At 48.1% G+C, this 57,671-nt stretch carries 42 protein-coding genes (2 of these 42 running past the window's edge); 25 read left to right on the forward strand and 17 right to left on the reverse strand.

Going from position 1 to position 57,671, the window contains the following annotated elements:
- On the reverse strand, positions 1 to 770 hold the beginning of the coding sequence (gene malQ / locus I4W93_RS17390) for a 4-alpha-glucanotransferase (RefSeq protein WP_205312194.1). It extends 1,369 nt beyond the left edge of the window; the window shows 770 of its 2,139 coding nt (coding positions 1-770); its start codon is at positions 768 to 770; its stop codon lies off the left edge, out of view.
- Positions 757 to 1,209, reverse strand: a complete 453-nt coding sequence (locus I4W93_RS17395) for a helix-turn-helix domain-containing protein (RefSeq protein WP_205312193.1) — start codon at positions 1,207 to 1,209, stop codon at positions 757 to 759. The genes malQ and I4W93_RS17395 overlap by 14 nt, the downstream gene beginning before the upstream one ends.
- Before the next feature lie 409 nt (positions 1,210 to 1,618).
- Here I4W93_RS17395 and I4W93_RS17400 point away from each other — a divergent pair, with 409 nt between their 5' ends.
- Positions 1,619 to 4,438, forward strand: a complete 2,820-nt coding sequence (locus tag I4W93_RS17400) for a TonB-dependent receptor (RefSeq protein WP_205312192.1) — start codon at positions 1,619 to 1,621, stop codon at positions 4,436 to 4,438.
- Positions 4,439 to 4,539: 101 nt separating this feature from the next.
- Positions 4,540 to 6,024, forward strand: coding sequence for a tryptophan halogenase family protein (locus I4W93_RS17405; protein WP_205312191.1), 1,485 nt, complete (start codon positions 4,540 to 4,542; stop codon positions 6,022 to 6,024).
- 64 nt (positions 6,025 to 6,088) lie between these two features.
- Here the strand turns inward: I4W93_RS17405 and I4W93_RS20565 are convergent, their stop codons facing one another.
- Entirely contained in the window at positions 6,089 to 7,327 is a 1,239-nt protein-coding gene (locus tag I4W93_RS20565; protein WP_205312190.1) for a helix-turn-helix transcriptional regulator, read from the reverse strand.
- On the opposite strand from I4W93_RS20565, the gene I4W93_RS17415 reads away from it, so the two are divergent.
- The 4 genes from I4W93_RS17415 to I4W93_RS17430 all read left to right on the forward strand — a co-directional run bounded on the left by I4W93_RS17415 (position 7,303) and on the right by I4W93_RS17430 (position 11,513).
- Entirely contained in the window at positions 7,303 to 8,814 is a 1,512-nt protein-coding gene (locus I4W93_RS17415; RefSeq protein WP_224673530.1) for a DUF1566 domain-containing protein, read from the forward strand. The genes I4W93_RS20565 and I4W93_RS17415 overlap by 25 nt on opposite strands.
- Before the next feature lie 143 nt (positions 8,815 to 8,957).
- Positions 8,958 to 9,524 carry an Lcl C-terminal domain-containing protein gene (locus tag I4W93_RS17420; protein ID WP_205312188.1) on the forward strand — a complete coding sequence of 189 codons (567 nt, stop codon included), beginning with the start codon at positions 8,958 to 8,960 and terminating at the stop codon, positions 9,522 to 9,524.
- Between the two features lie 164 nt (positions 9,525 to 9,688).
- Positions 9,689 to 10,849: a hypothetical protein gene (locus tag I4W93_RS17425; protein WP_205312187.1), complete on the forward strand. Its 1,161-nt coding sequence runs from the start codon at positions 9,689 to 9,691 to the stop codon at positions 10,847 to 10,849.
- A gap of 154 nt (positions 10,850 to 11,003) precedes the next feature.
- The gene (locus I4W93_RS17430) at positions 11,004 to 11,513 is read left to right on the forward strand and encodes a hypothetical protein (RefSeq protein ID WP_205312186.1); all 510 of its coding nucleotides are present in this window, start codon (positions 11,004 to 11,006) and stop codon (positions 11,511 to 11,513) included.
- A gap of 162 nt (positions 11,514 to 11,675) precedes the next feature.
- Here the strand turns inward: I4W93_RS17430 and I4W93_RS17435 are convergent, their stop codons facing one another.
- The gene (locus I4W93_RS17435; protein ID WP_205312185.1) at positions 11,676 to 13,022 is read right to left on the reverse strand and encodes a hypothetical protein; all 1,347 of its coding nucleotides are present in this window, start codon (positions 13,020 to 13,022) and stop codon (positions 11,676 to 11,678) included.
- 277 nt (positions 13,023 to 13,299) lie between these two features.
- Between I4W93_RS17435 and I4W93_RS17440 the strand changes: the two genes are divergently transcribed.
- On the forward strand, positions 13,300 to 16,194 hold the full coding sequence (locus I4W93_RS17440) for a TonB-dependent receptor (protein WP_205312184.1): 2,895 nt from the start codon (positions 13,300 to 13,302) through the stop codon (positions 16,192 to 16,194).
- 23 nt (positions 16,195 to 16,217) lie between these two features.
- Positions 16,218 to 20,171 carry an alpha-1,6-glucosidase domain-containing protein gene (locus I4W93_RS17445; RefSeq protein ID WP_205312183.1) on the forward strand — a complete coding sequence of 1,318 codons (3,954 nt, stop codon included), beginning with the start codon at positions 16,218 to 16,220 and terminating at the stop codon, positions 20,169 to 20,171.
- A 114-nt stretch (positions 20,172 to 20,285) separates the two neighbouring features.
- On the opposite strand, the gene I4W93_RS17450 is transcribed toward I4W93_RS17445, so the two are convergent.
- Complete coding sequence (locus I4W93_RS17450; protein ID WP_205312182.1) at positions 20,286 to 21,953, reverse strand: SGNH/GDSL hydrolase family protein; 1,668 nt, start codon at positions 21,951 to 21,953, stop codon at positions 20,286 to 20,288.
- The gene (locus I4W93_RS17455) at positions 21,950 to 23,755 is read right to left on the reverse strand and encodes an SGNH/GDSL hydrolase family protein (RefSeq protein WP_205312181.1); all 1,806 of its coding nucleotides are present in this window, start codon (positions 23,753 to 23,755) and stop codon (positions 21,950 to 21,952) included. The genes I4W93_RS17450 and I4W93_RS17455 overlap by 4 nt, the downstream gene beginning before the upstream one ends.
- A 142-nt stretch (positions 23,756 to 23,897) precedes the next feature.
- On the opposite strand from I4W93_RS17455, the gene I4W93_RS17460 reads away from it, so the two are divergent.
- The 7 genes from I4W93_RS17460 (at position 23,898) to I4W93_RS17490 (ending at position 31,847) form a co-directional block, all read left to right on the forward strand.
- Positions 23,898 to 25,733 (forward strand): carbamoyltransferase family protein, encoded by a 1,836-nt coding sequence (locus I4W93_RS17460; RefSeq protein ID WP_205312180.1) that lies wholly within the window; start codon positions 23,898 to 23,900, stop codon positions 25,731 to 25,733.
- A 9-nt stretch (positions 25,734 to 25,742) separates the two neighbouring features.
- A complete protein-coding gene (locus tag I4W93_RS17465; protein WP_205312179.1) occupies positions 25,743 to 26,141 on the forward strand; it encodes an SxtJ family membrane protein in 399 nt (132 codons plus the stop codon).
- Positions 26,141 to 26,293: a DUF5989 family protein gene (locus I4W93_RS17470; RefSeq protein ID WP_205312178.1), complete on the forward strand. Its 153-nt coding sequence runs from the start codon at positions 26,141 to 26,143 to the stop codon at positions 26,291 to 26,293. The genes I4W93_RS17465 and I4W93_RS17470 overlap by 1 nt, the downstream gene beginning before the upstream one ends.
- A 108-nt stretch (positions 26,294 to 26,401) precedes the next feature.
- The gene (locus I4W93_RS17475; RefSeq protein ID WP_205312177.1) at positions 26,402 to 27,655 is read left to right on the forward strand and encodes a DEAD/DEAH box helicase; all 1,254 of its coding nucleotides are present in this window, start codon (positions 26,402 to 26,404) and stop codon (positions 27,653 to 27,655) included.
- 163 nt (positions 27,656 to 27,818) lie between these two features.
- Positions 27,819 to 28,223 carry a hypothetical protein gene (locus I4W93_RS17480; protein WP_205312176.1) on the forward strand — a complete coding sequence of 135 codons (405 nt, stop codon included), beginning with the start codon at positions 27,819 to 27,821 and terminating at the stop codon, positions 28,221 to 28,223.
- Positions 28,216 to 29,397: a hypothetical protein gene (locus tag I4W93_RS17485; protein ID WP_205312175.1), complete on the forward strand. Its 1,182-nt coding sequence runs from the start codon at positions 28,216 to 28,218 to the stop codon at positions 29,395 to 29,397. The genes I4W93_RS17480 and I4W93_RS17485 overlap by 8 nt, the downstream gene beginning before the upstream one ends.
- A gap of 5 nt (positions 29,398 to 29,402) precedes the next feature.
- Complete coding sequence (locus tag I4W93_RS17490; protein WP_205312174.1) at positions 29,403 to 31,847, forward strand: putative bifunctional diguanylate cyclase/phosphodiesterase; 2,445 nt, start codon at positions 29,403 to 29,405, stop codon at positions 31,845 to 31,847.
- A gap of 34 nt (positions 31,848 to 31,881) precedes the next feature.
- Here I4W93_RS17490 and I4W93_RS17495 read toward each other — a convergent pair whose 3' ends face one another.
- Positions 31,882 to 33,891: a PhoX family protein gene (locus tag I4W93_RS17495; RefSeq protein WP_205312173.1), complete on the reverse strand. Its 2,010-nt coding sequence runs from the start codon at positions 33,889 to 33,891 to the stop codon at positions 31,882 to 31,884.
- Positions 33,892 to 34,096: 205 nt separating this feature from the next.
- Between I4W93_RS17495 and I4W93_RS17500 the strand changes: the two genes are divergently transcribed.
- Both I4W93_RS17500 and I4W93_RS17505 read left to right on the forward strand, forming a co-directional pair.
- Entirely contained in the window at positions 34,097 to 34,555 is a 459-nt protein-coding gene (locus tag I4W93_RS17500) for a GNAT family N-acetyltransferase (RefSeq protein WP_205312172.1), read from the forward strand.
- A 101-nt stretch (positions 34,556 to 34,656) separates the two neighbouring features.
- Complete coding sequence (locus tag I4W93_RS17505; RefSeq protein WP_224673531.1) at positions 34,657 to 36,732, forward strand: TonB-dependent receptor family protein; 2,076 nt, start codon at positions 34,657 to 34,659, stop codon at positions 36,730 to 36,732.
- Between the two features lie 68 nt (positions 36,733 to 36,800).
- Here the strand turns inward: I4W93_RS17505 and I4W93_RS17510 are convergent, their stop codons facing one another.
- Positions 36,801 to 37,505: a 2OG-Fe(II) oxygenase gene (locus I4W93_RS17510; protein ID WP_205312170.1), complete on the reverse strand. Its 705-nt coding sequence runs from the start codon at positions 37,503 to 37,505 to the stop codon at positions 36,801 to 36,803.
- 12 nt (positions 37,506 to 37,517) lie between these two features.
- On the opposite strand from I4W93_RS17510, the gene I4W93_RS17515 reads away from it, so the two are divergent.
- The 3 genes from I4W93_RS17515 (at position 37,518) to I4W93_RS17525 (ending at position 40,793) form a co-directional block, all read left to right on the forward strand.
- The gene (locus tag I4W93_RS17515) at positions 37,518 to 37,913 is read left to right on the forward strand and encodes an acyl-CoA thioesterase (RefSeq protein ID WP_205312169.1); all 396 of its coding nucleotides are present in this window, start codon (positions 37,518 to 37,520) and stop codon (positions 37,911 to 37,913) included.
- Between the two features lie 145 nt (positions 37,914 to 38,058).
- Positions 38,059 to 39,783, forward strand: a complete 1,725-nt coding sequence (ggt, locus tag I4W93_RS17520) for a gamma-glutamyltransferase (protein WP_224673532.1) — start codon at positions 38,059 to 38,061, stop codon at positions 39,781 to 39,783.
- Positions 39,784 to 39,785: 2 nt separating this feature from the next.
- Positions 39,786 to 40,793: a cupin-like domain-containing protein gene (locus I4W93_RS17525; protein WP_205312168.1), complete on the forward strand. Its 1,008-nt coding sequence runs from the start codon at positions 39,786 to 39,788 to the stop codon at positions 40,791 to 40,793.
- A 23-nt stretch (positions 40,794 to 40,816) separates the two neighbouring features.
- Here the strand turns inward: I4W93_RS17525 and I4W93_RS17530 are convergent, their stop codons facing one another.
- The 8 genes from I4W93_RS17530 to I4W93_RS17565 form a co-directional block, all read right to left on the reverse strand.
- On the reverse strand, positions 40,817 to 41,368 hold the full coding sequence (locus tag I4W93_RS17530) for an acyl-CoA thioesterase (protein ID WP_205312167.1): 552 nt from the start codon (positions 41,366 to 41,368) through the stop codon (positions 40,817 to 40,819).
- Positions 41,369 to 41,413: 45 nt separating this feature from the next.
- Positions 41,414 to 41,770, reverse strand: a complete 357-nt coding sequence (locus tag I4W93_RS17535) for a DUF2288 domain-containing protein (RefSeq protein WP_205312166.1) — start codon at positions 41,768 to 41,770, stop codon at positions 41,414 to 41,416.
- 6 nt (positions 41,771 to 41,776) lie between these two features.
- A complete protein-coding gene (locus I4W93_RS17540; RefSeq protein WP_205312165.1) occupies positions 41,777 to 43,126 on the reverse strand; it encodes a sigma 54-interacting transcriptional regulator in 1,350 nt (449 codons plus the stop codon).
- The gene (locus I4W93_RS17545; protein WP_205312164.1) at positions 43,107 to 43,718 is read right to left on the reverse strand and encodes a hypothetical protein; all 612 of its coding nucleotides are present in this window, start codon (positions 43,716 to 43,718) and stop codon (positions 43,107 to 43,109) included. The genes I4W93_RS17540 and I4W93_RS17545 overlap by 20 nt, the downstream gene beginning before the upstream one ends.
- Positions 43,715 to 45,133, reverse strand: a complete 1,419-nt coding sequence (locus I4W93_RS17550) for a sensor histidine kinase (protein ID WP_205312163.1) — start codon at positions 45,131 to 45,133, stop codon at positions 43,715 to 43,717. The genes I4W93_RS17545 and I4W93_RS17550 overlap by 4 nt, the downstream gene beginning before the upstream one ends.
- 135 nt (positions 45,134 to 45,268) lie before the next feature.
- Positions 45,269 to 45,469, reverse strand: a complete 201-nt coding sequence (locus I4W93_RS17555) for a hypothetical protein (RefSeq protein ID WP_205312162.1) — start codon at positions 45,467 to 45,469, stop codon at positions 45,269 to 45,271.
- Positions 45,470 to 45,807: 338 nt separating this feature from the next.
- Positions 45,808 to 47,034 carry an adenosine deaminase family protein gene (locus I4W93_RS17560; RefSeq protein ID WP_205312161.1) on the reverse strand — a complete coding sequence of 409 codons (1,227 nt, stop codon included), beginning with the start codon at positions 47,032 to 47,034 and terminating at the stop codon, positions 45,808 to 45,810.
- Between the two features lie 102 nt (positions 47,035 to 47,136).
- Entirely contained in the window at positions 47,137 to 48,447 is a 1,311-nt protein-coding gene (locus tag I4W93_RS17565; protein ID WP_205312160.1) for a metallophosphoesterase, read from the reverse strand.
- A 144-nt stretch (positions 48,448 to 48,591) separates the two neighbouring features.
- On the opposite strand from I4W93_RS17565, the gene I4W93_RS17570 reads away from it, so the two are divergent.
- Positions 48,592 to 49,956, forward strand: coding sequence for a M24 family metallopeptidase (locus I4W93_RS17570; RefSeq protein WP_205312159.1), 1,365 nt, complete (start codon positions 48,592 to 48,594; stop codon positions 49,954 to 49,956).
- A gap of 35 nt (positions 49,957 to 49,991) precedes the next feature.
- On the opposite strand, the gene I4W93_RS17575 is transcribed toward I4W93_RS17570, so the two are convergent.
- Complete coding sequence (locus I4W93_RS17575) at positions 49,992 to 50,783, reverse strand: leishmanolysin-related zinc metalloendopeptidase (RefSeq protein ID WP_205312158.1); 792 nt, start codon at positions 50,781 to 50,783, stop codon at positions 49,992 to 49,994.
- Positions 50,784 to 51,032: 249 nt separating this feature from the next.
- Between I4W93_RS17575 and I4W93_RS17580 the strand changes: the two genes are divergently transcribed.
- The 4 genes from I4W93_RS17580 to tssA form a co-directional block, all read left to right on the forward strand.
- Positions 51,033 to 52,613 carry a methyl-accepting chemotaxis protein gene (locus I4W93_RS17580; RefSeq protein WP_205312157.1) on the forward strand — a complete coding sequence of 527 codons (1,581 nt, stop codon included), beginning with the start codon at positions 51,033 to 51,035 and terminating at the stop codon, positions 52,611 to 52,613.
- Between the two features lie 186 nt (positions 52,614 to 52,799).
- Positions 52,800 to 54,794 (forward strand): CsgG/HfaB family protein, encoded by a 1,995-nt coding sequence (locus I4W93_RS17585; protein ID WP_205312156.1) that lies wholly within the window; start codon positions 52,800 to 52,802, stop codon positions 54,792 to 54,794.
- 8 nt (positions 54,795 to 54,802) lie between these two features.
- Positions 54,803 to 56,785, forward strand: a complete 1,983-nt coding sequence (locus I4W93_RS17590; RefSeq protein WP_205312155.1) for a fibronectin type III domain-containing protein — start codon at positions 54,803 to 54,805, stop codon at positions 56,783 to 56,785.
- A gap of 122 nt (positions 56,786 to 56,907) precedes the next feature.
- Positions 56,908 to 57,671 carry the beginning of a type VI secretion system protein TssA gene (gene tssA / locus I4W93_RS17595; RefSeq protein WP_205312154.1) on the forward strand. The gene runs 820 nt beyond the window's last position, so only the first 764 of its 1,584 coding nucleotides appear in the window; its start codon is at positions 56,908 to 56,910; its stop codon lies off the right edge, out of view.

Here is a 57,671-nt window from a genome sequence, read left to right on the forward strand (position 1 = left end):
TCGGCATACTCGGCGGTGTGCTCTAAGGCAACATACTCAGTATTTAGCCAGAGCCGGCTATTTGGGCTATACGGGCTGCAATCTTGCGGCAGTTCCGGATACAACGCATGCAGCGGGTTTAAGCCAATAAAGTCAACGCCTTGTCTGGCCAACGGTGCGATAATTTGTTGTAAATCGTAGAAATCGCCGATACCCCAGTTGCGGGCCGATTTTAACGCGTACAATTGCAGTGCCGGGCCAAAGGTTTTATGTAAAACCGCTTTATCGTGCAACTGAAAACAACGCTCAGGCGTAATGATTAACTGTTGCTGATAGTGCTGGCTGCCATTGCTCAACACCAGCTGGTGATAACCCAGCGGCAAGCTTAGCGGCAAGGACACTTCAGCCGCAAGTATTTCACCTTTGCTGGTAGTATGGCGCTGAATAATGTCACTGGTGGCCAGGCTTAGTTTACCGCTAAACTGCTGTTGTTCTTCCGTAGTAACTTGCCATTGCCAGTCACTGACCGCTTGCTGTTGTAACTGCTGCAGCCGTAGTGTAATAGCCTGGCCGTATTTGCGCACATTTACCGGCGCAATAACGTCAAACCATGGTTGTTCGGTCAATTGCGTTATTTGTTGTTCAATACGGCTATCGGATGACAGGTTGAACCCCATCGCTTGCAAAATTGCTTGCTGCTTATCCAGGCTGATCACTTCAGTGTGGCCCTGGGCATGTACATAGCTGTCTTGCAGCCCTGCCAAGGCAGCGAGTTGCTTAATTAATTCCATAATTCACCTGTAACGCCGACTGGCTAAGGCCGGATAAATAACGATGTCTGCTGTCGGTGTATTTTCCGCGCTGGCGGTATATCCCGGGCGAGCAACCTTGCCAACACTTAAATGCTTTTTGAAAACTACTTTGTTCTTCAAATCCCAGCTGATATGCAATTTGTTGCAGGCTTAGGCTGGCATCCATTAAATAGCGTTGTGCCAGTTGATGCCTGCACTGTGATACCAGTTGACGAAAACTGCTGTTAGCCTGCTTTAGCGCGCGTTGCAGCGTGCGGCAGCTCATGTGCAGGGCACTGGCCGCATCACTAAGCCTGGGTGCTTGCGGTAACTGCTGTAAAATATACTGCTGTAACTGCTGCAATACGGCCTCAGCCGGTTCCAGCTGTTTGCTAAGGTACAGCGCTGTGTTGTAGCGACTGACAATCTGATTGTTCATAGTTTGCTCCGCCAGGCAGCAAAGCACGATCCCCTGATTGCCTCAGGCTGCCATATGGTGGTGCAAGCATAAATCAGCTATGCGTAATTATTAAACCTGCTGCATACGTATGCAGTGAAAATATCCTTGCCGACAGAAAAATAAAACAGCTGTAGTTCTGCTATATCTATTGCAATCAGGCGCTAGTGCAGAGGCTATAAAGCCACTAGAACCAAGGCGCACCGCGATGGTGCACATGAGATTGGTAATGCGCCACTGCTGTGCAAATTAGTGATTATGAATACGTATTCATGTTGAGCTGTTGCCATAATAAGTTTAATAAATAGCCTTAGACAAAAGTCTGGTTGTACTGATACGGCTGCGCTTACAGCCAACAGACGACACAAACAACACACCGGGGATGAAGGACATGACTAAATTTAAACTCAGTTTGCTGACACTGGCGATAGCTGCCAGTACCGGCACCACAGCATTTGCGCAAACGGCAGAGCAGGCCAAAGCTGATGAGCAAATCGAAGTAATTTCAGTAACAGGCTATCGCGGAAGTCTGCAAAAAGCTCAAGCGATTAAGATGAGCGAAAACTCCATCGTCGAGGTTTTGTCAGCAGAAGACATTGGTAAACTGCCAGATACCAGCGTGGCGGAGTCATTAGCACGTTTGCCAGGCTTAGCCGGTGAGCGTCGTAATGGCCGTACCAGCGGTTTATCTGTGCGTGGTTTTAACGAAAACTACGTTGGCACCTCACTCAATGGCCGTGAACTGCTAGGTATGGGTGATAACCGCGGTGTTGAATACGATTTATACCCATCTGAAATTGTTTCTACTGCCATAGTGTATAAAACACCTGAAGCCAGCCTGATGGCGCAAGGTATTGGCGGTACTGTTGATTTACAAACGATTAAACCGTTAGCTGCAGAGCGCACTGTCGCTTTTAATCTGAGCTATGAGAAAAACGACCAGGACTCCGGCAACCCGGATTTCGACAACACTGGCCACCGTTTATCATTTAACTACGTAGATAAATTTCTTGATGACAGACTGGGTGTAGCATTAGTTGTCGCCTCTTTAGAAACGCCGCGCCAGGAACAACAGTTCCGCGGCTGGGGTTATGCCGGTGCCAACGCTGCCCGCGCGGCTGATGGCGTTACCGTGCCAGAAGGTACTGTTATCCTTGGCGGTCATGACTCCTTTACCCGCTCAGCGATGCTAGAGCGCGACTCTGTTGCGCTGGTGTTGGAATATGTGGTTAACGATAAGCTAACCGCCACCTTTGATGCGTTATACATCGATTTTAACGAGCAAGATGCCCGCCGTGGTTTAGAAGAAGGCGGTGCTGAGTGGGGTACCGGTGCCTACACTATTACAGGTGTTGAAGACGGTCTGGTAACATCAGGTTTCTATGATGGCTTCTATTCTGTGGTACGTAACGATGTGCGTGAGCAAGATTCTGAGTTGAAAACCTTTGGTTTGAATCTGGAATATCAAATTGATGACAACTGGTCGGGACAATTTGATATTTCCAGCGGCAAAGTGACCAAGTCTATTACGGACATTGAAAGTTACTCCGGTGTCGGCCGTGCCAATTCCCCTGATCGTCCAATTACTGCCCGCTCGTGGGTAATGACGCCCAATGGTGCCTTCTATTCAAACCACCCAACTATTGCACCGGTAGATTTAACCGATGCCAGTCTGATCCGGTTGGCTGGTCCACAGGCTTGGGGTGGCTCACTTAATCCGGTAACAGACTTTCAGGGCGTAGACGGTTTTGGCCCGGATACTGCTCAGGACGGTTTTGTTAACAACCCTGATTTTGAAGAAACCTTAGATAGCCTGCGTCTGCAAACGAATGGTTATGTGGAGTGGGGTATTTTTAACGAGCTGGAACTGGGCTTGGTTTACAAAGAACGTTCGAAAACCAAAATCAACAACGGTGCCTTTTTAACGGCCAATACCTGGCCAAATGATGGTGCAATTCCTGACGTATTAGGCGTGGCAGATTTAAGCTTTATCGGTATTAATGGCGTATTGGCCTATGACAGTCTGGGTTTATACCGCAGTGGTTTCTACACTGAGACCGACGCCGCGCTGCTGGAAAACGGCCGTTATGGTGACACCTATAAAATTGATGAAAAGCTAACCACGCTATACGCGATGTTGGATATCAGCACTGAAATTGGTGACATCGCCGTTACCGGTAATGTGGGTGTGCAGGTTGTGCGTGCTGATCAGCAGGGTGAAGGTTTTAGCGCCACTACCAACGCTCAGGGCTTCACTGAAGCGGTGCCGGTTACCGCCGGTACCGATTATACCGACGTGCTGCCTAGCTTAAACCTGAGCTTTGAAGTAGCAGACCGCCAGTATGTACGGACCAGCCTATCTAAGGTAATGAGCCGGCCACGAATGGACGATTTACGCCCTAACTCGCAGGTTACCTTTGCCTTTAATGACAATAATATCCTTGATGACGACGCATTAAACAGTGCCTGGGGTGGTAACGGCGGCAACACTGAGCTTAAACCACTGGAAGCTGATCAATTTGACCTGTCATATGAAAACTACTTCCATGACAATGGTTTCTTCGCTGCCAGCTTCTTCTTTAAAGATTTAAAGAATTGGCACCGCAATGTAACCTTAATCAATGATTTCTCAGCTAACTATATCCCGGGTTTCCATCAGTCATCTGATGCAACCGGCAATCAACCTCCTGCTACGTTCCTTGGCCGCTTAGATGTGCGCCAGGATGGTTTGCAGGGCTTTGTGCGGGGTTATGAACTACAAGCCAGCGTACCGTTTGACATCATTCATGAAGCTTTAGATGGCTTTGGTCTTGTTGCCAGCGCCACCTTTATGGATGGCAAGCTGGATGATGGTGGCCGGGTGCCAGGTTTGTCAGAAGAAATTTATACACTGACAGCTTACTACGAGTACAAAGGCTTTGAGTTCCGTATCTCTGGTACTAAGCGTGATGAGTTCCAAACTGAAGAGCGCGGCATCAGCTTAAGCCTGGTACCGGTTAATCGCCAGGGCACCGAGTTGTGGGATGCGCAAATTGGTTATGACTTTAGCGAATCAGGTATTGAAGCGCTGGACGGTCTGCGTGTGACATTACAAGCACAAAACCTGACGGACGAGAAAGACATCAGTAACAACGGTGATGATACTCGCCAGGTAGTGACTTACCAGAGCTTCGGTCGTAACTTTATGCTAGGGTTGAACTATAAGTTCTAAGCTTGGCAGCTTAAGCGGTAAGGTCTTACCGCTTAAATTCTTTGTTAACAGCCCAACCAAGCTTAGCCTGGTTGGGCTGTTTTGTTGTAGTAGGTACAATTATGCAAACTGTGCGTAAAGTAGTCATTTTAGGCGGCGGCACTTCGGGTTGGATAGCTGCAGCACTGTTAAAGAAAGTGTTGGGCGCAACCATAGACATTGAACTGGTGGAATCTGAAACCATTGGTACTGTTGGGGTAGGTGAAGCCACAATTCCGCCGATCCGATTATTAAATAATGTGCTGGGTATTAACGAAGCCGAGTTTCTACGCGAAACCAAAGCCACCATTAAACTGGCGATTAAATTTGAAAACTGGCGGGTGCCGGGCGAAGGCTATTTTCATACCTTTGGCGCGCCGGGTAAAAGCCTGGCTTTTTGCCAGTTCCATCACTTGTGGCAACGGGCGCGGCAGTTAGGTGATACCACCTCACTGTGGCAATACGATTTAAATTATCTGTGTGCACAAAGTGGCAAATTTGCGCCCATCACCGCCAAAGATACCGTGCTAGAGCTGCCGTATGCCTATCACTTTGACGCTGGCTTGTATGCGCTGTATTTGCGCAAGCTGAGTGAGCAAATGGGTGTGGTGCGTACCGAGGGCCTGGTCAGCGAGGTGATGCAACATCCAAGTGGCGATATTCGCTGTCTGGTATTAGATGGCGGCCGTGAGGTAAGTGGCGACTTATTTATTGACTGCTCAGGCTTTCGTGGCCTGTTAATTCAGCAAAAGCTGGGTACCGGCTATGAAGACTGGAGCCATTGGTTGCCGTGTGACCGGGCCGTAGCAGTGCCGTCGGAACGCTTTGAACACACTCTGCCCTATACCCGCTCTATAGCACACAGTGCAGGCTGGCAATGGCGCATTCCTTTGCAGCACCGCAACGGCAATGGCCTGGTGTACAGCAGCGCGCATTACACTGAGCAGCAAGCCGCCGATATCCTGCTGGCTAACCTCGATAGCAAAGCGTTGGCAGAGCCCAAATTTATTCAGTTTAAAACCGGCCGGCGGCGTAAACAGTGGCAGCGCAATGTGGTGTCGGTTGGCTTATCCAGCGGTTTCCTCGAGCCGTTGGAGTCGACCAGTATTCATTTAATTCAGTCTGCAGTGGTCCGTTTGCTACAGCTGTTTCCGCATCAGGGCATAGTGCCGTCGCAAGTGGCAGAATATAATCGTCAGTCACAGCTCGAGTTTGAGCAAATCCGCGATTTTATCATCCTGCATTATCATGTTAACCAGCGTAACGACAGCCAGTTCTGGCGCGACATGCAGCAAATGGACATTCCGGATAGTTTGCAGCGAAAAATACAACTCTTCGCTGAAAACGGAAGTTTATTCCGTGATCAAAACGATTTGTTTCTGGAAAGCTCCTGGCTGCAGGTGATGCTGGGGCAGGGCATTATGCCGAAAGACTACCATCCTATCGCTAACAGTTTCAGTGAGCAAAAACTGAAAGATATGCTGGCGCAGCTACGAGCTATTAAGCAAGAGCCGCTGAGTAAACTACCGACACATGATGAGTTCTTGCGTAAAGTGTGCGGGCAATAAGCTTTGGCACAAATGCGTAATGAATTTTTGCTTTGGAAAAGGCTGCCATATGGCAGCCTATCTGTTAAGTGTATTTTGTCAGCGCCATCATTAACTGTCGTTGATTTTTAATACCCATTTTCCGATAAACAGCTAGCAGTTGAGATTTTACCGTATTGAAAGACAAGCTATGTTGCTCAGCGACCTCCTGCAAACTCCCTCCATTATATAATCCTTGAATGGTACGTAGCTCTTTGGCTGATAGGGAAAACTCTTCAGCAAAAAGAGACCAGCAGGGTACAGCATCTGCTATCAGCTCCAGCACGCAGCAAGTCTTAGAAAAATCGTTGCCAGCAGTGACGCCATCTATTGGATAGCCTCTTAACATTACCACATTATCACCTGAGCTAAGTCTGATAGCTGACGGTTCTGGCGAACTGGCACTAAGCCAGCTTAATGTTGAATCGACAAAGTTTCGTAGTGCTGCCGTATGAGATGCTTGCTTGCAGGTCAGAGTACTATTGATATGCAATATACTTTGCTTCGTTAACATGTTTTCAGCCTTTTGACTTACAGCCAATACGTTCATTTTTTCGTCTACCGCAATTAATGCATAAGGCGTGTGAGTCAAAATCGTGTGGTACAAAGACAACTGCTGCTGTTGCCTTAATAATTTGTGATACATATAAAATGCACGATTAAAATGTGGTACTAGCTGTTTCATCAACGCCAAGTCATCACTTGAATAGTCGTCGCATTGTTTATTCCGGTTTAACACAACAAAGGAGTTCAATTGTCCAGTTCGTATTGGAATGGCAGCTAACATATATTCGCAACCACCTCTTTCAAACAGCGGATAAAGGCTACTGTTATGTAGCACATTTTCGCTTACAACGTCTGAACCGCGCAGGAACTCTCCTTCAGCCATCATAGAGGTATGAACAAAGAAAGGGTCTTCAGCAATGCGTGGCATATATTCAGCAAGAAAAGCATCCTGATTAACATCTGTCGTCAACGTAATAAAGTTTAAAAACTCCGGTTGCAGAGAATCTGCATTCAGTAACGCTATCCAGGCATTATTCGACGTGGTATAGCTCATCAAAGCGGTAAGAAAGTTCTCCCATTTGCCGTCTATCGCACTCTGATATATTAAATGAATAAGATTATCAATGGCTTGAATTCTAACGTTATTGATAACAACCTCCGGCTGCATTTTCATCTTTTTAGATGATGTGATTCCCTCTGATAATTTTATACTCAGTTTTTTAAAGATGTCACGGAACAATTTAAGGATGATGTATGAACAGGTACAAAATTCAATCACTAGTATTCTGTATTTTTATTCTACCGCAGCTATCAGCCTGCGGCGGAGGTGACAGTAGCAGTTCCGATACCGGCACGTCGCCAGTATCTTATACGGTGTCAACTTCGGCCGGTAGCGGTGGCAGTATATCCCCGACAAGCAAAAGCGTGCAAAGCGGCCAAGCTACCACATTCACCATTAATGCTAACACAGGTTACAGCATTGAGAATGTCAGCGGCTGTGGTGGTAGCTTAAACGGGAATACCTATACAACCTCATCGATTACTGCTGATTGTTCTATTTCAGCCAGTTTTAAAGTCAATCAGTATACAGTCACCGCATCTGCCGATGAGGGCGGTACTATCAGCCCGGAAGCCACGTTGGTTGAGCATGGTACAGCAACAGCATTTGAAATAACGACATGGGATGGACATAGCATAGAGAGAGTTAGCGGTTGTGGTGGCAACTTAAACGGTAGGACTTATACCACTGCAGCAATTACTTCAGCATGCGCTGTATCAGTCAGCTTTAGTCTAAATAGTTACACTGTTACAGCTTACGCCCATAGTGGAGGTACGATTACTCCAGAAACCACAACGGTATCACATGGTGAAACAGCGACTTTTCAAGTTGTAGCAGCCAATGATCATAGTATTAGTGAAGTTAAAGGCTGCAATGGTGCATTAGCTGATTCAACATATACCACTGGGGCAATTACTGAATCATGTGAAATTGATGCTTTCTTTTTTCCAATAGCTATAGCAATGCTGAATGACACCGGTGTCGACTGGTGTGCGAACAATGACACCAACAAGTTGACATGTGGCGTCAATATTGACACCTCAGGCTTCGAGGGACAGGATGGCAACCATGGCCGGGATGCGCTGGCAAGAGGCGGTTTACTAGCAAAGTTAGGAGGAGGGAGAGCGGGTTTTGACTTTATTAAAATTGGTGCCAACGGTGGCGCACTCGAAATTCAGAATGCAGTTTGGAAACAATTTGATGGTAATGAAGCTGACGGTACTTTTTGGAGTTGTGTACAAGATAATCACACCGGTCTAATGTGGCAAGTTAAAAGTTTACGAGCTGACTTTCCTCTCCATAACGCAAGGTCCACTTTTACGTGGTACAACCCAGATAACACACAAAACGGAGGTGGCGCGGGCGTTAGGGGTGGAGGCAGCTGCTACATTGATGACTGTGATACCTACCACTATGTTAAGGCAGTAAACAGTTCCAAACTATGCGGTTATGATGATTGGCGTATGCCAACGCCAAGCGAATTAATGGGAACTATACACAATGGGGATGGCTACTCGGGAGAGTTGGACAGTCTTGATTACTTCCCGTATCAGCAAATTGAAGGCGGCAGTAATTGGTCATCGGTATCTGATGCATCTTATAGTGACGGAGAATATGCAGTTATTGTAGGTGCAAAAATTGGCATTGTTGATAACGACGCTAAGCAATTCCGCTACCATGTTAGATTAGTTCGCCGATGGCGATAGATCATAATTTTTACTTCAGTATTCTTACACAAGTTGAACTGAGCTTTGTAGTATTTTTTTCAAATTTAAAAAGTTAAATGCCACCCGAAATTAGAGACGTTTTTCAAAAATTATTAAGTGATACCTATTTTAGGAAGTTAAATATGCATACTTTAATAAAAAAACTAATTAATACAATCTATTTAGTAATTGGTTCTGCGTCTTTAAGTCTGCAGGTAATAGCAGACGGTAGCTGTATTGATGGCTTTGAAAATGCCGCAATCCCTTTCAGCACTCCTACAAGCGATTTTACAATCATCGGAAACGGAACGGCTGTCCACAACCCGACCGGTTTGATGTGGATGCAATGTAGTATGGGACAGTTTTGGGATTCGGATGATAATAGTTGTCTAAGTAGTAACAATTTTTATGACTGGGATACTGCACTTCAGAGCGCTCAGAACTTTAGTTTTGCCGGATTTAACGATTGGCGTCTGCCAAATAAAAATGAATTAGCTTCGATAATAGAGTGGAGGTGTTATACACCAAGTATTAATTTATCAGTTTTTCCAAATACATTTCCAACTGGTAATTATTGGACATCAACACCAGCCTCGCCAGATTCAGCTTGGTATATCAATTTCTCTTACGGCATTGTTCGACCCAATCGCAAAAATGGAGAGATTTTTCGGTATGCTTTTTTTGTTCGATTAGTGCGTGATGCTAGATAGCTCATGAAATTACAGAATAACTTTTACATAATTAAATTGTTCGTTAAAAAGACCGGAATGTGACCTTCAGGTAAAAATTTTACATTTTAGTTTATTTTATCAGCTTTAATATTTTTGCATTTTTAATTACTCATTAAACAAATTATGTGACTTAAAGATAATTTATGAGTAGGCACAAAATAATCTCATTAACAATCACCTCTTTGTTACTGCTACAACTCACCGCATCCGGTGGTGGCGGTAGTGACGAAGTGTCGGTAACGCCACCGGTAATACCACCAGTCACCCCACCACCGCCGGTAAACACTGTTGTATCAGGTAAATTTATTGATAGCGCAGTATCCGGCTTAACATATGCAACAGCCTCCAAGTCCGGTGTTACTGATGAAGAGGGAAATTTTGAATATATCGCAGGAGAAAACATCACCTTTTCAATAGGCGAAGTGGCACTGGGCTCTGCCGCTGCCGCTCCACTAATCACACCACTGTCATTGTTTGATACTAAAGATCATACCGATGTCAGAGTAATAAATATGGCCAGGTTATTACAGACGCTAGATCAGGACAGTCAACCTGACAATGGTATTACTATCAGTAACGATGTTGTGTCTGTGATTAACGCAGCAGTGCGCGAGGGCTTTGATTTTTCGGATGTAAGCTTTGAGCAAAACAACATTGTCACCTCTGTCTTAGCTACACTGGGAATTGAAAATTTGGTATCTACAGAGAATGCGTTGCAGCACTTAATCAACAGCCTTGCGGAAAACTACCAACAGTTCGATAAAGCTTTGCCAATCAAAGCATTTAATGCGCACACACCAGATAAACAAGTTACTACTAATGTATTTACGCCGGAAAGTGAAACTGCTACAGAATTGTTTATTGATGTTTTAGACGATGGCTTTGGTGGCCCCAGGCATAGCAGACCAGTAGGTGATACACCCTTTTACGATTTTACAGCTAAGCATTCGGCTGCCGGTGCAAATTTAGGCAAAGTGTATATTTGGGTCGATGACGCCCTGACATCTGAAGCGGTTATCAAAATGCGGCTCTATGATCTCGATTTTTCACGTTTGGCTGCTGCCGGGCTGGGTATAGGTTGCAAAATAAGCGCTAAAAATCAACAAGATGAAAACTTCACTTACGACTATACATTAGTAATGGACCCAACAACGTGGTTTGGCACCATTTTTGATGGTGCTACTTTGCTTTGGGATGAAGTAAAAGCACTGGGTACTTATGACAATGGAGCCGGAAAAGTAAATCTTTGGCTACCCTTAGCAGCACTTGGCCGACAATACGCCGATTTTTCCACATTGTCTTAGGTTAATATTCAGTTTTTTTATTTCAATATGACTGATTTAGAGGTGGTCGATAGCTATCCGGCTATTCAATCGGCGTTCGAAACTATAACGCCTGTTTATTCCAGCGCTTTGATATTCAACTTTTCGGCAATAAATCGCCGCACCAACTTTCCATATGGTGAACAAAAACTCCGCTTGCGGCTATCTTGCAGAGGTTTATTACTCACGGGAGGTTACCTGGCAGAGTGATGGCCAACAGGTTAAAAACTGGGATAATTTTAATCCGCATTTCTCTGGCGACGCTACTAACTTGCGCAAACCAGACATTGTTGATCACAATGGTATAAATTATTTGTGCGGTGCATCAGAGGCGACCCCAATTAATACAAGTGGTTCATCTTTTTTCCGCAACAACAGTACTGAAGCATTAACACTTAACGATATATTTCGCCTGTTTACTCCGCGTTACAACGAAAAATGGTATGCAAACGCCAACTTTTTTATACCTCTTGATGCAATAGAACAGCCGGAAATTTATATTGAAAGCTACACTGTTAACCCAATAACAAAGACCGTGAAAATTAGTGGGACGACGTTGGGTCGAAACTTAACAAGCGATATTAGTGCGGATAAAGATGATGTTTTTGACTGGCAGCTAACCATCATTGCTCCTTTTGGCAATTAACAATATCGAAGGTCGCACATTTTAGAGCCGGGGCTGCACCTATATTCGCCTCGGTTCACACCAACGTCGCGCACAACTACTGAAGAATGGTAAAAACGTCAGTCGCTCAACTCAGTTAGCTCAATTTGAAATGTTACTATCCACAGATAACGTTATATATATTCAATTCTGATGCTGCGGTGCGTTGTTCCATAAGTTCTGGTGTTCGGCTTGGTCAAAAAACTGCTCCGGGTGCCAGCAGCGTGGCACAAAACGGCGTATTTGGCCGGGGCTCCAGTCGGCGCTGAGCTGGGTTAAAATTTCCTCTAACCGTTGGCTGGGAATAACGGCTAGCCGGTCGCGTGCTGGCTTAAAATATAAATTATGGTTAATGCTAATGCGGCAATTATGGCCGCCGCGGCGGTATTGCAGGTTGCGGCTAACCACCCGGCATAATGGCTCAGCAATATTAGCCGGATACAGCTGATTCACGATAGCCAGTTCATATTTACCGACCAGTCCATGGTCTTGTTGTGCGGGAATAAAGGCAATACCGAAACCTTGCGGGAAGATACCGGTAATTTGCAAAAACTGCTTTACCAGGTTCGCGTTTAGCGTGCCGCTGCTGGCGCTATCTTTTAATAGTAAGCTGGCTTTGGGCAGCGCCTCGTACACGTAGCGATGCCGGCCAGGTAGCACCATAGAACTATACACCTGGGGGATTTTAACAATGCCGGCCAGGATGTTGGTTGGGTCATCTAATTGTTGTAGCAACTGGCGGATAAATTTTAATCGCTGTTGTTGCTCTGACTGTTGCAATTGCTGTTGCTGGCGAGTGTTGGCTCGGAAGGGAATTAGGCCTAGCGCGCCGTTAGCCAACTGCTGCCTGGCTTCGTTGGCTAATTGCAAAAGCCGGCTGCGCTCGTTGGTATCCAGCGCGCGCAAAGGGTCTAGCTCATTGGCGTGACCTAACAAAATGGCCGCGGCCTTTGGCTGCAATTGCCCTGCATCCAGCAGCATAACGCTAACCAGCAACGGCAGTTGCACATTTAGCTTGTACAAGCAGTCGGGATCAGCGGCATTACGCTCACTATAAACCTGTTGCAGTGTAAGGTCGCTTAACAGCTTGTGTTGCAGCACATGGTCGAGCATGCGTAGGCTCAGGGCGCAGCGATACAACACTTTGTAGCCAAATTGGATCTCACGCCAGCGCCGTGCCGAGTGCGGCACCGTTAATTGCAAGGTACCAAGTAATTTTGCGGAACGGGTTAATGTTTCCGCTGGGTTTAACCCTTCGGTGAGCTGTAAAATTCTCTCAGCACAAAACCATAACTCCGGCATTAACGCCGTAGCGGCAGTTTTACCGCTGTTACCACCTTCGGCGCTGGCAAATTGGGCAAAGCGAAAATAATCACTGATCAGGCTGACCATGCTGTTGGCGTCACTGACGGAAGTCAGCACGGCAATTAAGCGCTTCAATTCACGCTGATAACTGCTTTCGGCCGACACTTTGCTATTGGGAGGGCGCAATGCTGCTCCTTAACTAGGGCGATGCTTCACCTTACCTGAATCGCGGCATTGAATAAAGTGGCTAAGCCGCTGCTTCTGGCACAGTCCTCGTCGTGTTGCACCCTATTGTGACAGCGACATGGCGAAATGCGCTGTTTTGGCGCAACTGAATACGTATTCATATTGCACAGTGCGCCAATAAGGTTAATAAATGAACATAGTAAAAACAGGCTGCAAGTATTCATGCTGGCCGCATGGAACGCGCAACCAAATATAAAAACACACGGGGAAACAGGGCATGAATAAGTTCAAGCTTAGTCTGCTTACACTTGCTATGGCAGGGGTGAGCAGCTTGGCGTTGGCGGCTGAGCAGCAATCAGCAGAAACAACGCAAACGTCAGCTCAACCGCAAAGTGCGGCGCAGCAATCATCCACTACTGAAGCTGCCGCCGTTGACGCAGTTGAAGTAATACAGGTGCGCGGCTTTGCCAGCAGCCTGTTCCGCTCACTTGACGCCAAGCGCTTTGGTGACACAGTCTCTGAAACCATTTCTGCAGATGATCTGGGTGCACTGCCCGATGTGTCGATGGCCGATGCTTTAACGCGCTTGCCGGGTATTTCTGCGGTAAGAACCGGTGGTCAGGCGGCAGAAATTAATATTCGCGGTATGTCTGGCGGCTTTGTGTTTTCTACCTTGAATGGCCGCGAGCAAGTGTCCACCAGTGGCAAACGTAATATTGAGTTTGACCAGTATCCGTCTGAATTGATTAACTCGGCTGCTGTATATAAGTCGCCCAAAGCATCACTGATTGAAGGCGGTGTGGCCGGTACGGTAGAGCTACAAACCGCCAGCCCGCTGCGCAACGAAAAACAACACACCTTTACTGTTAATGCCCGCGGCATGTACAACGACCGTGCTAATGAAGTGCCAGATGGCGTTGAATTTGGCCATCGTTTTAGCCTGTCATATCAAGGTAAGTTTTTTGACGACACATTAGGTTTTGCCGCTGGTTATGCCCGGCTGTATCAGCCCAGCGTCGCTACGCAATTTGTTGGCTTGGCCTATAACGGCCAGAAAGATACCAACGACGACGGTGTGAATGAATTTATCAGCGAAGGCTTTGAAATTCAGCATAAAGGCGGCGAAGAAACCCGTGATGGCTATATGGCTGCACTGGAATGGACACCGCACGATGCCTTTACGCTAAAAGCCGATGCGTTTTTATCTAAGTTTGACAAAGAAGCCTTTGCCCGTGGTTTTCGGGTTAAATTTGGCGGGCCAACGGCGGCATTAGGCAACCCAGAGCTAAATGGCAGCTCGGTGATTGGCGGTACCTTTAACCGCACAACCAGCAGCTTTACCCGGGTAGAAATAGTTAACGATGACAACCGCGACTATGACGAAGTGCGTAGCTTTGGTATCAATGCTGACTGGGATGTCAGTGAAAGCGTAAACCTAAGCTTTGATGTGTCGCACTCCAGTGCAAAAAGTAACTTCCGTAATGGCCTGTTGTGGGCGCTGGTAGCACAAGATGCCAATGCCGATGTGCCGGTACTGGATACCAATGTGTCCATCTCTTATATGCTTAATGGCTTAAACCTGCCTAGCGTTGGCTTTAACCAGGCGGCAGCATTTTCTGATATCGACAAAGTGATGGTTAGTAAATACGGCATCTATCCGTTTGTTAACGAAGATGAAGTAAACGCTTACCGTTTTGATGCCAGCTGGCTGCTGGACATGCCGCTGGTCGCGTCGTTAGAAGCTGGCGTACGCTACTCGGAGCGCAGCTATAAGAACGATCGCTCAGTATTTGAGTACGGCAGCGATGGGGCTTTTTTAAACTCGCAACCGCCACTGCGTTTAACGTCAGATATGGTCGAAGTAGTGAATTTTAGCGGTGATTTTGCAACGTACCCCAGCTACCTGGCTATTGACCTGGATAAAGCCTTAGCGGCCTGGTTCCCGCAGGGTATTCCGCAACCGGTGCAAACCTGGGGTACAGGTAACCCCGACATTCTGCCGTCACAGTTTAATCCAACCGGGCCTAACACTAACTGGTCTGTGCTACAAAGCGGTGAAGTGTACGAAGATGTGCTGGCCGGTTACGTTATGGCCAATTTGGATGCCGAGTTATTTGGTATTCCGGTTAGTGGTAACGTGGGTGTGCGGGTAGTGCAAACTGACCAAAGCGCCACAGACTTGGCCTATGTCGATGGTAACCCGCTGCGTGGCGCGCAAAATATTGTTGACGATGCTGGTCTGGTGAATACCGCTTATGCGCCGGGTATTTTAGGTGAAAAATATACCGATGTGCTGCCGCAATTAAACCTGAATTTTGGCATTACTGATGAGTCACAAATTCGTTTTGCCGCGGCCAAGGTTATGTCGCGGCCACCGATAAACCGGCTGGCGTCGAACACCTCTGTCACCATCAGTGACGATGGCGAAATCAGTGGTTCCAGCTCAAACAGCCCGTTCCTGCGGCCATTTGAAGCTACTCAATACGATTTATCTTACGAGTACTACATTCCGTCTGGCGCTATCGCTTTTGCCTTGTTTTATAAAGACATTAAGTCATTTGTAAATGACTTTACTATCCAGCAGTTTGATTTTGCCGCTGCCGGCTTTGATGTGCCAACACAAATAATTGATGAAGATGGTATCCCGCGTGAAACCTTTAACGGCGCTTTTTCTACCGCAGTAAACAACGGTGAAGGTGGCTACATTCGTGGTGCTGAACTGGCCTTTACCAAGGTATTTGACAGCTTACCGGAAATGTTTTCTGGCCTGGGTGTGCAGGGCAGTTATTCCTACACCGAAAGCGAAGTCAGTCTGATCAACACCTTAGGCGGTGCCGCAATTGAGACCACGTTTGAAGGTTTATCACAAGATGTATTTACCGGCACCGTGTTCTGGAACTACGAAGGCTTTGATGCCCGCGTTAGCGCCCGTTACCGCTCGCCATTTGTGTCGTCGCAAGTAGGTATTGATGAGCAGATCACCAATTTTGACAGTGAAACGGTGATCGATATGCAAACCTCATACGACATTAACGACAACTTTAAAGTGCTGTTCCAGGTAAACAACCTGACGGACGAGCCCACAAAAAGTTATTTCGGTGACAAAGCGCAAACCGGCACCATTCAGTTCTTTGGTCGTCAGTTTTATCTTGGCGCGGTCTATACCTTTTAAGCGGATTTTGGAGCAACAAAGCAATGTCTATTACAACAAAAATGCTTAAGCTCGGTGCACTGCTGCTGACAGCCCAGTTTTTAGCTGGCTGTGGCGCAGGTGACAATACCGAGCCCGGAGAAGTACTGTTAACCTGTAATGTGCCACTTATTCCTGATGCGGCCGGTACCTCGTGTATCGACCCACCACCAATTTACTGCCCGGCGCCGCAGGTACCCACAGCCAACAACGAAGGTTGTGCTATTGGTAAAGACCCGAATGCCCCCGATCCAGTGGTTTTGGCTGGCCCCAACGAGGCGATACTGTTTTATAAACGTTCTGGTGCCTATGACGGCTACCGTTTGCATACCTGGAACAACGAAACCTGTGATGCCTATGCGCCCTCGTCCATTGCCTCATCGTGGGACAACGGTCTGGTGCATGACGGCATAGACCCTAACTATGGTGCATACTGGATCCTGGACTTGAAACCAGGCTACGCCGGTACAGCAGGCGCTTGTGGTAACTTTATTGTGCACATCGGTACTGATGATGCCGGTAAAGACCCAGGCCCGGATATGCAAATGCCGTTGTCGCAAGACGATCCGGATTTTGCCCGCATGAACTGGATATTCTCTGGCGTAAACAGCATCTTTGAATTCCCGGTGGTGTCGTTAGGTGTGTCTGTACAGGCCTCGGCTGCCCATTGGTTAGATCAAAATACCTTTATTTGGAATGGTAATGTCGAGCCAGCCAGTATTGTTAAGTTACATTACTCAGCCGACGCCGATCTGGCTATTGGCCGTGATGGTCGCTTAAATGGTAGCAGTGTCGAATTACTGCCCGCCGAGTTAACCGGCGCGCAAAAAGCCGTAGTGCCACACCTGGCGGATAAGCCGGCGTTCAGTGCCAATTTTACCGCGGATGAAGCCAAAGCGATGATTAAAAACCAGCTGGTATTGGCCGCGACCGACGTTGACGGTGAATTACAGGCTGCCACCTATGTGCAGGCTGCTAAGGTGTTGGATGATTTATACACCAAAGGCGATGCCGATGCCGATGAGGCCAGTTTAGGTATTCAATATCAGGGCAGCAGCATTACCGCACGTGTATGGGCGCCAACTGCGCGTAGCGTTAAGCTAAAAGTGTACAGCGCGACCAAGTCACTAAGTGCTACGCATGATATGGCGCTGGACAGTGCAACCGGTATTTGGAGCTATAGCGGCGGTGCTGCACTGGACCGTCAGTTCTATCGCTATGAAGTCACGGTATATCACCCACTAACCCGTGCGGTAGAAACCATCGAAAGCACCGACCCATACTCGCTGAGTTTGTCCAGCAATGGCCGCTACAGCCAGTTTGTTAATCTTCAAGACGCTGATTTAGCGCCAGAAGGCTGGAGTGAGCGTATGGTGCCAACCGTTGCCAAGCCAGAAGACATTGTGATTTATGAAGGCCACGTGCGCGACTTTTCTATTCGTGATCAGAGTGTTAGTGCAGCTAACCGTGGTAAATATCTGGCCTTTACTGAAATGACGTCAGCGCCGGTACAACACTTAGCCTCACTGGCCGACAATGGTTTAACGCATTTCCACCTGTTGCCACTAAACGACCAGGCCAATATCAATGAAGATGCGACTAAACGCATTGAACTGAGTGATACCGTCGCCAAGCTGTGTCAGTTAAAAGCCGACGCGCCAGTGTGTGGCAATACCGACGCTAACGCGACTTTGCTGTCCGTACTGGAAAGCTACTCACCCTTTGGTGAAAAAGCGCAAGATCTGGTGCAGGCCATGCGCAGCATTGATGGCTTTAACTGGGGTTATGACCCTCAGCACTTTATCGCCCCTGAAGGTAGCTATGCTTCTAACGCAGATGGTGTAGCGCGCATTAAAGAAGTGCGGGCGATGAACAAAGCGTTAAACGACATTGGTCTGCGCACCGTGCTGGACGTGGTGTACAACCATACCAGTGCCTCGGGCCTGAACACCACGTCAGTGTTTGATAAAATTGTGCCGGGTTATTACCACCGTTACAACGAAACAACCGGTGGTATAGAGCGTTCAACCTGCTGTGAAAATACGGCGACAGAACACCGGATGTTCGACAAGTTTATGCAGGACTCCTTACTGATACTGGCGCGTGATTTCGGCTTTAACGACTTCCGCTTCGACATTATGGGGCATTCACCTAAAACCAGTATTCTGGCGGCACGTGATGTGGTGCGTACTTTCGACCCTAATGTGTATTTCTACGGTGAAGGCTGGAACTTTGGTGAGGTAACCAATAACCGCTTGTTCGTCCAGGCCAAGCAACAAGATATGGCCGGTACTGAAGTGGGCACCTTTAATGACCGTTTGCGTGATCCGGTGCGTGAAGCGGTGCTGTTTAATGCCAGTGACGATACCGAAAGCCTGCGTAAGCAAGACTTAATACGTATTGGCCTGGCCGGTACCTTAAGCGACTATGTGTTGGAGAGTTACCAGGGTATTTCTGGCCCAGCCTCCAGTTTTGGCGGTGCAGGTTATGCCGCTGATCCGGCTGATATTATTAACTATGTCTCTAAACACGATAATGAAACCTTATGGGATAAATTGCAGTATGGCTTAGATGCCAGCCTGACTACCGCCGAGCGGGTGCGGGCCCAAAATATTGCTATTGCCATTCCATTAATGAGCCAGGGCATACCGTTTCTGCAAATGGGCGGTGATTTCCTGCGGTCTAAATCAATGGACCGCGACAGCTATGACGCAGGGGATTGGTTTAACTTTGTCGATTTCACCATGCAAAGCAATAACTTTGCCGTGGGCTTGCCATTGGCAGAGAAAAACCGTGACAGTTGGAATCTGATTGGTGAGATCCTGACCAACCCGAACGCCAAACCTGCACCTGACCATATTCGTTTTGCCAGCGATGTGTTTAAAGAGTTTTTAAGCATTCGTGCCGGCAGCCCATTGTTCCGCCTGGCTACCGCGCAAGACGTTATCGACCGGGTTGGCTTTCATAACATCGGTAAAAACCAGACTCAAGGCTTAATCGTTATGAGTATTGACGATGGCACTGGGCTAACAGATTTGGATCCGATGCATGATGCTTTGGTAGTGGTTATTAACGGTACATCTGTCGAGCGTGCGCACACTATCCCAACTGCTGCTGGCTTTGATTTACACCCATTGCAGCAAGCTTCAGTAGACAGCAACGTAACGACCGCCAGCTTTAACGCCGGTGTAGATGAGGGCACTTTTACTGTGCCAGCTTATACCATGGCGGTATTTGTAAAAGCTCAGGGTGCTGAGCAGGGTGCAGGTTTGTCTGCTGATGCCACCTCTGGTGCGCCGGATATTCCACCCTACGAAGCGACAACGGTGTTTGTGCGCGGTGGTATGAATGGTTGGGGTGAAGTGGATGCGTTCAGCTACGACGGTGAAGGCGTTTATACTGCAACGCTGAATATTGCTGCCGGTGATTATGCCTTTAAAGTGGCGTCTGCCGATTGGGCAAGTGTGAACTTGGGTGCTGGTGATGCCGGTGCTACGGTTACTCTGGCACAGGACATTATTATTCAGCCGAGCAACGATAACCTGAATATCAGCATACCGAAGAGCTCGTCTTACGTGTTCCGTCTTGATGCGAACAACAAGACAGCACCGACACTGACAGTCAGCGAATACGTGCCATTCGGCGCTACCACGGTGTTTTTACGTGGCGGCATGAACGGCTGGGGTGAAGTGGATGCCTTTGAATACCTGGGGTCAAACCTGTATAGCGTTGATATTAACATTACCGCCGGTAACATTGCCTTCAAGGTAGCGTCAGCTGATTGGGCAACGGTAAATATGGGCGCTGGTGCCGATGGTGCCGTGGTAACAGAGGGTATGCCGTTAACTATCGCACCAAGTAACGACAACCTGACGATGGACTTTGAAACCGCAAGTTATAACTTTTTACTGGATGCCAGCAACAAAGATACCCCGGCGTTAACAGTAACTAAGCAATAAGTTTCATACCTTATGCCCGGCGAGAGCCGGGCCTTCCTGGATTATTTTAGCCGCAGCTTACTGCGGCTTTTTTTATGTCTGTTGGAAGTGCAGCGGTTTATCTGGTGTGTGCCTTTAGTGTGCCAGCTCAGCCCGGCGCTGATAATGCCCGGCTTCTTGTGCACGGCCGGCCTGTTGTAAAATTTGCGCCGCTTGCCGGTTGGCGCTGGCGTCGTGTGGCAAAGCATCAGCAATGATGAGCAAGGCTTTTAGCAGCATGTCGCCATCGCGTTGCTGCTGATAATAACGGGCACTTTGCTGCATCATGCCCAGCCAGTCTAACTTGCCATCAATATAGGCTTGTGCCAGTTGCTGTGGCATGTTCTGTGCGGCGGGAAAGCTCACCGCTATTGGGGTGTCACGAAACGGATAATCAGCCATCAAGGTGACAACACGCAACTGTGCGGCGTGCTCTTCTGCTGGCAGCAGTGGCCGTTCCGCCCATGCCAGTTCGGCAGCCACCTTGCCCGGCCAATCAGACAGCGGCGGTTGTTGCGCCAGCGCCTGATAAAAACTGTCTGCCAGTAAAAAATAGCCTTGCACGTTAGGATGCAAATGTTCCAGCATCAGGTTGTTGCCAATTAAGCCAAGCGGACTTTGTTGGCGCCAGGCCGCTTCCACGTCGACCAGTTTGGCATTGTACTGTTTTGCCAGAATGCGGATTTGCTGGTTTATCGCCTCGGGTGCCCGAAAGCGTAAGCTATCGGCGTCTTTGGCTGCCAGCAACAGCTGGCTGGCGCGCTCAGCTTCACCGCCACGGCGGTAAAGCTGGCCCAGCTGATACAGCAAATGGGCTGAGGGCGCATCGCCCAGCAGGCGCTCAGTGGCGTTATCTAAGTCTTTTAGTGCCACCCCGGTATCGATTTGGGCCTGAAATTGTGCCAGCTTGCTCAGTTGCTGCTCTGTAAGTGGTGCGCCAGCAAAAGGCGCCTGATCGGCAATATTACTGCCCGTCGTGGCCAAATACACCGCTATGCCGGCTGTCTGGTATTTGGCTAGCAGTAGGGCTAAATTTTGGCTGAATTGCTGTATTCCGGCCTGATACAGTGCCGAGTCGGTAGTGATGTGCTGGCCTTGGGCTACCCTGGCCATTAGTGTGCGCCGGTCGGACGCTGCCGTCTCAACTGCGCCAGGCAAGCAGCAATGTTGATAGGCGCCTTCTAACAGTTGAAAAGTAGACAAGCGGCGTAGTTTAAGTAACCACCTTGTCGCGGCAGGGGATTCTGCGGCCAGATAGGTAGAGCCTGCACCCATAATGCCTAAGTATTCGTTATGGCCGGCGTATATAAGCACGGCGTCGGGTTTAATGGCAATGATCTCGTCGGCTAAATCCAGCAAGGTGTAGCTATTTACTGCCGACAACGCGGTGTTAACCACTTCAACACTACGGTTACCGGCGCTTCGCCGCAAACGTTGCTCTAACATACCGGCCAGTGATGCGCCAACCCCGTAAGGGTAACCTGCGGCCGTAGAGCCACCCTGCACTACCAGCCTGATGCCGTCAGCAGGGCGCTGTTGCAGGAAAAATGACGGCTCCATTGTAACAGTGGGTGCCGCGGCGCCGTTGGCAAAATAACGCTTGATGATGTCGGGCCGGGTGAGCAGATAGTGTGTGTTGGCCGGGTTATCGATAAAAAGTGCAAGCTGTTTGCCAATACCCGCCAGGCGCAATGTCAGTTCTAACATGGCCAGCAACAGTAAGGGCAGTAGCAGGCCAATAAGCCAGAACAAGCGTTGCTTCATGGTGTGTTCTCCTGTTGCAGCAATTGCTGCAGTTGTCGTTGCTGTCGCAGGGCTACCGGATGGTTGGGCGTTTTTTGCAACAGCCGTTGCAGTAGCGCAAGTGCGGGCTGATACTGTTGCCGGTAATATAAGGTGCGCGTCAGTAGCAATATGGCTTGTTCGTCGTCTGGAGTAATATGCAAAGCCGCACGTTGATAATACTCGGCCAGGCTCAGTTGTTGGCTGGCAAAGTAAAATTGCCCGGCCAGGCTGGCCAAATCAGCCCGAAATGGCAAGGCGTCAGCAAGTTGCGCCGCTACCTGTGCTGCATTGGCGCCGTCTTGCTGTTGCTGGTAATGGCGTAATAACTGTTCACTGGCGTTTAGCCAGTCCAGGCCCTGGCTACGTTGATAGGCTAACTGTTGCACCGCGCTTTGTTGTGGGCCGAAGCTGACCTTTTTTGCCGGTACGGTAAAGGGAAAATCGGCTGTCAACAGCCTCACTTTATAGTCTGCCAGTAGCGTGTCTACCTCATGCAGTGGCTGCACAGCCCAGGCTTGTTCTAATGTAACAGGAACTTGCGGTGGCGGTAGCAGCGGTGTTATGGCCTGTAAAAAGGCGTCAGCCAGTAAAAAGTAGCCGCGGCCATTTGGATGCAGGTGCTCCAGCATCAGGCTGTTGCCAATAACCCCGTTGTTGCTTTGCGCCCGCAACTGCGCCTGGCCTTCTGCCAGCGGTAGTTGGTATTGCGCGGCCAATTGCCTTATCCGTTCATTGATGGCCGCTGGCGCGCGAAAACGCAGCGCATCATAGTCAGTGGCATATTGGTAGTGTTGCAGTGCCTGCGCATGCTGACCCTGGCGGCGCAATTGCTGAGCCAGCGCATAGTGTAAGCCGGCGTGTTGTGGGCTGTCGCTAAGTGCCTGTTGCAGTGTGGTAATAGTGTCAGGTATCGGTTCAGGCAGGGCCGGGCTGACAAAAGGTGGCTGATCGGCTTCATTGGCCGCAATAGTACTTAGCACCACAGTAATGCCGGCCCGGTTAAAGCGCTGCAGTAACGCATGCATATTGGCTGAAAATTGCTCCAGGCCAGCGTGATAGGCGGCGCTGTCATAACCAATATGCTGTTGCGCTGCCATGCTGGCCATTAATGTGCGGCTAGTTGGGCTTGGGTCTGCTGTTGGGCGTATAGCGTGGTAGGCGCGTTCAAGGAATTGCACCAAAGCAAGCTGGCGCAAAGAAAGCCAGATCAGAGTGGCACTGCGGGTGCTGCTGGCGGCAAATGCCGAGCCTACGCCCATAATGCCGAGGTATTCGTTGTGTCCGGCATAAATTAATACCAGATCGGGTTGCAGAGTAATAATCTCGTCACTGAAATCCAGCAAACTATAACTGTTAATGGCGGACATTGCGGTGTTAATCACTTCAAACTGCTGTGCCGGGTATTGTTGCTTTAGCCGTTGCTGCAACATAGCCGCTGGTGAGCCAAAGCGGCCGTACGGGAAGCCGGCAGCGCTGGAACCGCCCATCAATACAATGCGGTAGCTGGCGCTGGCTTTTTCGGCCAGAATATACTGGCTGTCTGGCGCCACATTTGGCGCGCGGTCCGGCTCGGCAAAATAGCGCCGGATAACATGCGGATTCAGTTGCATATAGCCCGCTTCAGGCGCAGCTATTAGCAGCGGATACTGTTGCGGTAAACCCGTTAGCCGCAATAGCCCTTCCAGTAACGCTAACAATAGCAGTGGCAATAACACGGCAATGGCGTAGTAGCTTGGTTTTACTTTAGGTTTTGCGCCTGAGTGAGCGTCCGGTAACGGCATCTAGTTAGGTTCCGCGGCTAAAAACACCACGTTAGCCCAAGCACCGGGCGCCAGCAAGTTTTGGCGCATTTGCACTATAAGTTCGTGCCGGAACAGGTTAACTTAGTTAAATTGAACTCAACATAACTACGCTTAGCCGACCATGCAGTTAATTCTTGGCATTTCTTGCTTTTATCATGACAGCGCCGCTTGTTTGCTGCGTGATGGCAATATTATTGCCGCGGCACAGCAAGAGCGTTTCAGCCGGATAAAACACGATGCTGGTTTTCCTGCCGATGCCATACGTTATTGTCTGGCTGAGGCCGGTGTGAGTTTGGCTGACATTAGCGCCATAGTGTATTACGACAAGCCCTTGCTTAAGTTTGAACGGCTGTTAGAAACCTTTCTGGCACATGCGCCGCGTGGCTTTGCGGCATTTGTTCGCGCCATGCCGGTATGGCTAAAAGAAAAGCTGTATTTAAAAGCGGTATTGCGTCGTGAGCTACGTTTACTGGCGCCAGACAGTAAAGCGCCATTACCACGTTTACTGTTTAGCCAGCACCATCAGGCACATGCCGCGTCTGCATTTTACCCTTCGCCGTTCCAGCAGGCTGTGGTTATTTGTTTAGATGGGGTCGGTGAATGGGTAACCAGCTCAATCTGGCTGGGGCAGGGCAATAGCCTGACACCATTGCACGAAATCCACTTCCCTCATTCGCTGGGGTTGTTGTATTCGGCGTTTACGCAATACTGTGGTTTTAAAGTCAATTCAGGTGAATACAAGCTAATGGGTTTGGCGCCCTATGGCGAGCCGCGCTATGTCGATATCATTTACCGTGAGCTGATCGACGTAAAGGCCGATGGTAGCTTTAGCTTGAACATGCGTTATTTTGATTACCCGGTAGGGCAGCGCATGATCAACCGCCGGTTTGAGGCGCTGTTTGGTGGGCCGGCATTGGCCTTCGATGCGCCGCCACAGCAGCTACATCTTGATTTAGCCTGCTCGGTGCAGCAGGTAGTAGAACAGGTGGTATTAAAAATTGTCCGTGCTGCTACCGCAGCGACGGGCTGCAGCAAGGTGTGCCTGGCCGGTGGCGTGGCGCTTAATTGCGTGGTGAATGGCCGTTTATTGGCAGAGCAGGCTTGTGAGGCCTTATGGATCCAACCGGCGGCGGGTGATGCCGGAGGGGCCTTAGGGGCCGCGTTGTTGGCCTGGCATCAGTTTTATCAGCAACCGCGCCAGGCTGATGGTCAGCATGACAGCATGCAGGGTGCGCAGCTTGGACCGGCATTTACTGACGCCGATATTGTGGCTGAGCTGGATGCCCGTCAGCTACCGTATCAGCAGTTGGCGGCCGACCACAAAAATGACCAGATAGCCACTTTGCTGGCATCTGGCGCTGTTGTTGGCTGCTTTCAGGGCCGGATGGAGTTTGGCCCACGCGCTCTGGGTAACCGGTCAATACTGGCCGACGCACGTAGCAGCGAGATGCAACGGCTGTTGAATCTAAAGATAAAGCAACGTGAGTCGTTCCGACCCTTTGCGCCGGCTGTTATGGCCGAGCATGCCGCGCAGTATTTTGATTTAAGCCAGCCCAGCCCATATATGCTATTGGTCGCTCAGCTTAGCGCTGCACAACGTTTAGCGATAACGCAGCACAGCCAGGGCCTGGCGCAGCGCGAGCAATTGCGCTCAACCCTGCCAGCCATTACCCATGTTGATTATAGCGCCCGTTTGCAAACGGTAGATCAGCAGCAACAACCGGCTTTTTACGCACTGCTACAGGCTTTTTATCGTCTGACCGGTACACCGGTGCTGATTAATACCTCATTTAATGTGCGTGGCGAGCCGCCGGTATGTACGCCGGCTGATGCGATCGAGGGCTTTTTGGCCACCGACATGGATTATTTACTGCTGGAAAACTGCCTGCTGAGTAAAGCTGAGCAGCCGGCCGCGGCTATTGCTGCCGCCCGCCAGCGGCAATTTACGCCCGATTGAGGAAACCAGATGCAAGTTAACCGCAATGATACTGCAGCTTTGCGTCGATTTGGCTGGCAAATGGCTATCGCCTGGCCGCTATTGTTTGGCCTGGTGTTACCTTGGCTATTTAGTGCCGCGTGGCCACTATGGCCTTGGATAGTGGCGGCCGCCTTTGCCTCCCTCGCCTTGTTGCTGCCCGGTGGGTTGTACTGGCCAGCGCGCGGCTGGTTTGTCTTTGCCCATGTTATGGGCTGGCTAAACACCCGATTGATACTGGCATTGCTGTTTTTTGTTGTTATTACGCCGCTGGGATGGTTGTTGCGCTTACTGGGAAAGTTGGATTATCACGCCCAGCCGCAAGCTAACGACAGCTACTGGCTAAAAAGTAGCAACATCGATGCTGACAATATGAAGGATCCGTTCTAATGGCTGAGTTTTTACAAGATTTATGGGCATTTTTACGCGTACGTAAGAAGATTTGGCTATTGCCGGTATTTGTTATATTGGCCCTACTAGGCGCCTTAGTGGTCGCCAGCCAGCAATCGGCGTTAGCCGGATTTATTTACACCTTATTTTAATGCCGCTCGCACTGACGGGCATTTTGCTGTAAGCTGCGCGCCCCTCCGTTTCGGAGGCCACTGCAGCTGCGGCAGATTTTTTTCGCAGCATTTACTGCGGGATATCGCATGCAATTTACTGATTTAAACCTGTCGGCTGCGCTGTTAAAAGCCATTGCTGACAAGGGCTACACTACACCTTCACCTATTCAACTCCAGGCTATTCCTGCCGTATTGGGCGGCCGCGACCTTATGGCTGCAGCACAAACAGGCACTGGCAAAACGGCGGGATTTACCCTGCCTTTGCTGCAATTACTCAGCGATGGCCCTAAAGTTCAACCCAACCAGGTTCGGGCACTTATTTTAACGCCTACCCGTGAATTAGCCGCTCAGGTTGCTGAAAGCGTGGCGGTGTATGGTAAGTACCTGCCGCTGAAAAGTGCGGTGGTGTTTGGCGGCGTAAAAATTAATCCGCAAATGATGGCGCTGCGTCGCGGGGTCGATATTTTAGTGGCCACACCTGGCCGCTTGCTAGATTTATACCAGCAAAATGCCGTGCGTTTTACTCAGCTTGAAGTATTGGTGCTGGACGAAGCCGACCGCATGCTGGATATGGGCTTTATTAACGACATTAAAAAAGTGTTAGCGCTGTTACCGAAAAAACGGCAGAACCTGCTGTTTTCGGCCACCTTTTCTGACGATATTCGTAAACTGGCCAAGGGCTTGGTTAACGACCCACTGGAAGTATCAGTAAGCCCTGCTAACACCACCGCTGAACGGGTAGAGCAAGTGATATATCCGGTAGATAAGAACCGCAAAGCAGCGTTGGTGACCAAGTTAATTAACGACAATAACTGGCAGCAGGTGCTTATTTTTACTAAAACCAAGCATATGGCGAACAAGCTAAGCTTGCATCTGGAGAACGCCGGCATTAACGCTGCGCCAATTCATGGCAATAAGAGCCAAAATGCCCGCACCAAAGCATTAGCCGATTTTAAAGCCGGTAGCGTACGGGCGCTGGTTGCAACGGACATTGCGGCCCGTGGTTTAGATATTGATCAACTGCCACAGGTGGTCAATTTTGAGCTGCCGAATGTAGCAGAAGACTACGTTCACCGTATTGGTCGTACCGGCCGTGCCGGTGCAGCCGGACATGCCGTGTCGCTGGTATGTGCTGATGAGGCGAAAGAGCTTACCGGTATTGAGCGGCTGATCAAACAGCAGTTACCGCGCCAGCTGTTACCTGGCTTTGAGCCGGTAAATGTGTTGGCAGAAACCAAGCTTAATACTAAACCATACCGGCCCAAAAAACCCAAGATTGCCAGAACAGAGCATCGCGATGGCCAGCGACCAGCGGCTCGAGCGACCAACAGAGTGAAATAAACGTTAATAGGTTGGAGTTTTGCACAGCAAGCTCTAACCTGCTGTGCTAGAATGATATTTCTTTTAAAGAGCTTGCTATTTTGGCCGGCCGCACTAACCTGAAAGTAAATTTCGTGACCAGAGCACAGATCATTTTAATGGCTGTTTTTAGCGTGGTTAACATATGAAGTGGCTTTGCCTGTTGGCTTGGCTGCTTTCAAGCGGGCTAAATGCTGCCACTGTTGTGGTACACAACGACGTAAGTATTAACTCGCTAACGCAAGCGCAGTTGCGCAGTATTTTTACTATGCGGCAAATTCAATGGCCGGATGGTAGCCCAGTCTATGTGTTAGTTCTGCCTGACGACAACCTGTTACATCAACAATTCAGCCGCGAAAAACTGCGGCTATTTCCCTATCAGCTCGCCAGTATCTGGGACAAATTGAGTTTTTCCGGAACCGGCAGTAGGCCTCAGGTGGTAGCCGATGAAACTGAAATGCAACACTTGCTGCTTACGGTGCCTGGCAGCATTGGCTATGTGCAGCGTTATCAACCTGACAGCGGTATCAAGGAGGTGCGCATTGAATAGGATTAAGCAATGGTGTTGCATTGCTGCACTGCTTGGTGTGTCAGTGCCGGTGTGGGCCGCCAACAATATTGAGTGGCACGGTTTTGTAGCGCAGGGTCTTATTCGGGCGCAAGACAGTGGTTTTGTTAACGCTTCTGGCGAATTGTCAGCTGAGCTGACCGAACTGGGCTTGAACAGCCGGTATAGCCTGACGCCCTCGTTACACATTGCCGGGCAACTGGTGTACCTGGATGGCGGTAATCGTTACCCGTCAGGTTTGCGTCTGGATTACTTGTTGCTTGATTGGTACTTCTATAACAGCCCGGACTGGCAAGCCAATGCCTATCTGGGGCGGTTTAAAAACCAACACTGGCTTTATTCCAGTACCCGCGATGTGCCGTTTACCCGCCCGACTATAGTATTGCCACAATCAGTGTATTTTGACGCTTTTCGTGATATTGCAGTAAGCAGCGACGGTGTCGCACTGCAAGCCCGGCACAACAACGCGCTGGGCGACTTTACATTTAACTGGGGTATTGGTACCAGTCCGGTATCGGCTGCGCAAGGTAAATTAGTGCTAGGTAGCGATATTGCCGGAGACTTAAAGCTAGATTTTGATCATCAGGCCAGTATGGTTTGGCAACCAGACCTAAGCCACTTTAGCTATGGCATTGTGCTGCTTGATTCCAATTTTAGCTATCATGCGCTGACCTCTGAGCACTATTTTCCGGCGGATTTCGGCGTGCGCCGTATTATGCTTAGTGTGCGCTATCAATTAGAGCGCTGGGAATTTTCCAGCGAGTTGCAGCAAGAACGCATCGACATTAGCGGCTTTTTTTCACCGTTGTTCCAGCAAGGCTCGATAGGCCAGGGTGGCTATGTGCTGGCGCAGTTTCGGCAGACACCACGGCTAAAATGGTTTGCCATGCTGGATTATTCTGTGGCTAACAAAGATGACCGCCGAGGCAAAAAGTTGTCTGCCTCCAGCGGTGGTGTGGTGCCCGCATATTTTGGTTATCAGCAGTCGGTGGCTGTCGGGGCGAGTTTTGATCTGCATGACAGCCTGAGAATAAGTGCTGAAGCGCACTTTGTAGAAGGCACCGGCAGGTTATCGCCGGTAATTTTGCCTGATTTAGTGGCCAACCAGCACAAATACTGGCAATTGTATGCAGTACAACTGATGTATCGGTTCTAGCGAGTATGCGTTATCTGAGCCTGTCGTGGAAAATGTTATTGCTAATGCTAAGCATGTTGCTGGTATTACTGGTGTGGTTTACCAGTTTGTCGTTGTTGCATATGAATGAGCAATTTAAACGGCAGCAAGCGCAACGAAAGATCCAGGGGCAGCAGTATTTTCAATACTACAACCAGTCTGTTGAGCAGCAATTATTTAGTTGGATGCAAAGCTATGCCGAATTGCAGCAGCTAAATCGCCAGCCAGATTTTTCCCACTTTGCCGCTGCGTTACCCCAGCAAATTGAATTGTTACAGTTTAATTTTTCGGTACAACAGTTAACCCTGTTGGGGCCTGATCAGCAGCCGCTTTACCAGCACGGTGCAGCTCTGCCTATAGATCATTTGGCGATGGCACAGCGTACCCTTGCTGCCCAAAGCCCACAGTCAGTAATCTGGTGTGATATTCAATGCTACAAGGTGTTGGGCTTGCCGCTGCTCAATGCACAGGGCGACGTTGCGGTGCTATTGATGGTAACCGAGCTATCAGAGGTGCTATACAACATTCATCAAACGCTTGGCACAGAGGTGGCGCTGTTCAGTGCTGACAAAGCCGCTGGCGGTGAGCAGCAGGTAAGATTACTGCAAACCTCGGATAAGGCTCTGATGCAGGCTATATACCAACAACTGCCGCTAGATTTCGATATTGGTGCTGCCAGTATTGACGGTTTAATTATTGACGTAACGCAATATAGCTACTATCTGCATTTAATCCCCTTGGCACCTGAAGACAGTAAGGCTCATTATCTATTAATGGTAGAAAATGTCAGTGCTGAAATGCAGGATAAGCAACACTATCAGCGGAAAATAGTGTGGGTGGCCGTAGCCTGTTTTATTGGCATGCTGCTGCTGATTTTATTGATTTCACGCCGCATTACCAGCCGGATCCTGCGGTTAGCCAATGCCTTGCCACTGCTGGCGCAACGGCGCTATCAGGAGTTTCGTCAATCCAGCCAGCTCAAACCGGGTTTATTGCAAGATGAGCTAAGTACGTTTAACCAATCGGTGTTGACCCTGAGTTATCAGTTAGAAGATTTAGATCAGCAATTGGCTGATAATACTGCCAGACTGCAGCAAATGGCAATGTTTGACCAGTTAACGGGTTTGGCGAACAGAAATCTGTTGCAGTACCAGTTACAGCAAGCACTGTCGGCGTTGGTTACGCATCCGGGTTATGTCGGCTTGTTGTTTCTTGATTTAGACAAGTTTAAAAACATCAATAACAGCCGTACTCATGCTGTTGGCGATCAGTTGTTGCTGCAAACGGCTAATCGCTTACAAAGCTTGGTGGCGGCAGCCGATATTGTTTGCCGTTTTGGTGGTGACGAGTTTGCCATTGTGTTGCCACATATCACCGGCCATGAGCAGGCAGAATTAATGGCTAGCCAGGTGTTGGCGGCATTTGGCGAACCGTTTCAGCTAGAGCAGGCAGCTGTGTCACTTAGTGCTAGTATTGGCCTAAGCCTGACGTCCAATGCCGAATTAAGCCCGGAGGAATTAATTCGGCGTGCTGATTTAGCCATGTATCAAGCTAAGAACAATGGTCGTAATTGTTATTATGCATTCAACGAACAAATGTCTTCTGATTTAGCTACTCGGCTGCAATTGGAGGCAGAGCTGCGCCGGGCGTTAGAGTTGCAGCAGTTTCGCTTGTTTTTGCAGCCACAAGTCGATTTACGCAGCGGCCACTTAGCCGGTTTTGAGGCGTTGTTGCGTTGGCAGCATCCGGAGCGCGGATTAGTGCCACCGGATGAATTTATCAGCGTGTTGGAGCAGGCGCAGTTAATTGTCGACGTCGGATATTGGGTGTTTGAGCGTTGTTGCCAGCTCAGCATCGAGCTGAATACGCTGGGGCTAAATAATACGGTTATTGCCTTGAATCTGGCCGCGGATCAATTTCTACAGCCAGAACTGCCGCAACGTTTTCAGCAACTGTTGCAGCAGTACCAACTGCGGGGGGAGCAGTTTGAACTAGAGTTGACGGAAAGTACCCTGGTTAGCCATGTTGGCCAGACACTGGATGTAATGCATCAATTAAAAGCCCTTGGTTTTGCTTTTGCCATAGATGATTTTGGTACCGGTTATTCATCATTAAATTACTTAAAACGGATGCCGGTAGACACGATAAAAATTGATAAAACCTTTGTATTGGGAATGCTGGACAATTCTTCGGATTATCAGATTATTGTCTCCACTATCGCCATGGTGCACAAGCTGGGATTGCAGGTAGTCGCCGAAGGTGTTGAAGCGCAGCAACATCTGCAAATGTTGCAGCAGCACCATTGCGATATGGTGCAGGGCTATTATTTCTCCCGGCCGCTGGCTCCGGCGCAGCTCATTGAGTTTGTTCGCGACGAGGTATTACAACAAAACTGGCCGGCAAGGCTGCTGTCCTGTTCCAACAAGGACTAGAGCTTAACGTTGCCGGCCACAATCACTACAAGCTTTAGCTGCCGATCACGCCACCGTCATTTTTGGTAACAATAACCGTAGCAGAACGCGGACGGCTGTTACCACCATCCGGCCAGTGGCTGGTGAATGCGCCAGGTGTTGAGCGGTCGCCAGGGTGTTGAATGTTAACAAATAATGTTTTCATATCAGGTGTCGCAGTTATACCCGTGACTTCGCAATCTGTTGGCCCAATCAAAAAACGTTTTATTTGTCGGGTTACCGGGTCTGCGACCAGCATTTGGTTGTTGCCGTAGGGGCCGTCGCCCTGCTGTGAGCCGCTCATATCAGTTTGGATCCACAACAGCCCGTTGGCGTCAAACCACAAGCCGTCTGGGCTGGCTAAATGATTGTCCGCAGTTAGCACCAGCTCGGTACCCGGTGTTGCTGTGCCGACATCTCCTGCCAGCAAAAAAATGTCCCAATCAAACGCCATTGCGGCCTGTGTTTCACGTTCATGCCAACGGATAATATGGCCGGACGTATTGCTGGCACGCGGGTTAGCAGCATCTGTCTGCTGCTCAGTGCGGCGACTGTTGTTGGTTAAGGTAAAATAGACTTCACCCGTTTCCGGGTGTACAGCACCCCATTCCGGCCGGTCCATCTTGGTGGCACCTGCCACATCGGCTGCCAGGCGGGTGTTTAGCAGCACATCGGCCTGATCGGTAAAAGTAACTCCGGCCGCTGCGGCTTTGGCAGTAAAGTCGGCATTGTTAATATCCAGTGGCAGCCAGTCACCGCTGCCGTCTTCATTAAATTTTGCCACGTAAAGAATGCCGTCATTTAATAAATGGCCGCCGGCAGTATTTTTATAATACGGCGCTGCCGAGACAAATTTGTAGATGTATTCAAAGGTAGAGTCGTCACCGGAATACAATACGATGGGTTGGCCTTCTTCTAACTTGCCAAAAATAATGCCTTCATGGCCAAAGCGGCCCAAAGCCGTGCGTTTTTGTGGCACGCTGTCTGGGTTGAACGGGTCAATCTCTACTATCCAGCCAAACGTATTGGGTTCATTGCGATAGTCTTCAGCTGCATCTGCTGCCATAGCGCTGGCATTAAACCGCTGATAAGCATCGGCTGGCGGTGTAGCTGTTTCCCAAAAGTAGCGGCCATTGCTGCCGGGTACACCGTAGCGGGTATGCTCACGCGGCTTTTCGGCATCGGTGTTAACAAAGTAACCGGCCCAGTTCTCTTCACAGGTTAAATAGGTACCCCAAGGAGTGAAGCCATTGCCGCAGTTATTCAGTGTACCGCGGGTGCGGCTGCCGTCCGGGCTGTATTTTGTTACCACTTTACTACTGCCGCGAACCGGGCCTGCAAGCTCCATTGGTGTAGCGCCAGTAATACGGCGGTTAAAGGGACTGTTGTCTACCAATTGCCAGCTGCCATCAGCCTGGCGCTGAATATGCGCAACGGACACACCATGGGCAGCAATTTCTTTGCGCACCTGATCAGCGATGCGTGGCATAGTGTCAATGCCATTGGCATGGATTAGGTTATGGTCGATATATTCATGATTAAATACCAGCAAACCTTCGGTGGAATCATTGGCGCTGCTGCGGGCATCAATGGGGAAAAAGTGCATACCGTCATGGTGCATGCCAACTTGTTGCTCTTGCTCGGCGCCGCTGTTGCTGGCGTCGGTTAAAAATGATGGGTAGCTGCCGGTAAGCGGAGTGCCCCAGGGTAAAAACGTTGTGGCACTGTAACCTTGCGGTACGACTATAGTGTCAGCCCGGCCAGCGGCAAGTGCTGTAAAACCAAGTAGTGGGGCTACGCCTACCGGCGGTACTACCGGAGCAGGTTCATTGTCATCACTGCTACTGCAACCTACCAGTGAACCACCAATAAAGGCGGCCACTGCTGCACCTACACTGCCTTTAAGAAAATTACGTCGCGCCATTCGGCTGTCAACGATAGCGGCAAAGGTTGGATTGAGTGAAAAATTGGTTTGCGGGTCGACACCCGAGTTATCGATACTGACCTTGGTTGTATGATCTGACATTCTGCCTGGCTCCGTTATATAACGTTGTGTTTATAGTGGTTTGCCGTATTAAACCTGTGCTTAATGTCAGCGCTGTTACAACTAGATAGCAGTTTTATGATGCTGTTATTACATTGGCGTGGCAATAATGCGGATTCGCTATGGGCGCCTGGCTTTTTCCTCTGGTATAGTAGCGAGAACTTCAGCTAGTCCGGGAACCAATTCAATGCAGTGGCAGGTCATGACCTTCGATAAACTTGATACCCACACCCTGTACGGTTTGTTACAACTGCGGGTGGATGTATTTGTGGTAGAGCAAAACTGTCCCTATCCAGAGCTGGATGACAAAGATTTAGAGCCGCAAACCCGGCATATTATTCTGAAAAAAGGCGATAAGGTTATCGCTTATTCCCGCGTGTTGGCTCCGGGGGTAAGTTTTGCTGGCTTCCCAGGCATTGGCCGGGTGTGTGTATCGCAAACCGCCAGACGTTTAGGCTTGGGACGCGTGCTGGTTGAGAAAACGCTGAGTGTGGCTGCCGAGTTGTGGCCAGATACCGACATTCATATTTCTGCCCAATGTTACCTGCAACAGTTTTATCAGGATTTAGGCTTTAAACCGGCCAGTGAGCCCTATCTGGAAGATGATATTCCGCATTTAAAAATGATTAAGCCGGTACTAAGCTGAGCGTATAAACTTTAACCGTAGATCAAATGAGATTGATTCGTATTATTTGCTGTGTTCTAATTGCGCGCATTAAATTTTACTTGTTTGTCAACGGAGTTTTTATGCAACCTAATTTAACGCGTTTAGCCATAGCCGTGGCACTAGCGTCAGCGTCACTGAATGTTGTAGCTCAGCAAATCCCTGATGCAGAGGGTAGTGTCGAGCGTAAAAGCATTATGCCAACACTGGAAGTGATCCGCGTAGTAGGTGAAGCTTCGCCAGTGTTGTTAGAGCAAACAGGTACCGTAGTTGTAATTGATCGCACACAAATCGAGCAAATCCAGCCACTATCAACCGAAGATATTCTGCGCCGCATTCCTGGTATCAATATTAAGAGCGAGGAAGAAACCTCAATCGTATCTAACTTTGGCATGCGTGGTTTATCTGCCAGTGAGTCTAAGTCGTTAATTTTGGAAGACGGCGTGCCAGTGGCGCCCGGCCTGTTTATTGGCAATGACCGCTACTTTAATCCGCGCGTACAGCGGGTTGAACAAGTTGAGGTGTTGAAAGGCTCATCTTCGTTACGTTATGGCCCCTCTACTATTGGTGGCGTAGTGAACTACCAGACTAAAACGCCCGATGACGGTGTAACGCTGTCTGCGCGCGCCGGTTCATTTGACCTGCGCGAACTGGGTATAGAAGCCGGCGGTAAATCGGCTTCGGGCGATGCCTTTGCTGGTGTGGTGGCAACTCATGCCAAAAGCGATGGTTTTATGGACAAAGACTATGAGATGACCGACGTGATGGCTAAAGCCGGCGTGGTATTTAGCGACAGCCACAAACTGGGGATAAAAGCCTCCCGGCATGAAAACAATGCCAATATCTCCTATCGCGGTTTATTGCTGGCCGATTATAACGACGGCGCTATGTATAACCCGGCACCGGATGACTATTTTTTAACTGACCGCACGGCAATAGATCTGAACCATGAGTGGACATTATCCAGCCAGGCGACATTAAAAACCCTGCTGTACTGGAGTGAGATGACGCGTGATTATTGGCGTTATAATGTCGACACGGCAGCGTCAAATGCGGCGGGGCGCTGGGTGTATACTGACGATTTAACCGGCAATAACCGCGCATTCGACCGTCTAGGTTTGGAAACCCGCTTAACGTTAGACCATGGCTTACTTGGAGCCGTGGCCAGCAGTGAGTTTGGCTTGCGTTTTATGCGGGAAGAGGCCAATGACACCCGCATTCGCGCGGTGCGCAGTTCAGATCGTAGTGGCGTTAACGACCGCCATATCATCGACTCCGCAGACAGCGTAGCCGGCTATGCCCAAAGCCGTATTGAACTGACAGAGCGCTTTGCTGTAACACCGGGCTTGCGGGTTGAGTCATATCAGCAGCAGCGGGTAGTGTTAACAGATAATAATGCGACGGCCAAAAGCAGCAACACGGAGTTTTTGCCAGGTGTAGGAGCGACGTTTGACTTGACTGATTCTGCTCAATTTTACGGTGGGGTTTACCGTGCCTTTTCACCGGCTTCAAATGGCGTAGCACTGGATGGCCTGACCGATCAGCAATTAGATGGTGAGCGCTCGACCAATTTTGAGCTGGGCCTGCGTGGCAAAGAGGGCGCTTTACGTTATGAAGTTGCCGCTTTTGCGATGAATTTTAGTAATCAGGTTGTTACCGGTAACAGTGACCCTAACTTGTCACAGTCTAACTCGGGTAAAACTGAACACCGTGGAATGGAGTTTTTGCTGGGCTATGAGCTGGGTGCTGGCTTTAGTATCGACACTAACGCCACTTGGGTGCCCACGTCAGAATTTAAAACCGGAGACAACCAGGGTAACCGGCTGCCGTATGCGCCGAAAATTATTGCCAATGTGGCATTAAGTTACCAGCATGAACAACTCAATGCTGCGCTGAGTGCACACCACCGTGGTGAGCAGTACGGTGATGCCAGCAATCTTGAAGATATTCCTGCTAATGCTGCGGGAGGGATCTGGGGTGGTTTAATGCCCGCCTATACAGTGTTAGATTTAACCGCGCAGTACAAACTGGCTACTAACGTAAACGTATTTGGTGCGCTGAAAAACGTGACTGACAAGCGCTATATCACTGGTTTGCGCCAGGGTATTTATGTTGGCCCAGAGCGTTCATTCGAACTGGGTGTACGTTACCAGTTTTAAATAAAACGGCTGCCATTTCACATTAAGCCTCTGCACAGCAGGGGCTTTTTTATACCGTAAGCCATTAGTTAACGCTGCGGGGCACCATAAATTTGTTCGGCTTGGTTAAATAAAATCCAACTGGTAAGAATGTACTTATCGTTCGACACCGGAATACAGCCGCGATGGGTATGGGTGAAGTAAGCTGGCGCAATCACCATGCGGCCCGCCTGCGGTTGGATGCTTTTATTCTGGTAATAAAATTCGGTTTGCCCGCCTTCAGCAACATCATTTAGATAAAACATAAACAGCAAGGCGCGATGCAGTGGCTCGGTACTACCTTGTTGCGGGTACACTTCACTATGCCAGTAGCCGTAATTGCCCACGCCAGCCTGATACTTTTGTGCCTGAATTGGCCCCAATCGATATAGCGCGCGAACAAAGTCCATTGCTTTCGGTGCGCCAAGTTCTGCAAAATTGTCATGCGTGATGGCCGTTGGCTGCCCGGTTTGTGGGTGAGCTATGGTTAAGCCCATCGGGCCAATCAAGGCAAAGTGATATTTTTTAAAATACTCACAGGCATAGTGGGTCGTGGCCTGCCAAATTATTTTTAGCAACTCTTGGTACTCTGCATGCTGATACAGGTATAAGTCGGTACTGATTTTTTTGCTGGTATCAACACCACCACCGGTGCGGCCTGCCGTCGTGTGTGGGCTTTGGTCAAATACGTTAATCAGCTGTTGGCAAAAATCGCAGCTTAACGCATTATCGTACACTTCAATAAAATCGGTCATTGGGTTCCCTTTATGTGGCACAATGTTATTACTCCGCGTTTCTCTGACACGGATGCACTGGGGCATATCAACAACACGGTGTTTGCTGTGTGGTTTGAAGGCGCCAGGCGAGATATTTTCAAAATTTTCACACCAGAGCTTAATTTACAACATTGGCCATTAATTGTCGCCAGTGTAAAGCTGGATTACCACGCCCAGACGCATTTCCATGCTGATGTTGAACTGCGTACCTACATTAGTCGTATTGGCAGTAGTTCGTTTGATGTGTACCAGGAGGCCTGGCAAAACGGTATTAAAACTGTATCCGGCACTGCTGTAATGGTGCAATTTGATTATGCAACCAACAAAGCCTTAGCGATAACTTCAATGCAGCGGCAAGAGCTTACCGCCCATATCTGTGGCACATAGCGTTTAACGACCTGCCCATGCTGGCAATGCAAAGCGGGTGATTGCTGCGGAACTATCGCAGCTAGCCTAGAGCTGGTCGTAAAACGCTGGTGTGCAGCAATGCTGCTCGTTATGGTCAAGGCTACATTACTATCTGGAGTTTGCTATGAAAAGCACGTTTTTTGCTATGGCTGTCGGTGTCAGTTTGGTGTTTGCTGGCACAGCACACAGCTTTGACCGCATTACCGGCCAAGATTTTGCCAGCCGTTCTGAAGTCATAGCCTCAAGTGCTATGGCAGCGACCAGCCAACCGTTGGCGACCCAGATAGCATTAGATGTGATGAAAAAAGGTGGTAATGCCATTGATGCGGCTATCGCGGCCAATGCCGCATTAGGGCTGATGGAGCCTACCGGTAATGGTATTGGTGGCGACTTATACGCCATTGTCTGGGATGCCAAAACGCAACAATTACATGGTTTGAATGCCTCTGGCCGTTCACCGCTGGGTTTAAGCTATGACATGCTGGCCAATGAGCTAAAGCAGCTTAACCGTGCCGATTTGCCGCCGCACGGCATGCTACCAATAAGTGTGCCCGGCGCCGTGGATGGCTGGTTTGAGCTGCACAAAAAATTTGGCAGCCTGCCGATGCAGGATATTTTGCAACCGGCGATCAGCTATGCCGAACAAGGCTTTCCGGTCAGTGAGTTAATTGCCTATTACTGGCAGCGCAGCGTGCCGGTGTTAAGTAAACAACCGGGTGATTTTGCTGGTACTTTTACCCTCAATGGCCAGGCGCCTGCCAAAGGCCAGGTATTTAAAAACCCAGCGCTGGCCAATACCTACAAAGCATTGGCGAAAGATGGCCGTGATGCATTTTACCAGGGCGCCATCGCAGTAGAAATTGACCGCTTTATGCGCGCCAATGGCGGGTACCTGCGTTTTGCAGATTTTGCTAATCATCGTTCTAGCTGGGTAGAGCCAGTTGGCGTTGATTACAAAGGTTACACCCTGTGGGAGTTGCCACCTAACGGTCAGGGTATAGCTGCTTTGCAAATGCTACAAATTTTGAAAAACTTTGATTTGAAGGCCAGCGGTTTTAATACACCAGAAAGCTTACATATATTGGTGGAAGCAAAAAAACTGGCATTTGAAGACAGGGCAAAATTTTATGCCGATCAAGACTTTCATAAAACACCACTGCAGGGCCTGATATCCGCAGAGTACGGCCGTGAGCGGGCCAAGTTAATCAGCGATAAAGCCGCCAAGCGGGTCGATGCCGGTAACCCGAATTTATACGAAGGCGATACCATCTACATGACCACTGCCGACAAAGACGGCAATATGGTGTCATTAATTCAGAGTAATTATCGCGGCATGGGCTCGGGTGTAGTTGTGCCGGGGTTGGGTTTTGTGTTTCAGGACCGCGGCCAACTGTTCTCCATGGATAAAAACCACGCTAACGTGTATGCCCCCGGTAAGCGGCCATTTAATACCATTATTCCTGCGTTTATTACTAAAGACGGTAAGCCGTTAGTTAGCTACGGCGTAATGGGCGGCGCCATGCAGCCGCAGGGGCATGTGCAAGTGCTAATCAATATGGTCGATTACGGTATGAACCTGCAAGAAGCCGGAGACGCTGCACGTTGGCAGCACCTGGGTAGCACCGAGCCTACCGACGGCAGTGAAATGTATTTACAAAATGGTGGCTATATTGAGGTGGAGCGTGGCGTGCCGTATGAAACTGTACGTGGATTAATGCATAAAGGCCACGACGTACGCTACGGCTTAGGCGGCTACGGTGGCTATCAGGCCATTATGCGTGACCACGAAAACAAGGTGTGGGTTGGTGCGTCAGAATCGCGTAAAGACGGTCAGGCCGCGGGCTATTAAGCGTGAGCTATGATTTAGCCGCCTTGCCGTCGCCTGCTGAAGTTAGTGGCGTGACGGCAGAAAACTTTGCGGCGAAAATTACTGATATATATCGCCCTGCTGTACTGCGCGGTTTTGCTAACCATTGGCCTGTCGTGCAGGCGGCAAAGCAATCGGATAGCGCGGCAGCACGGTTATTGCAACAGCACAGTAAAGACACGCCACAAGCACTATTGCAGTTGCCTGCCAGTATTAATGGCCGGTTGTTTTACAACGACACCCTTACCGGTATGAACTTTAGCGGCCGCCAGACACGCATGAACGCCGCCATTGAACAGATGCTGCAAGGGCGACACGATAGCGAGCGTTACTGCATACAATGTGTGTCGGTGGCGGCTAACTTTAGCGATCTTAGCCTGGATAACCCGCTGTTACCGGCCGACACCAAAGCCTTTGTCTGGCTGGGTAACAGTGTCACGGTGCCGGCACATTTTGACGAAGCCAGTAACATTGCCGTAGTTGTTGCCGGTAAACGGCGTTTTACCTTGTTTCCACCCGAGCAGGTAGCCAATTTGTACATTGGTCCGTTGGATTTAACGCCAGCAGGGCAGCCAGTGAGTATGGTAAATATGCTGGCACCAGATTTAATCGCCCATCCCAATTATCCTAAAGCCTACGCTGTAGCATTGTCGGTAGAGTTAGAGCCTGGCGATGCTATTTATATTCCCACACCCTGGTGGCACCATGTGCAATCGTTGTCGGCGTTTAACGCGCTGGTAAACTACTGGTGGAGCGATACTTATGTTGCCGGTGCGCTGCCTTTCCCGATGTTGCTGCACGGCCTGCTTAGCTTAAAGCATATGCCAGTAGCACAGCAGCAAGCCTGGCAGCAGTTATTGCGGCATTACCTGTTGGCAGAAAACGGCGATCCGGCAGCGCACTTGCCGCAACACGCCAAAGGCATTTTAGGCGAGATGACACCGCAACTGGCGCATGGTATTCACCAATGGTTAGCCAACCAACTGAAATAGCCACTGCAGTACCGCTGAATGGCTTAACTTAGCTGCACCTGCACCTGATAATCGTTGGTAATTTGCGCTACCGCTTGTTGCATATCACCGTCAAAGTCGGCGCAGAGTTCGGCATAGCTGTGACGCAGCTTTAAGCGCTGGGTGGTTTTTACAAAACGCAGCACTTCTTCTTTACTGGTTAAAATAAGCCGCGGTACCCGGGCATTATTGCCGTCGCTGTCTTTGGCAATCATGGTGAAGTATGAGGAGTTACAATGCTTTACTTTGCCAGTCTGAATGTTTTGCGCCTCAACACGAATGCCTACCACCATTGAGCTATTGCCAACAAAAATAACCGAGGCTTTTAACGTCACCAGCTCACCCACTTCAATAGGGTTAAGGAAATCAACCCGGTCAACCGAGGCGGTAACGCAATATTTGCCACTGAACTTCGAGCCGCTGGCAAAGGCAATCTGGTCCATTAATGACAGTAAATAACCGCCATGAATTTTACCGCTGAAATTAGAATGTGACGGCAACATCAGTTGCGATAATGTCACGCGGGAACTGCTACTTTTTTTGTACAAGTCGGTCATAGCGTATTCGCCTGTTGCGACAAAGATATAGCTCAGTGTAGTAACTTAATTAAGCTGCTGCGTCAACGGTTTATGTTGCACCAGTACCCAGGGCGATATTACAACAGCCCACACGGCCGTTTGGTTATCAAACCATTGCTGTGCCTGTTGCTCGGTGGTGCGGCCAACACTGCCACTGGCTAGCCAGTCGGCGACCCGGGCTTTTTCATCACAACTAAAGGCAAACGCGACCTCCACTAGATCCAGTGTCGGCTCTACGGTAATCACACTGCCAGCGGCATAAAACTTTTGCAGTTCCAGCCAGCTTATCTGTGCCGTTTCGCTGATAATTTTGGCTTTAATCAGCTCAGGATTATGTTCATCATCAATTAGATGAGCATCAGGTGGTGTTATTGCAGTCATAAGATATTACTCGGCTTCATCATTTTGCTCCGCAACCTGGGCGGCGCTTAGCTCATGCTTTTTAAGGAGTTTATAAAAGTCGGTGCGGTTGCGTCCGGCCAGCTCGGCGGCGCGGGTAACATTACCCTCGGTCATTTGCAGCACCCTGATAAGGTATTGTCGCTCAAATTGATCCCGCGCTTCGGTTAATGTTGGCCAGTAGCTGCTGTTTTGCGACAACGCTTGCTCTACCTGCGCTGCACCAATAACGGGCGTGTGGGTTAAGGCGACACATTGTTCCACTACGTTAACCAGCTGCCGCACATTTCCCGGCCATTTCGCTGTGGCTAACAGCTGCATGGCGTCGTCTGAAAAACGCGTCACATCTACCTGGTGTCTTAGTATACTTTGCTTCAGCACATGACGTGCCAGCAAAGGGATATCTTCCGGCCGTTGCTCTAGCGTTGGTAATTGCAAGTTAACCACATTCAGCCGGTAATAGAGATCTTCGCGAAAGCTGCCATCTTCCATCGCCAGTTGTAAATCACGATGAGTGGCAGACAGCACCCGCACGTTAATGGCAATAGTTTTACTGCTGCCTACCGGACGAATTTGCCGCTCTTGCAAGGCGCGTAGCAGCTTTACTTGCAATGACACTGGCATATCACCAATTTCGTCGAGAAACAGCGTGCCGCCATCGGCTTCACGGAACAGGCCGCCGTGCTCGGTCACGGCGCCGGTAAAGGCGCCTTTGGTATGGCCAAATAGCTCAGACTCTAACAAGTGTTCGGGTAGGGCGCCGCAGTTAATGGCAACAAATGGCTTGCTAGCGCGAGGGCTGGCTTGATGAATGGCTTTTGCTAACAGTTCTTTACCGGTGCCACTAGCGCCAGTGATTAGGATGCTGACATCGCGCTGTGCTACGCGATAACTTTGTTCTAGCAGATCATGCATTAACTGTGAGCGGGTAATGATCTCTGAGCGCCATTCTGCCTGTTCCGGCACAGACTGGTGCACGGCATTTTGTAAAATATCGCGCAGCTCTGCGCTGTTCAGTGGTTTAGTTAAAAAACCAAATACGCCACGTTGGGTAGCAGCGACGGCTTCAGGGATAGAGCCATGTGCTGTCATTAATACGACGGGTAAGCCGGGATAGCGTTTGGCGATTTCGTCAAATAGGCTCATACCATCCAGCCCGGGCATGCGCAGGTCACTTAATACTACATCGACGCTGTTTTTAGTTAACAACGGTAAAGCAGCTTCTGCACTGTCGGCGCAGATCACCTGATAGCCTTCTCCCTCCAACCTTAACGTCAATAAACGCAGTAAGCTGGGATCGTCGTCAACAAGCAGTAGCTTAGGGCTGGGGCTGGCCATCGTTGTCCTCTTTCACCGCTGTGGGTTGGTTTAGTTGAGCTTCTATCTGGGTTAACGCGTCTATCTTTTTCTGCAGCTCTTTATTGGTTTTTTGCAAGCGTTCAATGTTGTCATGCTGCTGTGCGTTGAGTCGGGTAAGTGCACTAACCGCTGATTCTGCTTCCAACAATTTTTGATTAAAGGTCAGATCCCAGCTAAGTAACGCGGCTAGCGCCGGCGGCAGGCTGGCTAACTGCTCGGCGGATTGCATCTGTACTCGAAGCCTGGTCAGATAAGGTGTATCTGGGTGTAATTGCAAAATAGTGCGTTTGAGCTGCCAGACATCATCTTGCTGGCTGTCGCTGTTTAGTAGTTCACGTTCTTCATTAATGCGGTTCAGCATGGCTGCGCGGTAATTGACCCACCCTTGCAGTGTGACCGCGTCGTCGGCAATGCGTAGTGGTGCCAGTACTTGTTCAGGCTCTGGCATCAGGATTGGAGAGGGTTCCGCCTCAAGCCGCGGTTCTGGCTGTGGTTCACTCACGGCCGGTAATGGCAATACCTGACAACCGCTTAGTGTTATAACGGCAATACATATTAAGCCTGCTTTCATCCAGGTTTTTCCTCAAGTAGCGGTAGCCGGACGCGAATACAAACATCGGCATAAATCACATCAATAATATCGGCATGTCCGCCCAGTAAGCGGGCACAATCTGCCACGATAGACAGGCCCAGGCCCGAACCTTGCACCGCGTCAAAGCGTGGAGTGGTACCACGCTGGAAGGGTTCAAACAATTTCTCCCGAAATGCAGTTGGAATAGGGTTGCCATTGTTTGCGACATCTAAAACCAATTGATGTTCCTGCAAGTACAATTTTACCCAAACCGGGCTGCCCTGACTGCCGTATGCCTGCGCATTATTGATCAAATTGTCCAATATGCGGCGGAATAAAGTGGCATCGGTATAAATGGCACTAAGCTGACAACTCAGTTCAATGGCTTGATTGCGTTGTTGCAATGATAGGGCGTGGTCGTTAAAACAATCAGAAAATAACTGCTGCGGCGAATGCCAGTCTGGTTCAGGCTTAGCTTGTTGCAAAAGTCGGTTGTAATCCAGTAATTGTTCAGTGAGTACGCTTAGCCGGTCAGCGCTACCATTGAGCAAGCCGACCACCTCCAGCTGTTGTTTATTTAATGGGCCAACTAACTGCTCGCTAAGCAGTGAGCAGCCTTCCCGGATGCTGGATAACGGCGTTTTCAGCTCGTGAGACGCGTGACGTAATAAAATTAACCGCAAGGCTTCTAATTGTTGTAAGCGTGAACTCAGCCAGCGGAGCTGCTCGCCAAGCTCTGTCAGCTCACGTGGGCCGGTTAGCTTTTCATCAGGAAACTGATGTTGCTGGCCGATAGCACGGATCATCTTGTCCAGCTTACGCACTGGTGCGGTAATGCGGCCCGATGCCCACAGTACCAGCAATAATGTTAACAACACTAGTGCAACCGTCTGCCAGGCGAGTTGTTGCTGGCTCTCCACCACGAAGCGTTGTTGCTGCTGCAGGTTTTGCTCCAGCAGTTGCCAAATTTGTTGCGTAAGTTGGTGTTGCTGTTGTCTGAATTGCTGTGTCAGAGGCTCCAGCTCAGCACTGCTCAGGGTACTAAAACTATCCAGCAACACAGTAAGTTGAAGCTGTTGTTGCAAGCACAATTGTAGCGGCCCCAGATTGGAGCACACTTGCTGCAGCAACTGCTGGTAGCTGGCAAGGTGCGTTCGGGCCACTCGAGCCAGCGCGTCGGTTTTTACTACAGCATGCTGGCGTACTGCTCGTTCTATATCTACCACCAGGTTTTGCATGTTCTCAGCGCGCCTTACGCTGGCTACTGATATTTCGGCTTCGGCGACCGCATTTTGGCTGACACCGCTCAGGGCTTTGTGGCTTTGCCAAAGCAGCACGGCAACCGGGATCAGTGCGAGAAAAAAACTCAGCAATACCAGTTGTCGTAACGAGGCCGTTTGCAGTGAGAAGCGCATAGTTGTCTGTGTTAGTCGCACGGCTGCTAAGCATACCCTATTTTTAACGGAAAAAAAAAAGGCCAGTGGGGTTCTGGCCTTACAAAAAATTCAGCGCAGTGCTGAACTCATGGGATGGTGCTGGCGCACGGTGCCCTAAGCTGCCTCAGCCAGGTATACCGTTTGGTATTGTGCCGGTTGTGGCGGGGTAACCAGTACTGGTTGAAACGTAGTCGTTTGTGCTTGTTCCCAGGCTAAAACACTGTCGTTGTTCAGGTTTACCCGACGCAGCATGGTAACGACTACGGCTACGTTAGCCAGCAGAAACAGCACTATACCAACTAAAAATAAATCCATAATAACCTCCGCTAGGTGCAGCTTTTACATCAGGTTGCTGCGTGAAGACGGCTGAAGGGAGAATGTGGCAAAGGCAGTAAGCTGTAATTGCACTTGCGACATTCTCCTGTAGCGTCGCTTGATATTGTTAATACAAGCCTTGTGCCAACTTCGCTATTTATTTTTATTGCCAATATAATCAATTGGATAGGTTTTTTTTGGTGGTTTGAGATTTTATGCGGCTGATTATCTGTCGCAGATTGGCGACAGATAATCAGGCTTAATTAAAATGCTGTTATTTATTAGATAGTTGGGCTGTATGCTTTTTGCGACACATAGAGTAAGGCATTGATATTAAATCAAATGAAGCCATAGCGTTTAGCCACGCGGTCAAAGTACTCGAGGCATTGTTTGGCATACTCGCGCTTTTCCACATAAGTACCCGGGAAAAAGCTTTTCTTAAAACCGTACGCTACCATGTCTTTTAGCCGTTTTAACGGGATGTCGAAGTTATCCAGCGCCAACTGGTATTCCTTGCAAACCGTGGTATTGGACACCAGGCGGTTGTCGGTACAAATAACGGTAGCAATGCGGTTATCCAGCATGTCTTTAAATTTATGCTGCTTAATATCGCTAATAGCCGGGTTGGTTTGCAGGTTGCTGGTTAAGCAAACTTCTATGGCGATGCGCTTATCGGCAATATAAGAGGCCAGATTGCGAATGTAAGCGGCTTTATCACTGATGTCGGGGTCGGTAATCATATCCGGGATAAACATCGAATAGCCATGTCCGATGCGATCGGCATAGCATTCGGTAAGGGCTTCAAACACGCTTTCGGCGCCATATGCTTCGCCGGCGTGCAGTGTTTTTAGCAGAAAATGCTGGTGAGCGTATTCGTACACTTCTTTAAATTTACTGGCGGGATAGCCCGACTCTTGTCCGGCAAGGTCCAGGCCGACAATGGGCATAGCTTCTTCATCGCGCAGCCTAACGCTGGCGCGCACCAATTCCATCGCTGCTAGTTTAATTACGTCCATTGGTGCGAAATCGCGCATCAGCTGAAACAGGTTAGTGTAATAAGGCGAGAAGCCTTTATCGCCAAACATGCGCATGGCGCAGTTAATAATGCCATAGGCAAACGGCGGTTTAGCGCCACTAAGTACGGCCTCAGTTTGGTTGTACTCCTGCATCGCCCGTTTTAAACCGTCATTTACTGCATGCATTACGCGATCAAAGTCGATGCCGTTAGGTAGGTCAATGAGTAGCTGTGGTGCAAAGCGTACTTCAATATAATTAACGCCTTCCAGCTGGTTATCTATCGCTAGCTCATAGGCTGCCCGTTCAAGGTTTTGCATATCGCGCAATACGGCGCAGGTATACTGAAAGCAATGCAGGTATTCGCCCAGGTTGTTGTATTTTTCTTTAAACACCAGCTGCTTTAAGCCTTCTACGGTATCTGCCGGTAACTTAGTACCCGTGCGCTTGGCCATGTCAATTAAACTGCTAAGCCGTAGGCTGCCATCCAGATGCAGGTGCAAATCAGACTTTGGCATCTCTTTAATAAATTCAGCAGAATAGCGTGGCATAATGGCTCCTTAGCAAACAATTGTTGTTAAGTGTATCGCAAATTAGCTGGTTTTCATTGCTATCTTAAGCGGGCAGCCGGCTTTGGCGGTAATCAGCCCTGCTTACTCCGGCTTGGTTGCACGATTGAAAAATGCTTTGGCCCGATTAAGCTCGCTAAGGTGGGCTTGGTTTGCCGCTAGTGCTTGCCAGTCAGCCGCACTAAATAAGTTAAATGCTCGATAGTGTGGCGCGGTCTCTTTAAAGCGGGTTTTTACCATATCTAAGGCAATAAAGTGCGCTTCGCCAGAGCTGATAAGCAGTGCGGTGTCGCTATGCTCGGCTTCTACAACAATTAATTTGCCGGCATATTTTTTCTCTGGCTTTAGCGCTGGTGTATGGCCAATAACCAGTGTGTCTGCCGCAAAATATGCCAGCAATTGCTGCAAGTGTTGCTCATTTGCCTGTTGCTGTTGGCTGTCATCACTCAGTAAGGCGCGGTATTGGCTTAAGCCCGTTGGGCCATAAAATAATTGATAATCTGCATCGCTTATAGCGTCCGCAGGCTGTGGTAGCGTAGCGTAGTAGCGCTGATTCAACTGTTGCAAGTTCAAGCCACTTGCCAGCGTATTTGCACTGATACCGCCATGGGTAAACAGATAACCACCAATGCGGGCAATAATCGGTTGCTGCCTTAACCAGCTACCTAACACTGTATTGGCAGTAAAGCTCTGCTCATAAGGCATCAATTGTTCTATGGCCCAGAAATGTTCTGTTTCGACCCTATCGACCAGGCCGCGCATTACATATTGTTCGTGATTACCATGCAGTAACAGTAGCTGCCCGCCGTGTTGCTGTGCTTGTTGTGCCAGCGCATATAAACGCCAAAGTAAATCAAACACCTGCCTGCCACGGTCCACTGCATCGCCCAAAATAACTACCTGACCGTTGCCAAACTGCCAGTTACCATTGGCATCGGTAACACCTGCTTTACGGGCCCATTGCTCAAAAAATGCGATGTTGCCTTCAAGATCACTGATCACGGCTATGCGTTCTGCCTGCGGCAGATCTGCATTTATTGTAAAAGGTTGTGTTTGCAACGGGTACCGATAATGCTGGCCATGACAGTTCAGCTGTAGCTCAGTGGCCTGCAGAGGTAATGTTTCGGTAATAATTTTGTCCTGGCACCAGGCCTTGAGTTGCAATGCCTCACCGGTATTTGTCACTACTGGGCCTTGCAGACCATTAAGCATAGGCCGGCTAGCCGAGATACTTCCTGCAGCGTTCCACTTAATTTCGCCGACAGCAATTGGCAGATAGACTTTGCTGTACACGCCACCCTGGGTTAGCTCGACCGTAGCATTGGCTAATATAGTTGTCGCTATAGTGATAACTAGCAACAGTACGCAGATGAGTAGCTTAACTATTATTTTCATTTATCGTGCTTCATATACAAAAAATAAACATGCGGCACCATATCTGTATTTACTTTTAAATACAATCTTAACGTTGCTAAGCTATTGCTTTCGAACGTTTAATGGCTTAAAAACGATAAGACAATAACAATGCAGGGTGCACTGATGAAAGCCGTTACCACTTGTTTAACCTTTGTTGCTGCACTATGTAGTTGCACCGTTGCGGCGAAAACCGCTGAGTTCACTCAGGGGCGGCAGTTATTCTCGGCGGATAACTATCAAGTACTGACGCCGCGTCAACGAGTGGGCATAGAAAATCAGATTTTGATGCAGCGACTAGAGCAGCTGTTACCTCAGTTGATGGCTGAAACCGGTCTGGATATGTGGCTGGTGATCAACCGTGAATATGCTGAAGACCCATTGTATTTTACTTTGGTACCGCAACCGACTTTTGCTGCGCGGCGCACCACCATGTTGCTGTTTAGCCGTAATGCCGACGGTAGTGTAGATAAACTATCAGTTAACCGTTATCCGCTGGGCGAACCTTATCAGTCAGCCTGGGCCGGTGGCGATTTAACCGCACAATGGCAGGCACTGGCCGCTGAGATTGTTAAGCGTACACCGCAGCAAATTGGCATTAATGTCTCGGCGCACTGGGCTATAGCAGATGGATTAACCGCCGGGTTACATCAGCAGCTGCTTAAGGTATTGCCAGCGGAATATCATCATCGTTTGGTGCCGGCCGAAAATCTAGCTGTACGTTGGCTAGAGCAGCGTACGGCAGCCGAGCTTGCCGTGTATCCGCAGGTGGTAAGCCTGGCCCGGGCGGTTATCGCGGAAGCCTTTAGCAACAAAGTGATTACGCCCGGCGTAACCAGTACAGACGATGTTGCCTGGTATATCCGTGAGCGCTATGAACAGCTTGGCCTGCCAGTGTGGTTTATGCCCTATGTTAGTTTGCAGCGTGCTGGCATGCCCTGCAAAGCAGACAGCCCGGCATGTGGCAGTGCTGGTGTGATCCAACGCGGCGATGTGCTGCATACAGATGTCGGTATTTGTTATTTGAAGCTGTGCACTGATACGCAGGAAATGGCTTATGTGTTACACAACGATGAAGCTGATGTGCCTGCCGGCTTTAAAGCGGCATTAGCAACCGGTAATCGCTGGCAAGATCTGTTAACCAGCGAATTTAAAGCTGGCCGTAGTGGCAACCAAATATTAGCGGCAACGCACAAGGCAGCGGCGAAAGCCAAAATAAACCACAGTACCTATACTCATGCGCTGGGCTTTGTTGGCCATGCCCCGGGCCCAACCATTGGCATGTGGGATAATCAAGGGGATACCCCAATACAAGGCGATTGGCCGCTATATGCCAATACCGCTTATGCTATCGAAGGTAATATAAAACAGGCGCTACCTGAGTGGGACGAACAGTTGCTACAGATTAAGCTTGAGCAAAGCGCCTATTTTGATGGTAAAGGGGTTATTTATTTGGCTGGCAGGCAAACGCAATGGCACTTGGTGCGCTAGCTCCGGCCAGCCAAATATAAGCTGAGGGTTTACATTTAGTTACGTAACTTTTTCCTTAAACCAAATAAGCCTAGTAATAATAACGCAAGCGCTGATGGCGCCGGTACCTGATTAATATTAACTGCATAATCCGGGTTAATTACGTAACCTAAGTCAGCAAAGGAGTTAATGGTGGTCAGGCTTATTGAGGATGGAAAGTCTAACCAGCCGGTCATTATTTCCGGGTCACCGCCGCCATCGGTCTCGTCCCAATGGCCGCCTGCAGTGCCTGGTCCGCCGCCCTGCTCTACCGGAACAAAGGTGGCGCCAGGATTACTTAGCTGATAAGCCGCTAATCCATATGCGCCGACGTAATTGCCATTTACATCTAACACGTCATTAAACGGTGCGCTCCACAGCGTGCCAAAACCAATCACATGAGCCATTTCATGTATTATTACATCCAGCAGTGAGCCTTGGGCTTCCAGGTTTAACAAATCTGCCGCATCAAACTGCATAATGCCTGCAGTTGCATAAACATAAGTAGGCAGGAAAATGCCAAAAGTTGGCCCAGCCTGGCCGAGAATACCGCCTGGTCCGTCAATAGCCGGCCCTGAAGCACTAATATCCAGACCTGGCCCGGCATATTCGTCGCGATAACCAATAATCAGAGTTTCCCAAAACAACTCAGCCTGAGAGAAGATGCTTTGCTGAGATGCAGTTAATCCGCCATCAAAATTTACTCTGATATCGAAGTCATAAATTATCGCGGCACAAACCGGGCTGCTAAATGTAAGTGAAGCAACAAGCAAAGCCATGCCAATTTTTATTCTTTTTAATGCCGACATTTAATGTATTCCTTATGTCAATGTTGTAACCAGACGCGACAAGTACAAAAGCAAATCGAGTGACACAAGCAATATTCAGGCCTAAATAATTTATCTATTAAAATCATTGGCATGTGATGGTCTCGTTCGAAAAGTTTTATCAATTGTAAATTATGCTGACACGAAGATAGCCTATAGCGTTCCTAAGTATATGGTTTATGCTAAGTAACATAGCATTAGTTATAAAATTGCCCAACTGAAGGGATCTAAATGAGAAACAACCAACCGGTAACACAAAGAGAGCACATCTTTCCCATTTCTGATCGCCTTATTTCCGGCACCGATGCCAAAGGTAACATTACCTACTGTAATATGGCCTTTATTAATGCCAGTGGTTACAACAAAGATGAGTTAATTGGGAAACCACACAATCTAATTCGCCACCCGGATATGCCTGAAGCAGTATTTAAAGAAATGTGGCAAACAATTGCGGCAGGACATGTCTGGATGGGGCTGGTAAAAAACCGGCGTAAAAATGGTGACCATTATTGGGTTAGCGCTTTTGTTACTCCGGTGTTTGAAGCAAATAAAGTAGTAGGTTTTGAATCTGTGCGAGTGGCAGCACTTGAAGCTGAAAAATCCCGCGCTGAAGCTGCTTATGCCAGATTACGTCAGGGGAAATCAAATTTACCTGTCACTCGGCGAATTGCGCATGCGCTAAGTACGTTTTCGCCAATACTTGTGCCCGGCGTATTGGGTTCTGGCTTGCTATATAACTTTTTTGGCGCCGTGCCTGGTATGATTATGCTGAGCACGCTCACATTGTCTACATTGTGGTTGGCGTACCGGCAAAAAGCAGAGTTGTTAGATATTGTAAGTATTAGCCCAGAGTCTTATGCAAATTCAGTAGTGGCAGAAAGTTACTTTACTGATGTCGGCAGTAAAGCTCGGGTCAAATTAGCCCTGGCATGTGAAATTGCCAGAAACCGCACTGCATTAACCCGTATTGCTGATGCTGCCACTGTACTGGATAGTATTGTACAAGATACACAACAGGAATCTGAGTCGACATCGGCTGCTGTTGCACAGCAAAGCCATGCCACACAGCAAATTGCTTCGGCCATTACGCAAATGTCGGCAGCAATCCAGGAAGTTGCCAGCAATGTACAAACCAATGCAGAAAGTGCATCTAATGCCCTTAGCAGTGTTGATGATGGCGCCAAGCTGGCACAAGAAGCAAAGACAGCCATTGATGCGCTGAGCAGCTCCGTGGTCAGCATTGCCGCCACAGTGCGTGAACTAGCTGAGTCAACCAGTGAAATTGGTCAAGCGGCTAATTTAATTTCTTCTATAGCTGACCAAACCAATTTACTGGCGCTAAATGCGGCTATCGAGGCCGCTCGTGCTGGAGAGCAAGGCCGTGGTTTTAGCGTAGTGGCAGATGAAGTAAGGTCTTTAGCGTCAAAAACGCGCGAATCGACAGATAAAATTCATAAAATTGTTGAGGTACTAACTGCAAGAGCAATGAGCGCGGTAGGGGTGTCGGAGCAAGGCGAAAAAGCGGCTCATCACGGTGTAGCAACGGTAGAGAATACGCGTTCGGCGTTAAATAACATTAGAGACTCAGTTAGAACTATCACCGAGCTAACCCAACAAATGTCAGCCGCGGTAGAGCAGCAAAGCACGGTGGCCGAACATATTAACCAGCAAATTATCGAAATTGCAGATTCAACATCACTCACGCAAACATCGGCAAACTCGGCCTTAAATGCCAGCCAACGGTTGGCTAAAACCCTTGTTAATGTGCGCTCTATCATTGACAGGTTTTCACTGGGTAAGCGTAAAAGCTAGCCTGGGCAATATTGCAATCATTTACGTGGGCTAACGTAATCAATTATGAATGTCCGATTAGTATTTTTAACCCTTATATAGCTACGTATGGGTTAGTAATTGCGAATTATTACCAGCACTTGCATCAAGCGCTTTTTTTGTTATATTAAAATCGAAAGAAAGACTAACTGAATTAAGGATTATCGTATGACCAAAGGATTGATTTATATTCTTGTTATCATCGTTGTCGCTGGTTGCGTGAGTACATCAAACAAAGGTGAACAAGATTTTAAGGCTTCCAATGAGTTAGCGACAGCGCAGAAGTATGAAGAGGCGATAGCGTATCTTGAATTGGCAATTTCTAAGTCTCCCAAAAACAGTCAATACATTCAGCGTTTAGATGAACTTAAAAAAAGTTATTTCCAAAATGCATCATTAACTATTCAAAACCTGCAGAAAGAGGAGCTAACGAAAGCTAAGTTAGACGAAATAGAATCGAATATATCAGGCTTAGAAAATGCAGGGATAGATAGCAGCTTAATCAGCCCTCTGAAAACGAGCTTTGCCAATACGGCTGCTATTTTTTTTGATGATTTGAAGCTGCGTCACTTAAAGGCGCAATCATCGATTGATCAAGCAGATTGGGTCAATGCGCATAAAGAATTATCGAAAATTAATTCTAAATATCCAAATTATGAGGATGTTAATCAAAGAATTAACACCGTTGAGTCTCAAGCTCTGCGAAGTTTCGTAAGAACAGCTAACGATGCCCTTCAGGCAGACAAATTCGATGTTGCTGAAGAGGCAATCGATAAGCTTTTGTTGATTTTGCCTAATAACCCCATTGCATTGAACTTAGATAAGAAGTTGCGCAGTATAGATAGACCTAAGCATTTTTCTGAAAAAGCAATTAGAGCATTTGAGACGCAGGATTGGGCTACGGTGATTGAAAGTTGCAAGCTAGCTGGATCATATAAGAGCTCGATGCAATGTTTAGAGATGGTCGATACGTCCAAAAAGCGTTTGACTGCAGAAATAATAAAATCGATCGACGCTACGATGGCAGAGCGTCGCTATTTTAGAGCCGCCCAACTATATCGTCAATTGACAGACTTGAATCCTTCAGATGAGAATGGCCTAAAAATAATTAAAGATAAATTAGCGAGGAACATTAATCAAAGTGCGATGAGCTATCAATCGATGGGTAACAATGCGATTGCATGGCACTTGTTACAATTGAATGAATCCCTGGATTCATACTACCCCGATTTACAGCGCCAAAAGCTTGATGCTGAGGATGATGTAATGGCTAAAAGTCGACGTTCAATAGCAGTGTTCGACTTCAGTAGTCCAAGCGAAGCAAGTAATTCGGGTGTAATTGTCGCTAACAATCTTATATCCAAATTATTTAATAATGCAAGCCGGGATATCCGTGTCATAGAGCGAGATAGCCTATTGTCCATACGCGATGAAATGAAGATTGGCCAGTCGAGCACAATATCTGAGACCGCGGCTAAAGAGATGGGAAAAAATTATGGGATTGATTATGCAATTATAGGGTCGGTATTGCTATATCGTGTTGATGAAAGCACCTCAACAAGTTCGAAAAGTGTTCGATATAAGATTGGGGAAAAAATCGATGACAATATTGAATATTTGAACTGGAAAGCGACGAACCCATCTCCAACCAAAAAGGAGCTTCAAGAAGCCCCTAAAGCGAAAATAATGGTTCCTGAATACGGTCAAAAAGATTACGAAGTAACCCAAAAGAGAAAGGTTGGGTTTATACAATTGTCGTTCCGTATCGTTAATGTCTTGACAGGTGAGAATACACATGTAGAAACGCTTGAAAAAACGTTGGAAGTTACCGCTTCCGCAAATTCAGGCGTGGAGGAGGCTGGCGTGAAATTCCAAGAAATGCAAATTGCCACGAATACAGAGATATTGCAAAGTCTAACTGATGAAATTGTCGAAAATATGGCTTCTGAAATTTTAAATCCTCTACAAAGACTAGGAATGTTTTATTTCGATGCGGCAACTGATAGAGAGCAGCGGAATGAGCTTGATCAGGCAATAGAACTATACACCTATGCAATTTTTAACGAAAAACTTAAATCCGTTACAAATTCACCGCTTATAGAGTCTGCAAGTGACAAGCTTAAAAGGTTATTGGCAGACTACCGTTTCTCGGCTGAAAAGTAGGAATGCCCATGCCGTGTCTTAGCGCTGCAGTTTCTAGAGCTTTAATTTTTTTTTGCATGGTTTTTTCAGCATGTGTAATAGGGCAAGGGCGTATAGCAATCGTACAGTTTGATGCGGCTAGCATGGATGTTGTAGGCCTTGAAAGCAAGCTTACTTATACCATCCGAGTAGAACTAAGTAAGCGCAGTGCTCTGCAAATTATTTCTCAGCGTGAAATGGAACTATCGTTAGTGCGCAATGATATACAACAAAAGTTTGATAGGACTGAAGCTTCTAGAGCTGCTGAGATATTGAATGTTGATTATGTCTTAATTGGTAAGGTAAGACGTGTAGGAGCTAAAATCCTCGCCGACGTTGAGCTGATTTCTCGATTAAGCAATCATCCTGTAAACACTTGGATTTTTAGTTTCAATAATCAACAAGACTTTGACCCAAAAAGTATAGAAATTGCTGATGAAGTTGTAGCAGCTTTAAAAGGAAAAGATTCTGACAATTCGCTAAATCAACAAGCGTCTATAATTTCTTGGACTTCTAATTTTAATGCGGTTGTAGTTGATAACATGGCAAATCTAACCTGGAGTCTGTCTGGTAAAACATCTTCAGCAATAGGATTTAACATATACAGATCTAGAGAGGTTGACGGCCCCTTTAACTTTGTAACAAGCGTTGTAGATAGTTTCTACAGCGATGATATATCGACTTTATCGGGCAACATTTACTATCAAATCGCATTAATGACAGAGAATGGTGAAGAAATACGAAACTCAGATATAATTAAAATTGTAAAGAGTACAGAAGTATTGGCTACCTTAGCTGCACCTGTTGTTATTAAATATTCGCCTGAGATTTCTGGTCCTGAGCTACACATTTTTCCTTCAGCCAAAAAAAGTAGTTTAGAACCAACGTCATATCAATTATTGCGAAAAACAGGTGACGAGCAATGGCGAGTTGTAGATGAATATCGAGTTATGACAGATTCCTATGGTAGGTTTGAGAGCAATCAAATCGTATTAAAAGATAAACAAATACAGAGTTTGACGGCAGAAGCAGTATATGCTTCCCGAGCTGAATCGAACGGGAAACTCGGCGAAATATCAGAATTATTTACCTACTCTATTCCAGACAAAACAGTAGCTTATGTCGAAGAAATTAATTTTCTAAGGAAAGTTAATATATTCTGGGGCGCGATAGAAGGTAGCAAGGGCTATTATGTCTATCGACGGAAAACAGGTGATAAAAGCTGGAATAAGATCTCTGACTTAATTGATCCGCAAATACTGAAATACTCTGATTCAGATTTTAATGTTGACGGTGAAAGTTATGATTATGCTGTTTCTTATGTCACTTCGTCTGGGGAGTCTGGTCTAGGGACTCACGTTAGCTGGTCAACGAAGTCCATATTTTCAATGCCGAAAAATATTGAAGCGGTATTTAATTCTGATGGTAAAGTTGTTCTAACGTGGAACAGTGATTCTGATCCCGATGTTATCGGCTACCGAATTTATCGAGCCCCATACCCTAATCGGAATGAAAAGGTTGAATTAACGAATATTGCTGAAGTTGTTTGGTCTGAAAGGCCAATGTACGAAGACAGTGTAGGTTTGACGTCAGGACTTAGATACCAGTATTCAATATCGACTATCAATAGCTTTGGTGGAGAAGGAGAAATTTCTGAGCCTATAGTTGTACAAATCTCCTCATTGCCTGCTCCAGTAAAAAATCTGGATGTTCGGTTAAGTTCGGGCGTTGTAGAATTATCTTGGAAATATGATACCGAATCACAGACACATCAATATCTAATCGAGCGATCTACTAATGACGGCAATTGGGAGCAATTAGCTATTCTGCAACCAGAAAAGTTAAATTATATAGACGAGACTGTCAGTAATAATACATCTATAGTTTATAGTATTTCAGTGATAGATTCAGATGCAATACAAAGCAAATCAACCTTGTCTAGCATAATCGAGGTGACTGATTTAAACAATTAACCGTTTGTATTGGCGATAATTAAATACTAAACATATACTATTTACGAATGTTAGTTGACGAGTCGTCTGAGAGACGCATTTCAACTGTGAACGGTAAAAAGTTGCTTTTAAAGGCTTGAAAATTGGAATTTCAAATACCTAAATTGATTGCACCTCTCCAAGGCGAGAAGGCTGGAGCGGATCCCCAATCTTTCGCAGATTATGACTTTTTGATTACCGAAATAGCTAAGCTAGATGGTATCCAAAGAGTAGTGCTTGACTGGAAACGCATTGCCGACACTTGCACGGCTTTATTGACGGAATCAACAAAAGATTTAAAAACTGCAAACTTTTTGGCTTTTGCATGGTTTCAGGAATACAAATTTGCAGGCTTGAAAGCCGGCTTCGAACTGCTAGAGTGCTTAGTAGCCGGAGACCTGAGTGAAGAACTCTATCCTCGCAGGGCTAAGCGTCAGGAGAAAGCAAGAGCTGCTGCGTTTTTGTGGCTTGCAGCAAAGTTAGAAAAGCATTTTAACTCTTACTTACTCGACGAAGCGCGTGATTTAGATAACGCAGAATCTGCGATTGAACAATTTGAAAGTCTTGATAAAGCTATAAAAAAGTATTTGGGTGATGATGCTCCTTTATTTATTGAGTTGAAGACGGTATTTAATCGATTTAAATTAGTAATTGAACAACAGAAATCTATTCAAATTCAAAAAACATCAGATCAGCAGCCGCCTGCTGTTGAAAAGTTTGAAGAAAAAGCAATAGAGAGTACATCTCCAAAAGTTGAGTTGCCAAAAAATGTATCTGATCTCGACATTAATAAGACATTAAGTTCGTCGAGCCAGGCTATTCGAACTGTAGCCCAGAAGATGAACGAGCAACATCCTTATTCTCCCAA

It is taken from the genome of Rheinheimera maricola (assembly GCF_016918075.2).
GTDB lineage: Bacteria > Pseudomonadota > Gammaproteobacteria > Enterobacterales > Alteromonadaceae > Alishewanella > Alishewanella maricola_A.

Coding starts and splice junctions, on each gene's coding strand:
- I4W93_RS17555 (WP_205312162.1), bottom strand. CDS start 45,469: ATGGATTTATTTTTAGTTGGTATAGTGCTGTTTCTGCTGGCTAACGTA.
- I4W93_RS17455 (WP_205312181.1), bottom strand. CDS start 23,755: ATGCCGTTACCGGACGCTCACTCAGGCGCAAAACCTAAAGTAAAACCA.
- I4W93_RS17405 (WP_205312191.1), top strand. CDS start 4,540: ATGCAAACTGTGCGTAAAGTAGTCATTTTAGGCGGCGGCACTTCGGGT.
- I4W93_RS17575 (WP_205312158.1), bottom strand. CDS start 50,783: ATGTCGGCATTAAAAAGAATAAAAATTGGCATGGCTTTGCTTGTTGCT.
- I4W93_RS17550 (WP_205312163.1), bottom strand. CDS start 45,133: ATGCGCTTCTCACTGCAAACGGCCTCGTTACGACAACTGGTATTGCTG.
- I4W93_RS17450 (WP_205312182.1), bottom strand. CDS start 21,953: ATGAAGCAACGCTTGTTCTGGCTTATTGGCCTGCTACTGCCCTTACTG.
- I4W93_RS17545 (WP_205312164.1), bottom strand. CDS start 43,718: ATGAAAGCAGGCTTAATATGTATTGCCGTTATAACACTAAGCGGTTGT.
- I4W93_RS17425 (WP_205312187.1), top strand. CDS start 9,689: ATGAGTAGGCACAAAATAATCTCATTAACAATCACCTCTTTGTTACTG.
- I4W93_RS17445 (WP_205312183.1), top strand. CDS start 16,218: ATGTCTATTACAACAAAAATGCTTAAGCTCGGTGCACTGCTGCTGACA.
- I4W93_RS17415 (WP_224673530.1), top strand. CDS start 7,303: ATGAACAGGTACAAAATTCAATCACTAGTATTCTGTATTTTTATTCTA.
- I4W93_RS17580 (WP_205312157.1), top strand. CDS start 51,033: ATGAGAAACAACCAACCGGTAACACAAAGAGAGCACATCTTTCCCATT.
- I4W93_RS17515 (WP_205312169.1), top strand. CDS start 37,518: ATGTGGCACAATGTTATTACTCCGCGTTTCTCTGACACGGATGCACTG.
- I4W93_RS17540 (WP_205312165.1), bottom strand. CDS start 43,126: ATGGCCAGCCCCAGCCCTAAGCTACTGCTTGTTGACGACGATCCCAGC.
- I4W93_RS17490 (WP_205312174.1), top strand. CDS start 29,403: ATGCGTTATCTGAGCCTGTCGTGGAAAATGTTATTGCTAATGCTAAGC.
- I4W93_RS17535 (WP_205312166.1), bottom strand. CDS start 41,770: ATGACTGCAATAACACCACCTGATGCTCATCTAATTGATGATGAACAT.
- I4W93_RS17460 (WP_205312180.1), top strand. CDS start 23,898: ATGCAGTTAATTCTTGGCATTTCTTGCTTTTATCATGACAGCGCCGCT.
- I4W93_RS17505 (WP_224673531.1), top strand. CDS start 34,657: ATGCAACCTAATTTAACGCGTTTAGCCATAGCCGTGGCACTAGCGTCA.
- I4W93_RS17530 (WP_205312167.1), bottom strand. CDS start 41,368: ATGACCGACTTGTACAAAAAAAGTAGCAGTTCCCGCGTGACATTATCG.
- I4W93_RS17565 (WP_205312160.1), bottom strand. CDS start 48,447: ATGAAAATAATAGTTAAGCTACTCATCTGCGTACTGTTGCTAGTTATC.
- I4W93_RS17510 (WP_205312170.1), bottom strand. CDS start 37,505: ATGACCGATTTTATTGAAGTGTACGATAATGCGTTAAGCTGCGATTTT.
- I4W93_RS17395 (WP_205312193.1), bottom strand. CDS start 1,209: ATGAACAATCAGATTGTCAGTCGCTACAACACAGCGCTGTACCTTAGC.
- I4W93_RS17420 (WP_205312188.1), top strand. CDS start 8,958: ATGCATACTTTAATAAAAAAACTAATTAATACAATCTATTTAGTAATT.
- I4W93_RS17500 (WP_205312172.1), top strand. CDS start 34,097: ATGCAGTGGCAGGTCATGACCTTCGATAAACTTGATACCCACACCCTG.
- I4W93_RS17560 (WP_205312161.1), bottom strand. CDS start 47,034: ATGCCACGCTATTCTGCTGAATTTATTAAAGAGATGCCAAAGTCTGAT.
- I4W93_RS17470 (WP_205312178.1), top strand. CDS start 26,141: ATGGCTGAGTTTTTACAAGATTTATGGGCATTTTTACGCGTACGTAAG.
- I4W93_RS17495 (WP_205312173.1), bottom strand. CDS start 33,891: ATGTCAGATCATACAACCAAGGTCAGTATCGATAACTCGGGTGTCGAC.
- I4W93_RS17590 (WP_205312155.1), top strand. CDS start 54,803: ATGCCGTGTCTTAGCGCTGCAGTTTCTAGAGCTTTAATTTTTTTTTGC.
- I4W93_RS17585 (WP_205312156.1), top strand. CDS start 52,800: ATGACCAAAGGATTGATTTATATTCTTGTTATCATCGTTGTCGCTGGT.
- I4W93_RS17480 (WP_205312176.1), top strand. CDS start 27,819: ATGAAGTGGCTTTGCCTGTTGGCTTGGCTGCTTTCAAGCGGGCTAAAT.
- I4W93_RS17465 (WP_205312179.1), top strand. CDS start 25,743: ATGCAAGTTAACCGCAATGATACTGCAGCTTTGCGTCGATTTGGCTGG.
- I4W93_RS17440 (WP_205312184.1), top strand. CDS start 13,300: ATGAATAAGTTCAAGCTTAGTCTGCTTACACTTGCTATGGCAGGGGTG.
- I4W93_RS17430 (WP_205312186.1), top strand. CDS start 11,004: ATGGTGAACAAAAACTCCGCTTGCGGCTATCTTGCAGAGGTTTATTAC.
- I4W93_RS17570 (WP_205312159.1), top strand. CDS start 48,592: ATGAAAGCCGTTACCACTTGTTTAACCTTTGTTGCTGCACTATGTAGT.
- I4W93_RS17400 (WP_205312192.1), top strand. CDS start 1,619: ATGACTAAATTTAAACTCAGTTTGCTGACACTGGCGATAGCTGCCAGT.
- ggt (WP_224673532.1), top strand. CDS start 38,059: ATGAAAAGCACGTTTTTTGCTATGGCTGTCGGTGTCAGTTTGGTGTTT.
- I4W93_RS17475 (WP_205312177.1), top strand. CDS start 26,402: ATGCAATTTACTGATTTAAACCTGTCGGCTGCGCTGTTAAAAGCCATT.